Origin of the sequence: Nostoc sp. FACHB-888, assembly GCF_014696655.1 — a bacterium.
GTDB lineage: Bacteria > Cyanobacteriota > Cyanobacteriia > Cyanobacteriales > Nostocaceae > Nostoc.
On record NZ_JACJQM010000019.1, the window covers coordinates 1 to 57,671 of the forward strand.

Annotated in this window: 53 protein-coding genes (1 of these 53 running past the window's edge); 35 read left to right on the forward strand and 18 right to left on the reverse strand. The window is 40.8% G+C overall.

Translation table 11 applies throughout. The annotated features are described in order from the left end of the window. Positions 1-921 precede the first annotated feature (921 nt). Complete coding sequence (locus H6G26_RS14235) at positions 922-2,535, forward strand: iron uptake porin (protein WP_190729883.1); 1,614 nt, start codon at positions 922-924, stop codon at positions 2,533-2,535. Positions 2,536-2,779: 244 nt separating this feature from the next. Here the strand turns inward: H6G26_RS14235 and H6G26_RS41770 are convergent, their stop codons facing one another. The 3 genes from H6G26_RS41770 to H6G26_RS14245 form a co-directional block, all read right to left on the reverse strand. Continuing rightward, positions 2,780-4,417 carry a HEAT repeat domain-containing protein gene (locus H6G26_RS41770; RefSeq protein WP_199326873.1) on the reverse strand — a complete coding sequence of 546 codons (1,638 nt, stop codon included), beginning with the start codon at positions 4,415-4,417 and terminating at the stop codon, positions 2,780-2,782. 53 nt (positions 4,418-4,470) lie between these two features. Beyond that, positions 4,471-5,877 carry an NACHT domain-containing protein gene (locus H6G26_RS41775; RefSeq protein WP_199326875.1) on the reverse strand — a complete coding sequence of 469 codons (1,407 nt, stop codon included), beginning with the start codon at positions 5,875-5,877 and terminating at the stop codon, positions 4,471-4,473. Positions 5,878-6,603: 726 nt separating this feature from the next. After that, a complete protein-coding gene (locus H6G26_RS14245; RefSeq protein WP_190729964.1) occupies positions 6,604-7,080 on the reverse strand; it encodes a hypothetical protein in 477 nt (158 codons plus the stop codon). Positions 7,081-7,950: 870 nt separating this feature from the next. Here H6G26_RS14245 and H6G26_RS14250 point away from each other — a divergent pair. From H6G26_RS14250 to H6G26_RS14260, 3 genes are all read left to right on the forward strand, one after another. Beyond that, positions 7,951-8,832 carry an Npun_R2479 family HD domain-containing metalloprotein gene (locus tag H6G26_RS14250; RefSeq protein WP_190729884.1) on the forward strand — a complete coding sequence of 294 codons (882 nt, stop codon included), beginning with the start codon at positions 7,951-7,953 and terminating at the stop codon, positions 8,830-8,832. Between the two features lie 98 nt (positions 8,833-8,930). Then, entirely contained in the window at positions 8,931-10,046 is a 1,116-nt protein-coding gene (locus H6G26_RS14255; RefSeq protein ID WP_190729885.1) for an ABC transporter permease, read from the forward strand. A gap of 81 nt (positions 10,047-10,127) precedes the next feature. Beyond that, positions 10,128-10,733 (forward strand): hypothetical protein, encoded by a 606-nt coding sequence (locus H6G26_RS14260; RefSeq protein ID WP_190729886.1) that lies wholly within the window; start codon positions 10,128-10,130, stop codon positions 10,731-10,733. Positions 10,734-10,764: 31 nt separating this feature from the next. Here H6G26_RS14260 and H6G26_RS14265 read toward each other — a convergent pair whose 3' ends face one another. Together H6G26_RS14265 and H6G26_RS14270 are read right to left on the reverse strand one after the other, a co-directional pair. Beyond that, on the reverse strand, positions 10,765-11,790 hold the full coding sequence (locus H6G26_RS14265) for an ABC transporter permease (RefSeq protein WP_190729887.1): 1,026 nt from the start codon (positions 11,788-11,790) through the stop codon (positions 10,765-10,767). A 176-nt stretch (positions 11,791-11,966) separates the two neighbouring features. Beyond that, entirely contained in the window at positions 11,967-13,619 is a 1,653-nt protein-coding gene (locus H6G26_RS14270; RefSeq protein WP_190729888.1) for an ABC transporter substrate-binding protein, read from the reverse strand. A gap of 422 nt (positions 13,620-14,041) precedes the next feature. On the opposite strand from H6G26_RS14270, the gene H6G26_RS14275 reads away from it, so the two are divergent. The 11 genes from H6G26_RS14275 (at position 14,042) to H6G26_RS14325 (ending at position 25,920) form a co-directional block, all read left to right on the forward strand. Next, positions 14,042-14,368 carry a hypothetical protein gene (locus H6G26_RS14275; RefSeq protein ID WP_190729889.1) on the forward strand — a complete coding sequence of 109 codons (327 nt, stop codon included), beginning with the start codon at positions 14,042-14,044 and terminating at the stop codon, positions 14,366-14,368. A 512-nt stretch (positions 14,369-14,880) separates the two neighbouring features. Next, a complete protein-coding gene (psbB, locus tag H6G26_RS14280; protein ID WP_190729890.1) occupies positions 14,881-16,410 on the forward strand; it encodes a photosystem II chlorophyll-binding protein CP47 in 1,530 nt (509 codons plus the stop codon). Between the two features lie 109 nt (positions 16,411-16,519). Beyond that, positions 16,520-16,627 carry a photosystem II reaction center protein T gene (locus tag H6G26_RS14285; RefSeq protein WP_084227385.1) on the forward strand — a complete coding sequence of 36 codons (108 nt, stop codon included), beginning with the start codon at positions 16,520-16,522 and terminating at the stop codon, positions 16,625-16,627. Positions 16,628-16,925: 298 nt separating this feature from the next. Next, the gene (locus H6G26_RS14290) at positions 16,926-18,044 is read left to right on the forward strand and encodes a 30S ribosomal protein S1 (protein ID WP_190729891.1); all 1,119 of its coding nucleotides are present in this window, start codon (positions 16,926-16,928) and stop codon (positions 18,042-18,044) included. 159 nt (positions 18,045-18,203) lie between these two features. Then, positions 18,204-18,938 (forward strand): HAD-IA family hydrolase, encoded by a 735-nt coding sequence (locus H6G26_RS14295; protein WP_190729892.1) that lies wholly within the window; start codon positions 18,204-18,206, stop codon positions 18,936-18,938. 879 nt (positions 18,939-19,817) lie between these two features. Beyond that, positions 19,818-20,453 carry a DUF4360 domain-containing protein gene (locus tag H6G26_RS14300; protein WP_190729893.1) on the forward strand — a complete coding sequence of 212 codons (636 nt, stop codon included), beginning with the start codon at positions 19,818-19,820 and terminating at the stop codon, positions 20,451-20,453. A gap of 533 nt (positions 20,454-20,986) precedes the next feature. Further along, a complete protein-coding gene (locus H6G26_RS14305) occupies positions 20,987-21,628 on the forward strand; it encodes a DUF4360 domain-containing protein (RefSeq protein WP_190729894.1) in 642 nt (213 codons plus the stop codon). 732 nt (positions 21,629-22,360) lie between these two features. Beyond that, positions 22,361-22,996, forward strand: coding sequence for a DUF4360 domain-containing protein (locus H6G26_RS14310; RefSeq protein WP_190729895.1), 636 nt, complete (start codon positions 22,361-22,363; stop codon positions 22,994-22,996). A 132-nt stretch (positions 22,997-23,128) separates the two neighbouring features. Beyond that, the gene (locus tag H6G26_RS14315; protein WP_190729896.1) at positions 23,129-23,761 is read left to right on the forward strand and encodes a DUF4360 domain-containing protein; all 633 of its coding nucleotides are present in this window, start codon (positions 23,129-23,131) and stop codon (positions 23,759-23,761) included. A 734-nt stretch (positions 23,762-24,495) separates the two neighbouring features. After that, the gene (locus H6G26_RS14320; RefSeq protein WP_190729897.1) at positions 24,496-25,128 is read left to right on the forward strand and encodes a DUF4360 domain-containing protein; all 633 of its coding nucleotides are present in this window, start codon (positions 24,496-24,498) and stop codon (positions 25,126-25,128) included. 183 nt (positions 25,129-25,311) lie between these two features. Continuing rightward, a complete protein-coding gene (locus H6G26_RS14325; RefSeq protein WP_190729898.1) occupies positions 25,312-25,920 on the forward strand; it encodes a DUF4360 domain-containing protein in 609 nt (202 codons plus the stop codon). Between the two features lie 145 nt (positions 25,921-26,065). Here the strand turns inward: H6G26_RS14325 and H6G26_RS14330 are convergent, their stop codons facing one another. Next, positions 26,066-26,236 (reverse strand): hypothetical protein, encoded by a 171-nt coding sequence (locus tag H6G26_RS14330; protein ID WP_190729899.1) that lies wholly within the window; start codon positions 26,234-26,236, stop codon positions 26,066-26,068. Between the two features lie 20 nt (positions 26,237-26,256). Then, on the reverse strand, positions 26,257-27,273 hold the full coding sequence (locus tag H6G26_RS14335) for a sulfate/molybdate ABC transporter ATP-binding protein (RefSeq protein ID WP_190729900.1): 1,017 nt from the start codon (positions 27,271-27,273) through the stop codon (positions 26,257-26,259). 490 nt (positions 27,274-27,763) lie between these two features. Here H6G26_RS14335 and chlP point away from each other — a divergent pair, with 490 nt between their 5' ends. Next, positions 27,764-28,984, forward strand: a complete 1,221-nt coding sequence (gene chlP / locus H6G26_RS14340) for a geranylgeranyl reductase (protein ID WP_190729901.1) — start codon at positions 27,764-27,766, stop codon at positions 28,982-28,984. Between the two features lie 160 nt (positions 28,985-29,144). Further along, positions 29,145-29,282, forward strand: coding sequence for a hypothetical protein (locus H6G26_RS14345; RefSeq protein ID WP_190729902.1), 138 nt, complete (start codon positions 29,145-29,147; stop codon positions 29,280-29,282). A gap of 290 nt (positions 29,283-29,572) precedes the next feature. On the opposite strand, the gene H6G26_RS14350 is transcribed toward H6G26_RS14345, so the two are convergent. Then, positions 29,573-29,803, reverse strand: coding sequence for an SMI1/KNR4 family protein (locus tag H6G26_RS14350; RefSeq protein ID WP_190729903.1), 231 nt, complete (start codon positions 29,801-29,803; stop codon positions 29,573-29,575). 268 nt (positions 29,804-30,071) lie between these two features. On the opposite strand from H6G26_RS14350, the gene H6G26_RS14355 reads away from it, so the two are divergent. From H6G26_RS14355 to H6G26_RS14365, 3 genes are all read left to right on the forward strand, one after another. Further along, a complete protein-coding gene (locus H6G26_RS14355) occupies positions 30,072-31,430 on the forward strand; it encodes a pentapeptide repeat-containing protein (protein ID WP_190729904.1) in 1,359 nt (452 codons plus the stop codon). A gap of 148 nt (positions 31,431-31,578) precedes the next feature. Further along, complete coding sequence (locus H6G26_RS14360) at positions 31,579-31,890, forward strand: DUF433 domain-containing protein (RefSeq protein ID WP_190729905.1); 312 nt, start codon at positions 31,579-31,581, stop codon at positions 31,888-31,890. After that, on the forward strand, positions 31,883-32,218 hold the full coding sequence (locus H6G26_RS14365) for a DUF5615 family PIN-like protein (protein ID WP_190729906.1): 336 nt from the start codon (positions 31,883-31,885) through the stop codon (positions 32,216-32,218). Before H6G26_RS14360 ends, H6G26_RS14365 begins: the two co-directional genes overlap by 8 nt. A 136-nt stretch (positions 32,219-32,354) precedes the next feature. Here the strand turns inward: H6G26_RS14365 and H6G26_RS14370 are convergent, their stop codons facing one another. The 3 genes from H6G26_RS14370 to H6G26_RS14380 form a co-directional block, all read right to left on the reverse strand. After that, entirely contained in the window at positions 32,355-33,464 is a 1,110-nt protein-coding gene (locus H6G26_RS14370; protein ID WP_190729907.1) for a hypothetical protein, read from the reverse strand. A 359-nt stretch (positions 33,465-33,823) separates the two neighbouring features. After that, on the reverse strand, positions 33,824-35,614 hold the full coding sequence (typA, locus tag H6G26_RS14375) for a translational GTPase TypA (protein WP_190729908.1): 1,791 nt from the start codon (positions 35,612-35,614) through the stop codon (positions 33,824-33,826). A gap of 258 nt (positions 35,615-35,872) precedes the next feature. Beyond that, positions 35,873-36,016, reverse strand: coding sequence for a hypothetical protein (locus H6G26_RS14380; RefSeq protein WP_190729909.1), 144 nt, complete (start codon positions 36,014-36,016; stop codon positions 35,873-35,875). Between the two features lie 162 nt (positions 36,017-36,178). On the opposite strand from H6G26_RS14380, the gene H6G26_RS14385 reads away from it, so the two are divergent. The 3 genes from H6G26_RS14385 (at position 36,179) to H6G26_RS14395 (ending at position 40,418) form a co-directional block, all read left to right on the forward strand. Further along, on the forward strand, positions 36,179-37,546 hold the full coding sequence (locus H6G26_RS14385; RefSeq protein ID WP_190729910.1) for a serine/threonine-protein kinase: 1,368 nt from the start codon (positions 36,179-36,181) through the stop codon (positions 37,544-37,546). Between the two features lie 72 nt (positions 37,547-37,618). Next, positions 37,619-39,085 carry an ABC transporter substrate-binding protein gene (locus H6G26_RS14390; protein WP_190729911.1) on the forward strand — a complete coding sequence of 489 codons (1,467 nt, stop codon included), beginning with the start codon at positions 37,619-37,621 and terminating at the stop codon, positions 39,083-39,085. A gap of 280 nt (positions 39,086-39,365) precedes the next feature. Then, a complete protein-coding gene (locus H6G26_RS14395) occupies positions 39,366-40,418 on the forward strand; it encodes a hemerythrin domain-containing protein (RefSeq protein WP_190729912.1) in 1,053 nt (350 codons plus the stop codon). Positions 40,419-40,504: 86 nt separating this feature from the next. Here H6G26_RS14395 and H6G26_RS14400 read toward each other — a convergent pair whose 3' ends face one another. Beyond that, on the reverse strand, positions 40,505-41,698 hold the full coding sequence (locus H6G26_RS14400) for a M20 family metallopeptidase (RefSeq protein ID WP_190729913.1): 1,194 nt from the start codon (positions 41,696-41,698) through the stop codon (positions 40,505-40,507). Positions 41,699-41,909: 211 nt separating this feature from the next. Then, positions 41,910-42,473, reverse strand: coding sequence for a pentapeptide repeat-containing protein (locus H6G26_RS14405; RefSeq protein WP_190729965.1), 564 nt, complete (start codon positions 42,471-42,473; stop codon positions 41,910-41,912). 669 nt (positions 42,474-43,142) lie between these two features. Between H6G26_RS14405 and H6G26_RS14410 the strand changes: the two genes are divergently transcribed. From H6G26_RS14410 to H6G26_RS14420, 3 genes are all read left to right on the forward strand, one after another. Further along, complete coding sequence (locus H6G26_RS14410) at positions 43,143-43,862, forward strand: hypothetical protein (protein WP_190729914.1); 720 nt, start codon at positions 43,143-43,145, stop codon at positions 43,860-43,862. Positions 43,863-44,063: 201 nt separating this feature from the next. After that, the gene (locus tag H6G26_RS14415; protein WP_190729915.1) at positions 44,064-44,831 is read left to right on the forward strand and encodes a DUF1350 family protein; all 768 of its coding nucleotides are present in this window, start codon (positions 44,064-44,066) and stop codon (positions 44,829-44,831) included. Positions 44,832-44,986: 155 nt separating this feature from the next. Beyond that, positions 44,987-46,123: a SpoIIE family protein phosphatase gene (locus H6G26_RS14420; RefSeq protein WP_190729916.1), complete on the forward strand. Its 1,137-nt coding sequence runs from the start codon at positions 44,987-44,989 to the stop codon at positions 46,121-46,123. On the opposite strand, the gene H6G26_RS14425 is transcribed toward H6G26_RS14420, so the two are convergent. The 4 genes from H6G26_RS14425 to H6G26_RS14440 form a co-directional block, all read right to left on the reverse strand. After that, positions 46,124-46,456 carry an STAS domain-containing protein gene (locus H6G26_RS14425; RefSeq protein WP_347242465.1) on the reverse strand — a complete coding sequence of 111 codons (333 nt, stop codon included), beginning with the start codon at positions 46,454-46,456 and terminating at the stop codon, positions 46,124-46,126. Positions 46,457-46,867: 411 nt separating this feature from the next. Further along, positions 46,868-47,512: a nucleotide exchange factor GrpE gene (gene grpE / locus H6G26_RS14430; RefSeq protein ID WP_190729966.1), complete on the reverse strand. Its 645-nt coding sequence runs from the start codon at positions 47,510-47,512 to the stop codon at positions 46,868-46,870. A gap of 109 nt (positions 47,513-47,621) precedes the next feature. Then, a complete protein-coding gene (locus tag H6G26_RS14435) occupies positions 47,622-48,113 on the reverse strand; it encodes a Dps family protein (protein ID WP_190729918.1) in 492 nt (163 codons plus the stop codon). A gap of 126 nt (positions 48,114-48,239) precedes the next feature. After that, positions 48,240-48,503 carry a sulfiredoxin gene (locus H6G26_RS14440; protein WP_012410090.1) on the reverse strand — a complete coding sequence of 88 codons (264 nt, stop codon included), beginning with the start codon at positions 48,501-48,503 and terminating at the stop codon, positions 48,240-48,242. Positions 48,504-48,618: 115 nt separating this feature from the next. Here H6G26_RS14440 and H6G26_RS14445 point away from each other — a divergent pair, with 115 nt between their 5' ends. Next, positions 48,619-50,337, forward strand: coding sequence for a SpoIID/LytB domain-containing protein (locus tag H6G26_RS14445; protein ID WP_190729919.1), 1,719 nt, complete (start codon positions 48,619-48,621; stop codon positions 50,335-50,337). Between the two features lie 342 nt (positions 50,338-50,679). Here H6G26_RS14445 and H6G26_RS14450 read toward each other — a convergent pair whose 3' ends face one another. After that, positions 50,680-50,979: a ferredoxin gene (locus H6G26_RS14450; protein ID WP_190729920.1), complete on the reverse strand. Its 300-nt coding sequence runs from the start codon at positions 50,977-50,979 to the stop codon at positions 50,680-50,682. Between the two features lie 641 nt (positions 50,980-51,620). On the opposite strand from H6G26_RS14450, the gene H6G26_RS14455 reads away from it, so the two are divergent. The 8 genes from H6G26_RS14455 to H6G26_RS14490 form a co-directional block, all read left to right on the forward strand. After that, entirely contained in the window at positions 51,621-52,631 is a 1,011-nt protein-coding gene (locus H6G26_RS14455) for a Gfo/Idh/MocA family oxidoreductase (RefSeq protein ID WP_190729921.1), read from the forward strand. Positions 52,632-52,641: 10 nt separating this feature from the next. Further along, positions 52,642-53,427, forward strand: a complete 786-nt coding sequence (gene map / locus H6G26_RS14460) for a type I methionyl aminopeptidase (RefSeq protein WP_190729922.1) — start codon at positions 52,642-52,644, stop codon at positions 53,425-53,427. Between the two features lie 137 nt (positions 53,428-53,564). After that, positions 53,565-54,728: a DUF58 domain-containing protein gene (locus H6G26_RS14465; RefSeq protein ID WP_190729923.1), complete on the forward strand. Its 1,164-nt coding sequence runs from the start codon at positions 53,565-53,567 to the stop codon at positions 54,726-54,728. A gap of 276 nt (positions 54,729-55,004) precedes the next feature. After that, the gene (locus tag H6G26_RS14470) at positions 55,005-55,370 is read left to right on the forward strand and encodes a ferredoxin thioredoxin reductase catalytic beta subunit (protein ID WP_041565931.1); all 366 of its coding nucleotides are present in this window, start codon (positions 55,005-55,007) and stop codon (positions 55,368-55,370) included. Further along, positions 55,367-55,759, forward strand: coding sequence for a DUF309 domain-containing protein (locus H6G26_RS14475; RefSeq protein ID WP_190729924.1), 393 nt, complete (start codon positions 55,367-55,369; stop codon positions 55,757-55,759). Before H6G26_RS14470 ends, H6G26_RS14475 begins: the two co-directional genes overlap by 4 nt. Positions 55,760-56,017: 258 nt before the next feature. After that, positions 56,018-56,515 carry an LptA/OstA family protein gene (locus tag H6G26_RS14480; RefSeq protein ID WP_190729925.1) on the forward strand — a complete coding sequence of 166 codons (498 nt, stop codon included), beginning with the start codon at positions 56,018-56,020 and terminating at the stop codon, positions 56,513-56,515. A 28-nt stretch (positions 56,516-56,543) separates the two neighbouring features. Further along, on the forward strand, positions 56,544-57,272 hold the full coding sequence (gene lptB, locus H6G26_RS14485; protein WP_190729926.1) for an LPS export ABC transporter ATP-binding protein: 729 nt from the start codon (positions 56,544-56,546) through the stop codon (positions 57,270-57,272). Between the two features lie 215 nt (positions 57,273-57,487). Then, on the forward strand, positions 57,488-57,671 hold the 5' end (the start) of the coding sequence (locus tag H6G26_RS14490) for an LptF/LptG family permease (protein WP_190729967.1). 932 nt of this gene lie beyond the right edge of the window; only the first 184 of its 1,116 coding nucleotides appear in the window; it begins with the start codon at positions 57,488-57,490; the stop codon falls past the right edge of the window.

The following is a 57,671-nucleotide window of genomic DNA, read 5'->3' on the forward strand; positions in this document are numbered from 1 at the left end:
GAAGGGGGGCAAAAGTCTCTTAAAGTCCCCCTTTTTAAGGGGGATTTAGGGGGATCTCCAACGATTTTGGGTCTGTACAGAGATGTGTGTACACCGTAGCCGCAAGCGGGGAGGGAAGACAAAGCGTAGTTTTGGCAGGGTGAGGTTCTTTGAGTTTAATAAGCAATCAAGTCCCCAAAAGGGAGTCAGGGGGTTAGGTCTTTGATGACTTTGATGTTTTACATAATACTTTTCAAACGTCTTTTTAATGACAGCAAGCTGAATTTACCGATGAAGTACGCTGTTAATTGATTCGATTTCTACTGCAACACTGTTTAAAAACTTTTTTCCATTTATCAATCATAATTTTTTGATATTTAGTGCTTAGACTATTCTGCTCATCAAGAATATTACTCAAAAACTATATATAAGCTCAAAATTCAAAGGTCAGTTATTGATTGGGTACTTAAATATCGATTAGAAAAAGCTTAGTTTATAAAATGTACTGGCAAAAGTCTTAGTCGAGGGATAGCTAGCTCTTAATGTAAGTTAATTACATACTTCTTTAGGGTAGCATCTTGTAGATAAGCAATCTCAAAACCCTTGCGATCGCTTGTGGAAAATTCTTTACTAAGTGTTTCTGACAATAACAGAAAAAGTGCGGTTACTAGGTTAAGTTAAGCTACGTTTACGCTAAAAATTGTATTAAAAAATCGCACAAGAATAAATTACCTGATAAGTTGATAAATGTAAGGCTAATCTGGTAGGAATCGGTTAGTAAAACGTCTACTTAGAGAAGTTTGAGTTTCATAGGGAATGGAACCATCAGATCACACTTCAAAATGATTTGAATCTTTATTACCTCTCAGCAAATAGGTAATTTGTTTCTGCGCGATTCCTTAATTACGAAGTCAGAATTTAACCATTTCAACTAATAAGTCAATGCTAAAAATTATTTTTCATAGCTTTTTTCTCCTATTTTTGGCAATCCCAGCAGTTTGGGCAGCACCTCCAGAAGATGATTCTAATGCAACAGATGCTAATAGAAATTTGCAGGGACAAGTCAATTCTGTTTCCCAGTTTTCTGATGTACAACCAACTGATTGGGCATTTGGTGCATTGCAATCGCTGGTCGAACGCTACGGCTGTATTGCAGGTTATCCCAATTCCACCTATCGTGGTAACCGTGCCTTAACCCGTTATGAATTTGCCGCAGGTTTAAATGCTTGTTTGGATCGTATTAATGAGTTGATTGCCACAGCTACTAGTGATTTAGTTAATAAGCAGGACTTAGCAGTGCTGCAAAAGTTGCAGTCAGACTTTGCAGCAGAACTAGCAACTCTGCGCGGGCGAGTTGATACCCTGGAGGCACGTACAGGAACACTGGAGGCACAGCAGTTTTCCACCACTACAAGGCTGAATGCTCAAATTATTACCGCCATTAGTGATACGTTTGGTAATAGAGTCGGTGGTGAAGATGATGACTCCCGTATCTACTTTGCAAACCGGGGTCGTCTCAACTTTGAGAGTAGCTTCACAGGGAAAGATTTGTTGCGAGTCCGGCTGGAGTTTGGCAACTTTGCGAATTCTAATGGTACAAGCCAAATTGCCGCAGCCACAGGTACAGGGATGACACGCCTAAACTTCGACAACGACAGCAACAATACACTGATAATTCCCCACGTCCGTTATTACTTCCCAGTTAGTGAGTCTCTTAACTTCGTTGTTGGGCCCACAGGCATTGGTTACACCGATATTTCAACCACCGTCACTCCCGCCACAATCGCTGACGACGGCAATGGGGTTCCCTCACTTTTTGGGTCATACAGTCCCTTATTCCGGCGAGGTGGCGGGGGTGCAGCCGCTAACTGGAACATTACCAAAGACTTGACTCTCACCTTGGGTTATTTAGCCAGCAGTCCCAATGTGCCATCGGCTAGTAACGGCTTGTTTGATGGTGGCTACAATGCCCTGGCGCACTTAGCCTATTATGGTGAGCAAGGAGCTATTGGTGTTGCCTACTCTCATGGCTATAGCCCTGGTGGAGTAGTTGATGTCACAGCTGGGACGGGTAGCACCTTGTCAAACGCTCCCTTTGGCAACAACATTGCTACTTCCAACGATATTGTCGGCGCACAGGGATTCTATCGCTTCTCCCCGAATTTCCAAATCCACGGTTGGGGTGGATATATTTGGGCAAATGCCAAGAACTCTGGTTTAAGTAATATTTCCAATGGCAGGGGTGGAACAGATTCTCTATTTGTGAACAGTGGTGACAATGCCAACGTCTGGTTTGGGGCAATTGGTGTGTCGTTTCCTGATGTAGGGGGTAGGGGTAACTTGCCGGGAATTCTGTTTGGTATACCACCGCGTGTCTCTAACAGTGATGTTCGTCAAGATCGAGACACCGCCTACCATATCGAAGCATTCTATCGCTACCGCCTGAACGATAATATCTCAGTGACTCCTGGTTTTTGGGTGATTCTCAACCCAGAAAACGACAGTAGAAATGATACGCAGTATGTGGGTGTGCTTCGGACAACCTTTGATTTTTAACTGAATAGACCTCTTGCAAAAATCCTTAAATCACCCCTCCCCAACCCTCCCCTTGTGAAGGGGAGGGCGCAAGATTTCAAGTTTCCCCCCAATATATCGGGGGGATTAAGGGGGGTCTATTCGACTTATGCAAGAGGTCTAATGTAATTTTTATTGCCATCTTCGTTCAATTGCTATGGAATTGGAAGTAATGTTTGGTGGTTGAAGAAAATAGCCCCACTTAATTTAGATTAGGATTTACAAATTATTCTTCTCTTACTATCAAATTCCACAGCGCATCAATTCCACTGCCTACATATTTTGAATCCTGGTGTTGTGAAATCCATTCGGCGACAGTAGCAGTAACATTGCTGGAGTTTTTGCCCAACTTGCCCAATGCAAAAGCAGCAGAGTAAGGCACTATGCTACTCTCATGTTTGAGTAAACCCAGCAGTGCTTCAACTACCTGTGGCGAGGCGTTGCCCAACTTGCCCAATGCTTCAGCAGCATAGTAACACACTATCCAACTCTTATCTTTGAGTAAATCCAGCAGTGCTTCAACTACCTGTGGCGAGGCGTTGCCTAACTTGCCCAATGCTTCAGCAGCAGATTTACACACATTCTCACTCTCATCTTTGAGTAAACCCAGCAGTGGTTCAACTACCTGTGGCGAGGCGTTGCCCAACTTGCCCAATGCTTCAGCAGCAGAGTTACGCACACTCTCACTCTCATTTTTAAGTAAACCCAGCAGTACTTCAACTACCTGTGGTGAGGCGTTGCCCAACTTGCCCAATACAAAAGCAGCAGAGTTACGCACACTCTGACTCTCATCTTTGAGTAAACCCAGCAGTGCTTCAACTACCTGTGACGAGGCGTTGCCCAACTCGCCCAATGCTTGAGCAACAGAGTAACCCACCATCTCACTCTCATTTTTAAGTAAACCCAGCAGTGCTTCAACTACCTGTGACGAGGCGTTGCCCAACTTGCCCAATGCTTCAGCAACAGAGTAACGCACTATCTCACTCTTATCTTTGAGTAAACCCAGCAGTGCTTCAACTACCTGTGACGAGGCGTTGCCCAACTCGCCAAATGCTTCAGCAACAGAGTGACGCACCATCTGACTCTCATCTTTGCGTAAACCCACCAGTTCTGCCAATACTTCCTGCTGTTCACCTAAAGCTGCCCGATATTTTCGCAGTCGCCCTTCATCTACCAAATCTGCTGATGCTTTCAACCGTTCTACTACTTGAGCTTGAAACCGGGTTTCATTTAAATTGCAAAGAATTTGAAAAACCTGTGATTTAACTTTCTCACCTACTCTTTGTTCATCCCTAATTTCAAGCTCAACTAATCCCTGCAAAATATCTGTAATCAATTTCTCATCAGATAATTTTAAATCTTCAGCTAAACAAGTACCTGCAAACAAAAGATTGCGGTGCAGCCATTCTTCATAAGGAGCTTCTTGTTGCAGAATTACTTCAATAATTCTTCTCGAGTTACTTTGATTTTGTTGAGCTATTAACAGCAACAACACCTCTCGCCAGTGGGAATTGTGTAGATAATCTCGAATGTGATTTAGTACTTCGTTAAAGTCTCCTGATTGGCGATCGCGTATTTCTTCACCCGCCAAATATTCCTGAAATGTCTTATGCACAAACGCATATCTATCTTGACCTTGTTCGTTTAATAAACCACAACGTTCTGTAATATGCTCAACTAAGCGTTCTGCCTCGGCTTCAGCTTGATGTTTCTTAACTTGATAATTACATTCACGAATATATTCGCTTAATTGCCTAATTAGCTCATCTCTATCAATCAGCGTACCGCCTTCTTTATCGCCATTTTTCCCTTGAGAATGAATCCAGTAAGCGAGTTGCCGCATCAATATTTTGATATCGTCCAATTGAATATAATTCAGCTTCCAAGACTCAATCCCCTTGTCTGCATCCCAGTTAATTAATAGCGTCTCGACTGCCTGTTTATACAGTTCATATCGGTATCTAGGAAACGTGCCTCATAGCGATGAATCAAAGCAATAATTGTCAATGGTAAAGGATTACGTGCTAATAATTTGATGCGTTCTTGTGTTGCTAATGCTTTTTTTAAACTTTCTTGAAGCTCTTGTGCTTTTTCTAAGTTGTTTGGCAGTCTGCTGTTATACCATTGCTGAATAAATAAATCAATTTGACTATCATCAAATTTTTCCAGATGATAATGAGGAAATTCATCTGTACCAAAAAATCCTCGATTATAACCTGCTGGACGCGAAGTTATAATTGCCCGATTTTGAGAATATTGTCTGAGAAAGCTGTGAATTATCTTTACGAATTCATGGCGATCGCTTGGTTTAGCGATTTCATCTAAGCCATCAAGTAAAATTAACGCTCTCCCATCTTCTAACCAATGTTCAAAGAAACCTTTGGGCAATTCTTTAATATGAATACTATTAGCAAAATTGCGTACATATTCTAAAAGATTCTTCGTTGAAGCTTTGCCTAAGTCTCTAATTCTAATCAAAATTGGCAGTAACTCTAAGTCTGCTGATAAACCGAGTTTTTCAGTCTGCTGTTCAGCCAGTATCACAGCAAAGTAACTCATCAAAGTTGTTTTACCAATTCCTGGTTCTCCCAACACAACAAATTTATTGCGTGTACTTTCTTTCAGCAGTTCTTTAGCTGAGAATTTCTTGCCACTACTTTGTTGTTCCCAAAGTAAATTTTTCTGGCGTTGGTTGTTGGCTGTCTCTTCTAAAGCCAAATCTAGATTCAATTTTAAACCGATGCTTTCTCTAACTTCCACCTGCTCAACTACATTAGGCATCACAAAAATTTGTGGTAGCTTAGCAAATTTTTCTTCTTCTTTTGTTTTTACCTTTATACCGACAAATTCAATACCATCAAAATAGCCTAACAGTTGTTTTAGATAATTTGATTTAGCGATTTGAAATTTTAAATATGTATTAGTGTGTTCAAAATAAGCATCTGCAAACTTTTTCAGCCAATGTTCAATACTTTTATCGTGAAACTTTAAGTTTGGCTTATCTGATTTAATTTTGTCGAAGATTTTAATTAAAGCTTGTAGATTTAGGGTTGTTTTTTCTGTAAAAGGCTTTTGTAATTCTTCTTGAACTCCTGTATCTTTGAAAAATTGGTCTAGAAGTTCTCTAGCTTGTTTGTCGTCACAATGATAGAACAACTGCTGTTCATAAGATTGCTTATTATCCCATTCATCAGCAGATTTGGCTCCTGCTTTCAAAGCTTTTTCTAAGTCTGTAGGATTTAATGCACTATTGATTTTCTTAACAATTTCTGGAGCTACTGCTTTTATTACTGGGGCGACAATAGTTAATAAATTTACACTCATATTGCTTGGTATATATAGTTTATATACATACTACACGCTTATTAGCTTTGTCCTCGCTGTGCGAATTTTACAATCGATTCCTACGGTGTATAGACAAATCTTCTAGAGTTGCGCCCACAGGCTTTTGATCCCCCCAACCCCCCTTAGAAAGGGGGGCAAAAAGCTCTCTACCTTCCCCCTTTTTTAGGGGGAAGGTAGAGAGAGGAAGAAAATCAGGAGTAGGGTGAAACAGAAAAGGAAAAAGAGGGAGAGCTTGTTAGTGTGGCGGGGAGTTATGAGCATAAATCAGGGCAGGGTGGCAGATTACACGCGGCTATCGGTATAATACCAAGCTTGCAATTCCTAATTCCTGATTGAGAGTCTTTAATACTTGCTCACGAGTATCAAAGACTCGCCGATGAGTATCAAAAACTCTCCCGCGAGTATTAAAGACTCGCCAACGAGTATCAAAGATTCTCCCGCGAGTGTTAAAGACTCGCCGACGAGTATTAAAGACTCTCCCGCGAGTATCAAAGACTCGTCCACGAGTATCAAAGACGCGCTCACGAGTATTAAAGACTCATTAATGAGGTTTAACTACTCATTTGCGGAGTTCAAAGACTACAGCACTTATTGTTTGAATGCACTACACTACGATACGCGGTAGGGGCACAGCATGCTGTGCCCCTACGAATGCTTGTATTTGACGCAAGCGAGAACGGCTATAAACCGAATGGCAATATTTGCCTATGAATCAGAAGCAGCTTTAGCAGGTTTACTTTTAATAGCTTTAAAGCGTTCGCCTAACTGTTCGGCAATAGTTTTTAAACCTGGAGTTTTCTTAGCAGCAGTCTTCACATAATCATAAACTGTCAAGCTGCTGCCCATTGCTTCGCTGCCGACTGCCATTAGGGTATCATCTACCTGTTCTGTCAGTTGTTGCAGTTTAATCAACAGTTCGGTGAGGGTGGCGGCTAATTGATAATCGCGCACAAACTCATCTACATCAAAGCTAGCTGGGAGAATTTCTCGGTTAGATTGGGCAGCAGTCAGGCTAGTGTTGACAAAAGCTAGGCTTTTATCGCCCATCTTAAATAACTTGCGTCGTTCTTCTACACTCAGAGTCACGAGAAAAGGCAACTTTGCTTGGATAGTCGCAAAGGCTGCTTTAATTTCTTGGATATCTGCTGGGGAAAGGGAAGCGGTGATGTTTTGGTAAGCCATTGAATATTTACCGTGGTGAATCTGTTTGTTATGATTCCCATTGGTAAATGCGATCGCACAATAGGCAGGGGTAGAGTAACTGCGATCGTTGCCAGAGAAGTCATTAAAATCGGACGCAGACATAACACGCCCGATTCTATGAGTGCCTAACACTGGCTTTATCTTCTTGTATGGGGATTTGGCGATCGCTTAAATTTTGCCGACGTTGCATCATTAATTACCGATGGTGGCGAGGGAAGCAGTTCGAGCGATCGCAATTCCTAAACCAGCACTCAGGAATAATGGCTTTAACCATCCTTTGAAAGTCCTAGCTCCACTTTCTGTCTATGCATACTATTCTTGATATTTTCTTAAAAAAACTTGAAAATTATTTATTTCGTATCAACTATGACGTATTTCATAGTAAATGCCTTTGATATAAATGTATATAATAAAACATTTTTGTTAAGAGTAATTACTATTAAAACAATCTTGGAGATTTTAGGTAAGTTATGATACAAACAATTATCTCATCTCATCTAGCTACTCAAGGTCACACAGTACATGGATTTAGATCACCGTCAACCAATGGTTAGATATGAAAAACTAGTGGAGTAATCTAGATTTATCTAACTTTTAAATCCAAATTTTATGTATAAAATTATATTGATAAAAACCTATGTACGGTATCAATAATTCCTCTAACTCCTTTGTGTCGCCAGGAAACGATTCTTTACTATGCAATTTAGGAATAGATCAAGCTAGCGTCTACAGCTACACGTGAGTTACAAAGGAGCAAATCCATTGCCCTAAATTCCAGTGAGGGTGGCCCCGATTATGGAATTTTAAAATCAATCAAGAAATAATTGGTATTTACCAGAGTAACCAGATATGTTCAATGCCACTGAAATTTTAATTGATGCCTTTGTAAATGAAATTCGAGACGGCTACCGTCGCACCTACGGCTGCTTTAAAAATGATTATCAGGACATTATCGCCTGGGCTGGTAATATGGCTTTGGAAAACATTGCCAATAGCGACGCCCTTTATCACAATGTTGAACACACAGTCCTTGTTACCCTGGTGGGGCAAGAAATCTTACGTGGCAAACACATTAGGGAAGGCGGTGTTTCCAGTGAAGATTGGTTGCATTGTATTATTTCCTTACTGAGTCATGATATTGGCTATGTTAAAGGAGTTTGCCGACAAGACCGAGAAGCAGCAGGCTTATATGCCACAGGTAAAAATGGCAAAATGATTTCTGTAGCTCCTGGCGCTTCTGATGCGAGTCTCACGCCGTATCATGTTGATAGAGCCAAGCTTTTTATTGATGAGCGTTTTGGAGGTCACAAGTTAATAGATGCTGAAGCTATTAAGAGCAATATTGAATTGACCCGCTTTCCTGTGCCTGCGGCAGAAGATCATCAAGATACAAAGTGCTTTGCTGGGTTAGTCCGGGCTGCTGATTTGATTGGTCAACTAAGCGACCCGCGTTATCTGAAAAAAATTACTTCTTTATTTTACGAGTTTGAAGAAACTGGTGTAAATAAAGTTTTGGGCTATCAAACCCCTGCCGATTTACGGAATAACTACGCTAAATTTTACTGGAATGGTGTCTTTCCCTATATTCAAGAGGGACTGCATTATCTATCACTCACACAGCAGGGAAAACAAATTCTGGCTAACCTCTACTCAAATGTGTTTGTTGTAGAACACGAGAAACAACAGCAAGAACAGCAGCGATATTTAGAGAAGTTAGGAGTGGGGAATTAGAAGTTAAGAGTTAGGAGTTGAAAATTATTAATCATGAGTTATGAATTAAGATAAAACTTTAATAACTCATAACTCCTAATTTATAACTCCTAACTACTATGGATTGGTGGCGACGACTAAAGAAAAATCCTTTGGCACGATTTGGGGCAATTTTGCTGTTAATTTTCTACATAGCAGTAATTGCAGCTGATTTCGTGGCTCCTTATGATCCTTACGCCTCACAGCCCAATGGTTCACTACTCCCACCAACAAAAATACACTGGGTTTCTCAGTCAGGGCAGTTTATGGGGCCCCATGTTTATCCAACGACTCAGGGAGACACGAATTTAGAAACAGGCGATCGCGAACTTATTGTAGACTTCAAAAAGCCATCACCCCTGCGTCTATTTGTTTCTGGCCCAGAATACCGATTGTTGCAGATGAGTTTGCCACTACCCCCGAAGTGGGATGAAGTTACAATCTTTCCAGGTATTCCTTTAAATTGGCATTTATTTGGTACAACAACTGGCGCAAAAGTCAATATATTGGGTACTGATGACCAAGGCCGCGACCAATTTAGTCGCCTCTTGCATGGCGGTCGCATCAGTATGTTTATTGGTATTTTTGGCATCATCATTACTTATCCCCTCGGTTTGCTCATTGGGGGAATTTCTGGCTATTTCGGCGGTGTGACTGATAGCTTCATTATGCGTTTGGCAGAAGTGCTAATGACTTTCCCTAGTATTTATCTTTTGGTGACTTTGGGAGCAGTCTTACCAGCTGGTTTAAGCAGTACCCAGCGCTTTTTGCTGATTGTGGTGATTACTTCGGTTATTAGCTGGGCTGGTTTAGCACGAGTCATTCGCGGACAGGTACTATCAATTAAAGAGCGAGAATTTGTTCAAGCAGCACGCGCGATGGGCGGGAACCAAATTTATATTATCCTCCGCCACGTTTTGCCACAAACGGCTAGTTATGTAATTATCTCTGCTACTCTTGCAATTCCCAGCTTTATTGGCGCAGAGGCAATACTGAGTCTCATCGGCTTGGGAATTCAACAACCAGACCCATCTTGGGGGAATATGCTTTCTCTGGCTAGCAATGCTTCAATTTTGGTATTGCAACCTTGGTTAATTTGGCCACCTGCTGTGTTAATTATCCTTACAGTGTTAGCATTCAACTTACTCGGTGATGGATTGCGAGATGCACTCGACCCCCGCAGTTTAAGAAGATAAGCTTTTAGAAGCTGAAGTTGATATTTGTGCAAAAATTGAGTGTGTATTCTCCAACTAGAAACTAAACGGAGTAGTAGTTCTATGGCCTACAGCGAGTTTAGTTTAGCTAAAGCAAAACAAGAGTTTAGTTTAATTACATTAGAAAAACGTGATATTTTCGCCGAAGCTCCTGAATTAGCTGCGAGTAATTTACTTGTAGAAACACTCAATTATAACCTGGCGATCGCTTTAGGCAGTAATAGTGAGAAAGCTCGTTCTGAGTTAATTATTGCTCCAATTTTAGTTGATTTACGTCGACAATTACGGGAACAAATTGGTTTGTTTTCTGGGGTAGATTTTACTGTCGATAATAGCAAAGGATTAAACGGTATTTGCGATTTTATTATTACTAAATCTCCAGAAATTCTAATTTTGACAGCACCAGTAATTACAGTTGTAGAAGCTAAAAAAGAGAATATTAATGCAGGTTTGGGTCAGTGTGCAGCAGAAATGGTAGCAGCCCAAATTTTTAATCACCAAGCTGCAACTGAGATTAAAACAGTTTACGGAGCAGTCACAACAGGCAGTATTTGGCAATTCCTCAAACTAGAAGAACAAATATTGACCATTGATTTAAGCGAATATTATCTCAAAGATGTGAATAAAATTCTTGGTATTTTAGCCAGTGGTATTTCTCAAGAAAATTAACAAAATTTGAGAATGAGTCAGAATTCATTACTTAATATCGAATTCTGGGATCTACATAAGCATTTAAAATATCAATCAAAATGCTTGCACTCACAACGATCGCACCAAAAAATACTAGCACTCCCTGGACTGTGGGATAATCGCGATCAGCGATCGCTTGATACAGCCGATTAGCTAACCCAGGCCAAGAAAATGTTACCTCTGTCAAAATCGCCCCACCCAACAGAGAAGCAAAGGTTAATCCTAAGACTGTAATCACTGGAATTAATGCATTTTTTAAGGCATGGGAGGTTAAAATTTTATTTTCACCAATACCTCTGGCTCTAGCGGCTTCTACATAATCTGCTTGCAAGGTTTGCTTTAAATTCACTCGCACAATTCGCTCAAAAATCCCACTCAGCAAAATTCCCAAAGTGAGACTCGGTAGAGCAAGATGGTGCAAAGCTGTGAAAAGCTGGGTAAAATTTCCACCGAGTAAGCTATCAATTGTATACAATCCAGTCACAGTAGCGGGAGCCGGAAGATTAGGCGGAAAGCGGTTGGAATTGGGAAACCAACCCAGTTGGACTGAGAAAATCAACTGCAAAAGCATTCCCGCCCAAAACATCGGGAGTGCGTAGGTGATGATTCCAAATAAGCGTCCACCGACATCAAAATATGTCCCAGGACGAGAAGCTGAAAAAGTACCAACTAAAATTCCAACGATGAGTGCAACCGCCATACTACATATTGCTAACTCCACCGTCGCCGGGAAATATTGTCCAATTATGTCCCAAACATTTTGTCCGCGACTCATTAAAGACGTTCCCAGATCAAAACGCAGTATGCTTCCCAAATAATTGAGGTACTGTAGCCATAGAGGAAGGTTTAAACCTAGTTGTTTTCGCAATTCTTCTTTAGCAGCTTCTGGCGCACGCCCGCCAAGAATTGCATCTGCCGGATCTCCTGGTGTCGCTCTTAGTAAAAGAAATACAATCGTGATGATTGTTAGTAGCTGAAGTGGCGCGAGAAGCAACCGGGAAACGATGTAATATTGTAAAGCTTTAGAGCGAGACATATTTTAGTCATTGGTCATTGGTCATTGGTCATTTGTCATTGGTCATTTGTGAATACAGAGAATTTCAAGTTAATGAATTTGTCTATTTTACTCTCAAAGCTAAGTTTAAAGGTTCTTGCAATTCTAAATTCTATCTCCTGAATTCTGCTGTATGACTTATGCTCAATGACTAATAACTACTTTTTAATTGTCCTGTAAACCAGAATTTGGGTAGGATTTAGTTGTACGCTACTAACACCTTTTTGGGCAAATACATAGTCTTTGCTTTGCCATAAGGGAACATAAGGTACATCAGTAACTACTTGCGTTTGAATTTCTGTAAAAATTTTCTGACGTGCTTCGGGATTTAGTTCTTTGCGCTGCTGATCAATAAGTTTGTTGATGGCTTCACTATAGTAAAACGAACCCTGAGTTTGACTACCTCCATCTTCGCATCCTTTCGCAACTGAACCTTTATCACAAGATAAAAACGGCTGGACGTAATTATCTGGATCTAAAAAGTCTGGATACCAATCAAGTAAAGCTGCCGGATATAATCCTTTGGAAATGTCTTTAAAGAAGGCAGGTCCTTCCGCTTGAGTGACTTCAAATTGAAGGATTCCATCCATCTTGGCATCAACAAGAGATTTGAGCGTCTGTGCTGCCAAACTACGAGTAGGTGAACTAGAAGGATACCAAATTTGTACTTTTGCCGGATTCTCTTTAGAAAAACCAGCAGTAGTTAATAATTTTTTAGCTTGATCAAAGTTAGCATCGCCATATTTATCTTTAAATAATGGCTGGGAAACATTAAATGTCGTGGGAATCATGCTATAAAGCGGATCTGCTTGACCAAGTAAGGCGCGCTCATTTAAAAGTGGACGGTCAATTATTGACGCGATCGCTTGTCTTACCTCTAATTTATCTAAGGGCTGCTGATTCCGGTTTAATACCAGATAACTTACTACGCTACCTTGAGATGCGATCGCTTGCCAATCCCCTTTTTTAGCACCTTCTTCCAAACTACGATTTTGATCTGGCTGTAGCGACAAATAAGCTACATCGATTGCACGTGTACGGAAAGCATTAAACAAATTAACTGGACTAGTTTGAATTTGGAGGTTAACACCCTTGTTAACTGGTTTTTCTCCCCAATATTTATCAAACGCATCAAATCGGATTGAATCAGTACCATACTGCGCTAATTTGTAAGGCCCAGTTCCCACAAAAATATTCGGTTTAAATTTACCTGCACCAAGTTCGTAAGCTTTTGGTGAAAGTGCACACACCCCAGGAAACGCCAGCAGTGACGGAAACGCTGCAAAGGGTTTTTTCAGCCTAATGGTTAATTCATACTCGCTTGTGGTTTTTACCGAATCTACTATATCTCCCAGCAAAAAAGAGGGTTTTCCTTTATTTTGAATGAAGCGATTTATAGTAAACGCCATTGCTTGGGCATTGAAGGGAGTCCCATCATGAAAAACCACTCCCTGACGTAAGGGGATGGTATAAGTTAAGGCATCTTGGCTAACTTTAGGTAATGCTGTGGCTAGCTGGGGCTTAATTTCTGTGCTTCCTGGTTCGTAGGTGTAGAGGCGATCGCTCATATTAAACACCAAACCTAAGGCTGCTAACTCATAAGTATCAGCCGGATCAAGAGTTCTTGGCTTTGCCGTTGTACCTATAGTAATACGACCATCACCTGTAGGGCTATTCACAGAACCTGATGGTGGCGTAGTTGGGTTAGGACGAGGAGCGCAACTAACAACTAAAAATAAACATAGACAAAACAAAGATAGGAATTGTGTAATCCGACCCCACCGTTTCACGGACAAGGAAATCCAGGTCATAGCAATAAAATATTTGATATCAGCGGTCAGCAATTTTACTACATTTGTGACTATTGTGCTTGATTTTTACAATTAGTTACGGTAATACTTGTGACTAAGTATACTTCTATAAATAAACATAACTTGCAGCAAATATGAAAAAACTTGCTCGATATTGTGACTTAGTTTGCAACAAACTCAAAACTTTGTAACGAATACTAAACTTCATAGTTAATTTGATTGCTATTGTACAATTGCACTATTTGTTACAAACAAATATTGACGAAATGATAAACTTTGGTATTAGTTAAGTAATGAAAAGTTTTTATTTAATTAAAATTTTAAACATTGACTAAAATTGTCGTAAATTCATAACTACTAGTGAATAGCGATCGCGATATCGTAAACAACAGATTGAAAGTCTAAATAGTGAGACTAAGAGCGTGAAGTATTTCTTTCTATCTGAGGGATGGACAGTTGCTAGAGTTTGGGCATCCGATGGACTCTGGCAAATAACCGCATGGCGACGCCAACCAGATATTCAGCGAATGAATATTTGTTTAGTGGAACAAAACGAATTGCTGTGGCTTTATCGAGTTGAAGAAGCTGTTTTAACCGTGGAAGTGCAGCCAACAACACCAGTAATTGCCAGTAAGACTATAGGTCAAGTAGTACTCAAGCGTTTGATGAGTGCTGAACAGGTAATTGAACGCCTGGGTACGGCTGAGACGAAGTGTCAACTGCAAAACATCCAATTGGTTGTTCAGTAGATAGGGGGGCATTGGGCATTGGGCATTGGGCATTGGGCATTGGGAAAGAGGCAGAGGGGCAGGGTGCGGGGTGCAGAGGGGAAAACTCTTCTCCCTTGCTCCCTGCTCCCTGCTCCCTTGCTTCTCCCCCTGCTCCCTGCCCCCCACTCCCCTCATAAAGAAAAGATAAGAAAATTTAATCCCCGACAACGATTGGTAGCGAAAAAACTTGGAGATGCTACGCGATCGCATCAATTTACACGCTTGCAAACAATTCCATCAATAGTTACACTTTTTAAAACATTCTCATTTTTGCTTAGTGATGGCTACCCTACAGGGTAAATCTCAAGGGAGCGAGTAAGCATTGCCAAAGCACCCACACTGTCTAACTTATAAGACTAAGCTGTGGTAAGGTTCTGGCTGTGGCAATAACAAAAAAAAAGAGAGAGTTTTCTGAGTGGCGAGTTTCGTTCCTTAGAATCTCAGTAAGAAAATTGCTTTGTAAACTAACTCATCGAGGAGGAGCGTAGTCGATGGGACTACCCTGGTACCGAGTACATACAGTCGTTCTGAATGATCCAGGGCGGCTGATTTCTGTACACTTAATGCACACAGCCTTAGTAGCAGGCTGGGCTGGTTCGATGGCACTCTACGAACTGGCTGTTTTTGACCCTAGCGATCCGGTTCTTAATCCCATGTGGCGTCAAGGGATGTTCGTTCTACCCTTCATGTCACGTTTGGGCGTTACCCAATCTTGGGGTGGTTGGAACGTTACTGGTGGCCCAGCAACCGATCCTGGCTTCTGGTCATTTGAAGGCGTTGCTGCGGCTCACATTGTTCTTTCCGGTCTTTTGTTCCTAGCTGCTGTTTGGCACTGGGTTTACTGGGATTTGGAACTCTTTAGAGATCCCCGCACTGGTGAACCTGCCCTAGACTTGCCAAAAATGTTTGGCATCCACCTGTTCTTATCTGGTCTACTTTGTTTTGGATTTGGTGCTTTTCACCTCACTGGACTATTTGGCCCAGGCATGTGGGTTTCTGACCCCTACGGTATAACTGGTGCCGCGCAAGCAGTCGCACCAGAATGGGGCCCAGATGGTTTTAACCCATACAACCCTGGTGGCATTGTGGCTCACCACATTGCTGCTGGTGTTGTTGGTATTATTGCAGGCTTATTCCACCTCACAGTAAGACCCCCCGAACGGCTCTACAAAGCCCTACGGATGGGTAACATTGAAACAGTACTTTCTAGCAGTATTGCAGCAGTATTCTTTGCTGCTTTCGTTGTTGCTGGTACTATGTGGTACGGTAACGCCGCCACTCCCATCGAATTGTTTGGTCCAACCCGTTATCAATGGGATCAGGGCTACTTCGGTCAAGAAATTCAGCAGCGCGTCCAAACAAGCGTTGCCCAAGGTGCAACCCTTGAACAAGCTTGGTCGCAGATTCCCGAAAAGCTGGCTTTCTATGATTACGTCGGTAATAGCCCCGCTAAAGGCGGTCTATTCCGTACAGGGCCGATGGTCAAGGGTGATGGTATTGCTCAGTCTTGGCAAGGTCACGCCGTATTCAAAGATTCTGAAGGACGGGAATTGACCGTGCGTCGTCTCCCCAACTTCTTTGAAACCTTCCCAGTAATTTTGACCGATGCAGATGGAATTGTCCGCGCTGACATTCCCTTCCGTCGGGCAGAATCTAAGTATAGCTTCGAGCAATCTGGTGTCACCGTCAGTTTCTATGGTGGCGATCTAAATGGTAAAACCTTTACAGAGCCAGCTGATGTGAAGAAGTATGCTCGTAAAGCTCAAGGCGGTGAAATCTTTGAATTTGACCGGGAAACCTTGAACTCTGATGGTGTATTCCGCACCAGTCCTAGAGGTTGGTTTACCTTTGGACATGCTGTATTTGCTCTGCTGTTCTTCTTTGGTCACCTCTGGCATGGCTCTCGGACAATCTACCGAGACGTATTTGCTGGTGTTGATGCGGATCTGGAAGAGCAAGTTGAGTGGGGTCTGTTCCAGAAAGTGGGTGACAAGTCAACCCGCCGGAAGGAAGCCCTTTAAAGGACAGGAAACTGGGGACTGGAGACTGGGAAAAGTTTTCCCTGTTTCTAATACCCAGTACCCAATCCCTAATCCCTCATTACTAGCTAGATAAGCAGGAAATCGTAATATGGAAAGCGTTGCGTACATCTTGATTTTTACTCTGTGTATAGGTACTCTCTTCTTTGCGATCGCATTTCGCGAACCCCCCCGCTTTGAAAAACCAAAAGATAAGTAGATCCTAATTTACCAGACCTTCAAGCAGATTGAATCTTAAGTATCCGTTGCTACGATGCGTTGTAGCAACGGATATTATTGTGTATGTCCTTTGTTGGTTTTCACTACTAAGTAAATAACCAATCATTTTTATATTGTGATATAATTTCCAATCTTGGGAGTAGATATGTGTTAATACTAGCTTTTCTGCGCTAGGATGAAAAAGGATGTTAAGTGTTAAGCTGCCACAAAACTGTTTACATTACACATCACGCTTGTCGCACAACCTTTACGGAGATTAGAACCAGGAACAAATCAGCATGGTCAATCAGAATTTAACCGCTACAGAAATTGGATTCACTCACGAAGATTTCGCTGCTCTACTTGACAAATACGATTATCATTTTAGCCCTGGTGATGTTGTCCCAGGAACAGTTTTCAGTATAGAGCCGCGCGGCGCTCTGATTGACATTGGTGCTAAAACCGCAGCATATATTCCTATACAAGAAATGTCTATTAACCGGGTAGATAGCCCGGAAGAAGTCTTACAGTCAAACGAAACGCGGGAATTTTTCATCCTTACCGATGAAAACGAAGATGGTCAATTAACCCTTTCCATTCGCCGTATTGAATATATGCGGGCTTGGGAACGCGTGCGACAGCTGCAAGCAGAAGATGCTACTGTTCGTTCTGGCGTATTTGCAACCAATCGCGGCGGAGCATTGGTAAGGATTGAGGGATTACGTGGCTTTATCCCCGGTTCCCATATCAGTACCCGCAAACCTAAAGAAGAATTGGTAGGCGAAGATTTACCATTAAAATTCCTAGAGGTGGACGAAGAACGTAACCGCTTAGTTCTATCTCACCGACGGGCGCTGGTTGAACGTAAGATGAACCGCCTAGAAGTCGGCGAAGTAGTAATTGGTACAGTTCGTGGCATCAAACCTTACGGTGCTTTCATCGACATTGGCGGCGTGAGTGGTCTACTACACATTTCTGAGATTTCTCACGAACATATTGATACGCCTCATAGCGTCTTCAATGTTAATGATGAAGTAAAAGTTATGATCATTGACTTGGATGCAGAAAGAGGTCGGATTTCTCTATCTACCAAGCAGCTAGAACCCGAACCCGGCGATATGATTAAAAACCGGGATTTGGTGTACGATAAGGCAGAAGAAATGGCTGCTAAATATCGTGAACAAATGTTAGCCAAGCAACAAGGTGCAACTGCTGCACCCACGGAAGTTTCAGTAGAAGAAGATATTCCACCAGCAGCAGAACTTGAAGAAGATATTCCACCAGCAGCAGAACTTGAAGAAGATATTCCACCAGCAGCAGAACTTGAAGAAGATATTCCAGTAGTTGCGGAAACTGAAGAACAAATTCCAGCAGCTACGGAAACTGAAGAACAAATTCCAGCAGCTATTGAAGAATAATACATTTATAGTTTTACTTATTTTTAAGTAAGAGTATTAAATCATTGGATAAAGAGGGTTTTCCCCTCTTTTTTTATGTGGAGAATTACTAATAGTTAGGAGTTAAGCATAAGAACTCATAACTATTCAATTTTAACTAAACAAATGGAATGAAATATTGTGGCAACTATTAAATGTAGAAACATCACCTTTGATAATATCCAGGCAATTTTGTTTGACAAAAACGGTACTCTAGAAGATTCAGAAACGTATTTGCGATCGCTTGCACAAAAAGCAGCAAGATTGATAGATGCTCAAGTTCCCGGTATTGGGGAACCACTATTAATGGCATTTGGCATCAATGGTAGTATTCTAGATCCGGCGGGTTTGATATCGGTAGCGAGTCGCCGTGAAACAGAAGTTGCAGCTGCGGCATATATTGCCGAAACGGGAAGAGGATGGTTTGAGTCCTTAAAAATAGCCCGTCAAGCTTTGGATGAAGCAGAAAAATATATTGAACAAACTCCTTCGCCCCTGTTTATGGGTAGCTTAGACTTATTGAAATACCTACAGGAAGGAGGGTTGAAACTTGGTATCCTCTCGGCTGCAACAACTGAAGAAGTACATAACTTTGTAGAGAATCACCAATTAAGTGATTATATCCAGTTGGAAATGGGAGTAGATGAGGGGCCAAGTAAACCAGATCCAGTACTATTTTTGCAAGCTTGTCAAGCTTTGGGAGTCGAACCAGGCGCTACATTGATGGTGGGTGATTCCGTTGGTGATATGCAAATGGCGCGTAATGCTAAAGCCGCAGGTTGTATTGGTATCACTTGGGTGGATAAGTCGGATAATGTCCGAGGTGCGGATGTGGTGATTAATTTACTCGATGAAATCCAGATTTTAAAAGATTAGTTTACCTTTAGCGACACTAAATAAGCTGTTGAGAGGATCTTAGGTAAAAGCGATGTATGACGACAAGCATTGATGCTCGTAAGAGCTGTGTTCCCGACGTAGCAGCATCTGACTCGCTATTAGGTTCGCGATCATCTGACGCTATTTGACAGCAATTACTACAACACCTACAACCTAGGAAACCCTTGCCAAGAGCGCAGTTTCACCGCTACGTGCCTACGTACTTTCCCGCAACAATTTGTCAAATTTTACATTATCTATGTCTTTAGATAGATATAATCTATTTCTCAGATGGCTTACTATTTCATCGAGAGTGCTTGTTAGGGCAATTCTCAATAGAAAAATTCAGAAATCAGAATTCAGGAGTCAAAATCAATTAGTGGGGAATTAAGACCCGCAGGTTCCTATTTAACTATTAAACTTTCTCCTTTGGAGACACTACGTTAACGATTTAGTTTTGGTCTTAAACTCATTTATTGAGGCGCTGTGGGCTCGTTCTAAGTGTTGGCGTTCGCATACCGTGTCGTAAGACAAGCCTCTCTTAGACAAGGTTTTTGGCTGTGCTATGCGCCAATACTTCGACAGGGTCAGCAACCATCGTAGAGAATTCAATTCTAAATTTTGAATTTTAACTCCTGAATTATTGTCTGATTAAGTGAAATACGCTGATAAATAATTTCAGAGCCAGAAATCGGTTGTTTGATTGTATTTCTGCCTGTCTTAAGCAGAGCGTATTCCACGCAATTAATAATTTCTATAAGCCCTAAACCCCACAGAGGCTGCTGAGCAGAATTTCTTTGTGTAGAAGTATCTTAGGAATTTTAAGTTGCAGCTAAATGTGCACAGAGTAAATTACACGTTTTTGCGGAGTCAAAAAATATGAAGATTTTAACTGGTCTTATTTCCAGCTTGACGCTACTGAGTTTAAATGTTGTCGGTTTATCTCAGGTACAGGCTCAAACACCACCAGGATTTACTTTTCAGAAAGTTCCAGTAACTCTTTTCGGAAATGGTTGCCCAAAGGGAACAGCAGAGGGAATTTTGAATGGAGATACTCTTTCAGTAACATTTTCTAAGTTTGAAGCTAAAGCTTTACCTCCTAGGGTTGTATCAGCAGCCTGCAATCTGCGGATCGGTCTTAATGTACCTTCTGGATTAAATGTTCAGCCGGTTAACGTCCAGTACCTTGGCTTTGCAGATGTGCCTAGAGGAGGTAGTGCTAACCTGAACGTTAGAATACTATTTCAAGGTCAAATAGTTCCAACTAACAATAATCCAAACGCAACGTTTAACGCTGGCTTCTCAGATATCTGGGACAAAAATGTAGGTATTACATTAGGCGCAATAAATGCGTGTAAGAACCCAGTAAGTTCGATTTTTGGTATCAATACAAATCTGACGGCAAGAGCTACAACTGTAGCTGCAAATCAAGAAACCCAAATCCGAATTGATACAATCGACACAACAATCGGCCCTGTATTATTCCAAATCAAGTTTGGTTTTAATCCTTGTTAGATTTTTTAAATGCATAGTCAGTTTTGCATTTAATTTTTCACAACAGATGATGCCTCTAAGAGAATGTTTTAAAAGTCCCGGAAGGTATAACTTTACCTTTCTGGCTCAGGTCAACTGCGACGAAAAAAATTCGATTTCAGCCATGTCCTGAGATGCTTCGCCGTGATTTATCATGAAAGCAAAATACCCTTTTAAAACATCCTCTAAAAGTTGCTTTACCAAACTTATCCAAAGATTTCTTCCAATAGCTTTGAAGAAATCTTTGGCTATCTGTTGTTAAAAATAGTATTGGCAACAAAATGGCAATTTTTAAATAAATGAAATACGCTGATAATATAATTTCAGAGCCATAAATGGATTATTGTATCCTATTTCTCTCTGCTTTAACCAAAGCGTATTACAGACAATTAAGAACTGCTATAAGTCCCCAGCAGGCTGTTGGATAAAATTTTTTTGTGTAGAAGAATCTCAAGGGATTTTAAGTTGCAGCTAATTTGTACAGGAAATTACAAGTTTTCGCGGAGTCTAAAAGTATGAAAGTTTTAACTGGTATTATTTCCAGCTTGACGCTACTGAGTTTGAATGTTCTGGGTTTATCTCAGGTACAGGCTCAAACAACAGGACTTATATTTAATCAAAATGTTCCAGTAAGTTTTTCGGGAACCGGTTGCCCATCGTCGAACACAGTACAGGGAGTTTTGAATGGAGATACCCTTTCAATAACATTTTCTGAATTTGAAGCTAAAGCTCCACGTCCCAGGGTTATATCAAAATCCTGCAATCTGCGGATCGGTCTGACTGTACCTTCTGGATTTAACGTTCAACCGGTTAGCGTCAACTATTCTGGCTTTGCAGATGTGCCTACAGGAGGCAGTGCTGATCTGAATGTGAAAATATTCTTTCAAGGTAGAGAAGTTCCAACTGACGTTAATCCAAACCGAACCTTTCCGGCTGGCTTTTCAGATGTTTGGAGCAAATTTGTGCCTATTACATTAAATTCAATAAATGCATGTAGGAACCCAGTGAGTTCGGTTTTTGGTATCAATTCAACTGTGACGGCAAGAGGTACAAATATACCTACAGGTCAAGAAACTCAACTCCGAATTGATACAATCGACACAACAATCGCCAATGATGTATTGTTCCAAATCAAGTTTGAGTATAATCCTTGTTAGGTTTTTTAAATGCATAGTTAGTTTTGCATTTAATTTTTCTCAAAACCTTAACTCTCAAAAGCTGCTTTACCAACTTATCGAAAGATTTCTTCCAATCGCTTTGAAGAAATCTTGAACTCTATTTCTTGATAAATAATTAGGTCAAGTCAAACTAGCTGATAAATCTATCAAAATCAAAATTTGCCAAACATAGGTCTTTGGATAGATAAAATATATTTATCTGTAATTTTGAATTTTTTCAAGGCTTATTATGGTGGCAATTGTGAACTGGAGAATAATTCAGAAGTAAGAATTCAGGATTCAGAATCAATTTACTGGGGCCAGACCTACCATTTTATTCTTGAACAGTAAATCGAACGCGAGTGCGCCTCCAAAAGAGAATACTTCGTGAGGGTATTAAACCCATTTATTCATTCTGCTGGTAAACTACCAACTGCTGCACTATCCGCCAGTTATACAGAATTGAATTCTGAATTCTAAGTACTGACTCCTTAATTATTTTCTGAGAAGTGAAATATGCTGATAAATAATTTCCGAGTCAGAAATTGATTGTTTTATCCTATTTATATCTCTTTTAAGTAGAGCGTGTTGCAGACAATTAAGAACTGCTAGAGAATCCTCCAAACTGGAAAATGCTACTGGGGTAAAATTTGTTTTTGTAAAAGTATGTTAGGAGTTTGGCATTGCAGCTAATACGCATAGGAGATTACATAATTTTCGTGGAGTTATTATATGAAAGTTTTAACTGGTTTGATTTCCAGTTTGACGCTACTGAGTTTAAATGTTGTCGGTTTATCTCAGGTACAGGCTCAAACACCGACAGGATTTAAGTTTCAAAAAGTTGATGGAACTTTTTTCGGAAATGGTTGCCCAAACGGAACAGCACAGCTAGTTTTGAATGGAGATACTGCTTCAGTAACATTTTCTCAGTTTGAAGCTAAAGCTTCACCTCCTAAAGTTGTATCAGCATCCTGTAATTTGCGATTCGGTATTGATATACCTTCTGGCTCTAACGTTCAGCCGATTAGCGTCAGGTATCTTGGCTTTGCAGATGTGCCTACCGGAGGCAGTGCTGATTTGAGGGTTGAAATATCATTTCAAGGTGCAAATGTTGCAACTATCAATAATCCAAACCAAACGTTTCCGGCTGGTTTTTCAGATACTTGGAACAAAAATATAGATATTGTAGCAAACACAATAAATGCATGTAGTAGACCAGTCAGTTCGGTTTTTGGTATCAATTCAACTCTGACTGCAAGAGCTAGAGGTATACCTGCAAATCAAGAAACCCAAATCAGAATTAATACAATTGACACAACAATCAAGGATGTATTGTTCCAAATAAAGTTTGCTTTTAAGCGTTGTTAGGTTTTTTAAATGTATAGTCAGTTTTGCATTTAATTTTTCACAAAAGTTTTCGAGGCTTTTATCTTACAAAAAATTCTTTTTTAACATCCTCTAATATTCACAGAAGATTACACATTTTCGCGGAGTTATTAGATGAAAATTTTAACTGGTCTGATTTCCAGTTTGACGCTGCTAAGTTTAAATGCTATGGGTTTATCTCAAGTACAAGCTCAAACACAAGGATTTGAGTCTCAAAATGTTCCAGTAAGTTTTTCGGGAACTGGTTGCCCACCGGGGCCAGTACAGGGAGTTTTGAATGGAGATACTCTTTCAATAACATCTTCTGCGTTTGAAGCTTTAGCTTCATCTTCTAAGGGACTACCAAAATCTTGCAATCTCCGGATTGGTCTGAATATACCTTCTGGATTTAACGTTCAGCCGATTAGCATCAAGTATGCTGGCTTTGCAAATGTGCCTGCAGGAGGCAGTGCTGACCTGAACGTGAAAATACTCTTTCAAGGTAGAGAAGTTTCAACTACCGATAATCCAAACCAAACGTTTCGGGCTGGCTTCTCAGATATTTGGAGCAAACATGTAGGTCTTGTATTAAACCCAATAAATGTATGTAGGAACCCAGTGAGTTCGGTTTTTGGTATCAATTCAACTTTGACGGCAAGAGCTACAAATGTACCTAGAGGTCAAGAAGCCCAAATCCGAATTGCTCCAATCGACACAACAATTGGTGATGTATTGTTCCAAATCAAGTTTGATGTTAATCCTTGTTAGGTTTTTTAAATGCATAGTTAGTTTTGCATTTAATGTTTTACAAAACCTGCTGTTTGTAAAGCAGCTTTACCAACTTATCGAAAGATTTCTTCAATCGCTCTGAAGAAATCTTTGACTTTCTGTCTTGATAAATAGCTAGGTCAAGCCAAAGTAGCTGATAAATCTAACGAAATCACAATTTGCAAAAAATATGTCTTTGGATAGGTAAAATATATTCTTCTTTGATAGTTTTATGGTATAATATTTGTAAAACTTCTTGTGAGGGCAATTCTTAATTAAAGAAGAATTCAGAAGTAAGAATTCAGGAGTCAGAATCAATTAGTGGGGTTCAATACCGCCATTATATTCTTTAACGCTAAATGAACGCGAGTGCGTCTCCAAAGAAGAATTTAGTTAGGGTCTTAAACTTACTTATTCATTCGCTGGTAGATTCGCTACCTCTACGTTATCTGATTTTTCGTGCAGAATTCAATCCTGAATTCTAAGTCCTGACTCCTGAATTATTTTCTGATAAGTTAAATATGCTGGTCAACAATTTACGAGTTAGAAATTGATTTTTTTATCATATTTATGTCTTTTTTAACCAGAGCGTATTCCATAAGTTTAATGATTGGTAGATATGCCCAAAACTCAAAGAGTTTGCCAGGTAAAGTTGTTCTGTCTAGAAGTATATTAGGAGATTGACATTCTATGTAATATTCATAGGAGATTACAGATTTTCGCGGAGTTATTAGATGAAAGTTTTAACTGGTATGATTTCCAGTTTGACGCTACTGAGTTTAAATCTTGCGGGTTTATCTCAGGTACAGGCTCAAACACCAGGATTTGAGCTTCAAGAAGTTCCAGTAACTCTTTTCGGAAATGGCTGCCCAAACGGAACAGCAAAGGGAATTTTAGATGCAGATACTCTTTCGATAACAATTTCTGAGTTTGAAGCTAAAGCTTCACCCCCTAAGGTTGTATCAGCATCCTGTAATCTGCGGATTGGTCTGAATGTACCTTCTGGATTTAACGTTCAGCCGATTCAAGTCAAGTATCTTGGCTTTGCAGATGTGCCTACAGGAGGCAGTGCTGACCTGAACGTCAAAATACTCTTTCAAGGTCAAGAACTCCCAACTATTGATGATCCAAATGCAACGTTTGCGCCTGGTTTCTCGGCTACTTGGAGTAAAGATGTAAATATTGTATTAGGCACAATAAATGTATGTGAAAATCCAGTAAGTTCGATTTTTGGTATCAATACAAATCTGACGGCAAGAGCTAGAGATATACCTGCAAATCAAGAAACCAAAATCCGAATTGATAAAATAGATACAGCAATCGGCCCTGTATTGTTCCAAATCAAGTTTGCTTTTAATCCTTGTTAGGTTTTTTTAATGCATAGTTAGTTTTGCATTTAATTTTTTCCAAAACCTGATCTTTGTAAAGCTGCTTTACCAACTTATCGAAAGATTTCTTTCAATCACTCTGAAGAAATTTTTGACTCTGTGTCTTGAGACATAGTTATTGACAACAAACCTGAGAAGCTCTCCTTATTTGAGATGAAAGATATGAAAGTTTTAACTGCTCTTATTTCCAGTTTGACGCTACTGAGTTTAAATGTTGTGGGTTTATCTGAGGCACAGGCTCAAACACCAGCATTTCAGTTTGAAAGTATCCCAGTAACTGTTTTCGGAAATGGGTGCCCGTCGGGAAATGCCCAAACAAGTTTGGTAGGAAATACTCTGTCTGTAAGTTTCCCTCGATTTCAGGCTGTAGCTGTATCTCCTAGGGTTGTATCACAATCTTGTAATCTCAGAATTGGGCTTAATGTGCCTAGAGGCTACAGAGTTCAGCCGATTAACCTCAGGTATTCTGGTTCTACAAATGTGCCTCAGGGGGGCACTGCTGCCTTAAGAGTTAGACCAGTGTTTCAAGGGAGAGTAATTCCATCTAGTAGTGATCTAAACGCAAACTTCTCGTCTGGCTCTTCAGGTGGATGGCTAAAAGATGTAGCTATTACAGGAGATACAGTAAACGCGTGTGCTAACCCAGTGAATTCGGTTTTCGGCATCAACACAACTTTGATAGCGCGTGCTACAAATGTAGCTGCGGGGCAGCGAACTCAAATTGGATTCAATGGGATTTATAGAATTAGGTTTAATTTGACTCCTTGTTAGTAGTAGTCTGTCAAGCTAGTTTTGATGGTTTTCAGTAAGGACTTTGGTGCTTAGAAAATAATGACTAAAGTCCTTACTACAAACTTGCGTACCTATCAATTTAAACTTAACAGATTAGTAAGGGCAAGACCTGTTAAATTAATCATCACAATAAATGTGTGAAAAGCCAGCGCACCAGGTCAGTATCATACTGACCTGGTGCTTCTGTATATCCTTGTGCAACTATCTGATTAGCATCTCCTATTACACAGGCTACTAGTGGGTTCGGCAAATATCCTGGCAATGTTTTTCTGCTGCAACCTAAAGCAGCAATCATAAATACTTCCACATTGACAACTAAATTGAATAAGACAGTGGGAAGGACTTGGCATCCTTTGGCTTTACATATACCCGCTGTTTTGGTTCTAACTCTAATTGGTTAAAGCGATCGCGTGTTAAATGCGCCATTACCACTTGCCCATCATCGAAAGTTAATTCTACCTGAATTTCCCAACCCAAATGTATTAATCGGCTTACTGTAGCAGCCGTAGTTGCACCATTGGCAACCTTTTCCAAAATCACATCTTGTGGACGCAAAAATACTTGTGGGTGTGGCGCATCAAATCCGCTACTTTGAAAAATCTTCGAGTTGCTGGGTAACACGTTCACCGGGCCAATGAAGCTCATCACAAATGCGCTGGCAGGATTATCGTAAATTTCTGCTGGTGTCCCCACCTGTTCTACACGCCCTTTATTCATGACCACAACTTCATCAGAGACTTCCATTGCTTCTTCTTGGTCGTGGGTAACGAAAACCGTGGTAACATGAACCTCATCATGAAGGTTGCGTAACCATGCCCGTAAATCTTTGCGGACTTTAGCATCGAGTGCGCCAAAAGGTTCATCTAGCAGTAATACTTCGGGTTCTACTGCTAATGCCCTTGCTAATGCTACCCGTTGTCTTTGACCACCAGAAAGTTGTGATGGATAGCGATCGCCTAGTCCACTCAATTGCACTAATTCCAGTAACTGTTCTACCCGCCCCTTAATTTTCTTTGGCTGTGCCTTACGAATTTCTAAGCCAAAGGCAATATTCTGCCTGACAGTTAAATGCTTAAATAGGGCGTAGTGCTGAAACACAAACCCAATATTGCGCTGTTGTACGCTTTGATATGTAGCATCCTTACCAGTAAGAAAGATTTTGCCACTATCTGGCATTTCTAAACCTGAAATTAACCGTAATAGCGTAGATTTACCTGATCCCGATGGCCCAAGCAACGCAACTAGCGAACCACTCTTAATTTCCAGGCTAACCTGATCAACTGCCTGGAAACTCCCAAATTGTTTGGAGACATTCTCAACTACTATACCCACTGTCGCTGTACCTCTGCAACTAATCTACAGTTCCCTGCTAGGATTACCGTGTCTTACATATACCATACATAGTTATTTTTGAGTAACAATATTTAGCTACCACAGCTACCGCAATCGAAGAAGCTACACAGGACTTACGCACTCAGATCCCCCAACCCCCTTAAAAAGGGGGCTTTAGAAGTTCCCCCCTTTTTAAGGGGGGCTAGGGGGGATCTAGGTTTCAGGCTTCAGTGCGTAAGTCCTAGCTATATTCAGCACCACTGCAATCTAGGGAACCAGCTGACTTGTCTGCTAAGAGAATCGAACAAGGAAATCTGCATATTGAAGACTGGAGACTAAGCAATATTCTTTATTCTTCCCAATGCCCAATTCGTATCGAAACATTAAGGAATATTGCATTTGTGCAGAAACCTGAAGGTAAAGCGCCAAATCACTAGAAAGACCGTGGTAGTATGCTCTCGGTAAATGTGAAGATTTGGGAGAAAGACCTTTGACACTACGGGTTGCTGTTATTGGGTCAGGCCCTGCTGGTTCATCTGCCGCAGAAACACTGGCAGCCTCTGGGATTGAAACCTACCTGTTTGAGCGGAAGCTAGACAATGCAAAGCCTTGTGGGGGTGCAATTCCCCTCTGTATGGTGAGTGAATTTGACTTACCACCAGAGATTATCGATCGCCGGGTACGGAAGATGAAAATGATTTCGCCTTCCAATCGTGAGGTAGATATCAATCTGGTAAATGAAGAAGAATATATAGGAATGTGCCGCCGGGAAGTGCTGGATGGCTTTTTGCGCGATCGCGCGGCAAAAGTCGGCGCAAATTTAATTAATGCTACTGTTCATAAACTTGATATACCAGGAAACAATACTGATCCCTATACCATCCATTACATTGACCATACAGATGGGATATCACAGGGTATTGCCAAAACCCTAAAAGTGGATTTAATCATTGGGGCAGATGGGGCTAATTCTCGCGTTGCTAAAGAAATGGACGCTGGGGATTACAATTATGCGATCGCCTTCCAAGAGCGAATTCGCTTACCCGAAGACAAAATGGCCTATTACAACGACCTCGCCGAAATGTATGTCGGTGATGACGTTTCTACTGACTTCTACGCTTGGGTTTTCCCCAAATATGACCACGTAGCTGTCGGTACTGGCACGATGCACATCAATAAAGCTAGCATCAAACAGTTACAAGCTGGTATCCGCGCTCGTGCTTCCGAGAAACTAGCAGGCGGTAAAATCATCAAAGTAGAAGCACACCCCATTCCTGAACATCCCCGTCCCCGTCGTGTTGTTGGTCGCATCGCTTTGGTGGGAGATGCTGCTGGTTACGTTACTAAGTCCTCTGGTGAAGGTATTTATTTTGCCGCTAAATCTGGGCGGATGTGTGCCGAAACCATTGTAGAAGCATCTAACAGTGGTAGCCGTATTCCTACAGAAGGCGACCTTAAGGTTTACCTGAAGCGTTGGGATAAAAGATACGGACTCACTTACAAGGTGTTGGACATTCTGCAAACCGTGTTCTATCGTTCCGACGCTACCCGCGAGGCGTTTGTGGAAATGTGTGATGACCTAGATGTACAAAGGCTAACATTCGATAGCTATTTGTATAAGACGGTTGTTCCAGCTAATCCTATCACCCAATTGAAAATCACTGCCAAAACCATTGGTAGTCTAATTCGGGGTAATGCCCTTGCACCTTAATTGAGTGCAAAGGACTGGGAATTCCAACAAATAAATTACCGAATTTTGTGGGGCGGGCATTTTGCCCGTCCATTAATTATCGGTGGGCAAGACTTCGGGTCAATTTTGTATAGCATAAACTCACCTATGACTCAGAGATAGTTGTACTGGGAGCAGCTAGATGCCAGTTGTAGTCGCCAAGTTGTATGTAGAATATCAAAATGATGCTTATTGGGTTATAGATAGCCAAATTCCCTTTAAGTTCGTTGTATATGCCTTTCAAAATGGCATCCAATACTCTGGACGACCATTGTTTTGAATCACTTCGTCAAAGATTTGGATCAGCCAGTCCTCAAAAGAGTTAGCAATTATGTGTTCTGGTTGCCACCCTTCAAACGAATAATCATGCTGGCAATCAAGCACTTTGTATTCTGAATTGGCATAAGTTGTGATATCAAAACTACAAAAATCACCTGTAGCTATATAACCTAAATAACAAAAAGCAATATACTTTTTCTCGCTATCATCCTCAACGTAGACTTGATCTTGATCTTGATTAAATGGAACAATAGTACTTGTGCTTTGAATCAGAATTCCACTATCAGCTAACTACGGCAAAGTAATTTCAAATCTCGGCTGTTCGCTACAAAAAACATTTGCCCCATTGGTGAATTTCAAAAACTCCTTGTAACTATGAGGCAGAATGAATCCTAGTTCTGCCTCACATTGCTGGATTTCAGCTTGACTAGCAGGAGGGTTGAATTTAAACCCTAATTCAATGTTTTGCTTCTCTAATATTTGTTGTGCCTGTTTAACTTTTTGTGGGAGCCATGTATACATAAGTGACCTCAGTAGCTATGTTAATGTTCACATTTCTTACTCTTTTCACCACGATGATCGCTTCACTAATCCTTCCTGTGCGTCTTTCCTCCTTCAATGTCGTATAAAGTTAGCTATTGAAGTCGTTATCGAAAAATTGCTGGTAACTTGTTCAGCATCAAGTGCCGAAGAATGAGTTGATCACATTACAAACCTACCTCTGTGACGCATAGTGCAATTTCTGATAAAACAGATGTTGAACTGAATCTACTGGGGCAAAATAGAAAACATGACGATTGAACCCGATTCCTCTAATCTACCAACCCCAGAACCAGTCACCGAAAACGATTTGCAACCGGATGACTTTGACGATGGTGTAACTGAGAAGAACCTAAGCTCAGAAGCACTAGCGACACAACAAGCCTTAGCAGCGATTGGGTCTTTGCAATCTTCGCAACATACAATTGCTTTACAACAAGCCCGTTCTGACTTTCATCAATCCACTAGCAAGCAATTTCAATTTATAGTTAAGCCGAGGGCATTGCTAATTACTCTAATAGCGATCGCCATTACCTTCATTGGAGTTATCCTCAATAACTGGATCGTCGGCATTATCGGAACGCTGATAACTTTGCTGTTATCCCTAGCGATACTATTGCCTTGGTTGCAAAAAGCATTATACGAGTGGTTTTCACCCCAAGAACGCACCCTGTTTGTTGCCATTTTGGGACTAATAGTAGCCATCATCGGCTTGATCAAGTTTACAGGTGTGGGCGATCGCTTGGTACTTTGGGGACGCCAGATTAACTGGGACATTGCTGGAACCCTAGCAGATTGGTTTGGTGCTTTGGGACAAATTCTGATCGCCGTCATCGCCGTTTACGTGGCGTGGCGACAATATGTGATTTCCAAAGACTTGACAATTCAGCAAAACCTGCTGACAGTTCAGCAAAACATAATTACCCAGCAGCAGACAATTGATTCCTATTTCCAAGGTGTTTCAGACTTAGTATTAGATCAAGAAGGATTATTAGAAGATTGGCCCCAAGAGAGAGCGATCGCTGAAGGACGCACGGCGGCAATTTTAAGTAGTGTAGATGGCAGTGGTAAAGCTAAAATTCTCCGCTTTCTCTCACGTTCCAAGTTGCTCTCACCTCTAAAACGCGATCGGCTATTAGGTCGAGCCATTCTCGACGGGAGTGGCGGATATGCAGAAGACCGCCTGGAAGGTGTGCGTGTCATCGATTTAGGCGTAACATTAGCCGCAGCAGACCTTTCTGATACTGATTTGCGTTGGACTGATCTGAGCGAAGCTAATCTTGTCCGCGCTAATCTGAGTGGTTGTGATTTAGTAAAAGCCAACCTTTCCCGCACAATTTTATATAGTGCTAATCTCACTGGTGCCGACGTAAACGGGATTCGCCTATTCTATGGTGTAGTGGATAAAGCATCACCCCGCAGTCGCACTCATCCACCAAATTATCAAACAGGCGAACACACTGGCGCTGTAGTGGAAAATGCCGATTTCACGAATGTACAGCGTATGTCTGAATCTGCACGTAACTACTGTTGCGCTTGGGGTGGTGAAAAAACCAGAGGTACTATCCCTGGTGGTTGTGAAGGCATTCCTAATAAGTTGGGAAAATAGTTATACCAATTTTGGATTAGCTTTAATTAATTTGTGTAATTACCCGCCTTGTAGCAACAATCCCAACAGGCGTTTATTGATCTAATTTTGTAAGAGCCAGGACTGCTGTGTATTATGAAATTATAAAATGGAGGTGGAAGATTCATTAATGCAGTTAGTCAGTCAGGAGCATATTGAAATCTCTTCTGATGTGCGGAGTGGAAAGCCCTGCATTGTTGGTACTCGCATTGCTGTAGAAGATGTGGCAATGATGCATTTAAAGCTAGGATATTCCTTAATTGAGATTGCTGGTAAGTATGACCTGTCACTGGCATCTGTTTATGCAGCAATGGCTTATTACTTTGATCGCCGAGACGATATTGATCGCCGCACAGCAGAAGAGGATGAGTTAGTTGAGGTACTAAAGCAAAATCATCCGTCGCGTCTTCAAGAGAAACTCAGACAGTTGAGGAATGAGTGAGCGAATTCGCTTTCATCTAGATGAAAATGCCGATCCTGCGATCGCCCTTGGCTTGCGCCGTTATGGAATTGATGTCACAACAACCAATGATGTGGACTTACGTACTCAAAGCGATGAAGCCCAGTTAGCATTTATTCAGGAAACACAGCGAGTACTATTCACCCAAGATGCAGATTTTTTGATTATTGCAAGTTCTAGGCTCGATCATCCTGGTATTACCTACTGCAAGAAAGGAACTCGTTCAATTGGTGTAATCATTGAAACTTTGGTTTTGATGTATGAGGTGATGACACCTGAAGAGATGGTGGGACATGTCGAGTTTGTGTGACGTATCTATTCCTCTCTATCAGTATGTGCAACAACTAAAAGTTGTTCAAACCTAGATAAGCACAATAATAACGTAGCATAGTAGATTCAGTAATTTGATAAAATGTAGTTTTTGCATATTTATTTAGTGTATAGTCTTAAAAAGACTCATCATTTTCTAATTTATAAATCATAGTATCAATACTCTTCAAGGAACAGTAATAAATTTTACATGTTAGATCTGCCATTTCTGAAATTGACAAAATTTCTTGAGAGTCATGCTTAAAGTTGTAAATTATTTCATCATATTTTTTTAACTCTTTGTAGTAGTTATTTTTATATTTCTTCACTTTACTAATATATATCGGTTTTTCCTTTGAATAAAGAGAGAAATAATAAAAAAACTTACTTAAAGGAATTAAATAGGGAAGTCCAAAAACAATAGTAAAAATGAGTACTTCAGGTCTCAATGCTACACCAATGAAAAACATCAATATTGATAACCAGCTTGTAGGAATTATGAGAATAATTAAACCAGCCCATTTCCTACTTTCTTTGTAATTGGTTTTATATACATTTAGATTACTATGGCTTACCTCCAATAAAAACAGCTTATGTAGTTTATCTGTACATTTTATTAAATTTTCTTTATCTATTTCTAAAGTTTTTAATTTTTGCGTTTTAAAGTTATTTTCAAGTTCTCTAATTTCTATTTGTTTTTGCAATTCTTTTGCTTTTGCTTTTGCTTTTTCAGCTTTTGCTTTTGCTTTCTCAATTTTATCAAAGTGTTCATGAATAAGATCCAAACAGATGGACTCGATTTCTTGATTTATAAATACTTTTATATCTATATAAATTGCTGATCTAATAGGTAATTTTCCCTTTATAAAATCTAATTTTTCATCCTCTTCATGTTTTTCTTCATAACAAGATATGTATTCCATATAGTAAACTAACTCCTCTTTTCTGATATGCATCAAGTTAGTTACCTTTTTTATTTCAGCTTTTGTTAGTTGGTTTAAAAAAACGTCATAATTACTATAATTATGTCTAAAGTTGTTTAAGGCGTGTCTGCCAAAATAAAACTCAGAATCGAAGATCATATCTTCATTCCAACTATCTCTCCTAATTCCTAAATCATCTTCTTTAAAAAAATAATTAAATTCATAATCAATTCTATCGATAATTCTATCTTTCTCTATTTTAATTAAGGTTTCATAGTAAAATACCAAGTCTTTATAATTAGAAAAAAATTTTTTATTATCCATTATTAATAACCTCAAATATAGTTTAGTAGATAGATGTATGGGCTTGGTATAACGGATAGTTACCGAATAATATTAATTAATGCTGCTTTCTTTACATTTTGGTTAACACACCTTATATCAAAATATATTCGGTTGTTTAGTACCTGTTCTGCCAAACTATCATATAGTTACAAGATTATTGGGTAGAGTAAAATTACGGAATATTATAAAATTTGAGTGTAATTTACACGATTTTCTGATATAGCCCTCTTTTTAGGCAAGCACCCTTGTGCTGTACATAATTCTCTAAGTATTAACTAATGACAAACTAAAAAGCCCGCTAATGCGGGCTTTCTAAATCAATTAAGTTATTGCTTTACTTACCGTTTCGCCAACTTCTTCGACATCTTCCGCAGACGAATTGATTGGGGTGTAACTTCCACCAATTCATCGGGGCCAATGTATTCCAAAGCACGTTCTAGACTCATGTCTATCGGTGCTTGCAGTTGCACCAATTCATCGCCACCAGCCGCGCGGTGGTTGGTTAACTGCTTGGTTTTACAGATATTTAGTTCCAAATCTTGGGAACGATTGTGTTCTCCCACGATCATGCCTCTGTAAACCTTTGTGCCGGGAGTAATAAAGAATGCTCCTCTATCTTCGGCATTTCTCATGGCGTAGAAGGTAGAAACACCTTCTTCAAAGGAGATTAAAACGCCTTTGTTACGAGCTTCAATATCGCCGCTAATTGGACGGTAGTCTAAGAAGCTGTGGTTCATGATGCCTTCGCCACGAGTCATCCGCATGAATTCACCCCGGAAACCAATCAATCCACGGGCGGGAATGACAAACTCTAACTGGGTGCGATCGCCACTACCTGGTTGCATATCTTGCATTTCGCCTTTGCGTTGTCCCAGGCGTTCAATACAGCTACCCACACCATCAGCAGGAATGTCTAACACCAAGAGTTCGTAAGGTTCGCAAGGTTGACCGTTCATTTCACGGTAAATTACCTGTGGCTGAGATACCTGAAACTCGAAGCCTTCCCGACGCATGGTTTCAATTAAGATACCCAGGTGGAGTTCTCCACGACCGGAAACCAGGAATTTATCGGGAGAATCGGTTTCTTCAACACGCAAAGCCACGTTGGTTTCAAGTTCGCGGAATAGGCGATCGCGCACTTGTCTTGATGTCACCAATTTGCCTTCTTGACCAGCAAAAGGCGAATCGTTCACCCAGAAGGCCATTTGCAAGGTTGGTTCATCCACTTTAATTAGTGGTAAAGCTTGCGGTTCATTGGGGTCAGTAATCGTTTCCCCAATATAAGCATCAGCAAAACCAGCCACCGCCACAATATAACCTGCGGTTGCTTCTTCCATCTCTACGCGCTTCAGTCCATCAAAGCCCATCAACTTGGTAATTTTACCCTTGACAATGGTGCCATTTTCTGTAACTAAAGCTGCTTGTTGTCCTGAGCGGATAGTACCGTTGTGAATTCTGCCAATCACAATCCGTCCCAGATATTCAGAATAATCTAGGGTTGTAACTTGCAATTGCAGAGGTTTATTGCTGTCGCCTACTGGTGGTGGAACGTGTTGCAGAATCGCGTTAAACAGGGGTTGCATATCTACCGATTCTGCTTCCAAGCTTTCTTTGGCGAAACCTCCCATACCGGAGGCAAACAGATAGGTAAAATCACACTGGTCTTCATCTGCTCCTAATTCCAAAAACAGATCCAAAACTTTATCAACAGCAACGTGGGGGTCAGTTTGTCCACGATCAATTTTGTTGATTACAACGATGGGGCGCAGCCCTTTTTCCAAAGCTTTTTTCAGAACAAAGCGCGTTTGGGGCATGGGGCCTTCGTTGGCATCGACAATCAGAAGACATCCGTCAACCATGCCGAGTACGCGTTCCACTTCACCACCAAAGTCAGCGTGTCCAGGAGTATCAACAATATTGATTAGTGTTTCTTTGTAGCGAACCGCCGTATTTTTGGACAGGATAGTAATACCCCGTTCCCGTTCTAGGGCGTTGGAGTCCATAACGCAATCCGGAACGTCTTCGCCTTCGCGGAAAATGCCGGATTGTTTGAGGAGTGCGTCAACCAGCGTGGTTTTGCCGTGGTCAACGTGGGCGATAATGGCGACGTTGCGAATTGGGAGCGTCATAGAAACTTTTGGTGAACTCTAGAGGGTGTTTATAAGATTTACATTTGAATGCTAGGCTGTTTTAACAGAATTGGGTATGATCAGCAAATTCTGTAAAGAACCTTTAACAATTCTAGCGTAATCGTCACAATAGCGGGGAGTTTTGTAAATACCACAATGGAGATATGTGGTAATTACCGCGTTGATAGGATAAAAAAAGCTTTTGTTACAAACAGGTGTGGAGTGAAGGACGGTATCGCTTTTGAGAATTGCACCTAATTAGTTGAGATACTTTGCTTTGGTGATAAAGGCGATCGCACCCTTCCTGATATATAAAGTAACCTGATTTTGCAATTGCGATCGCAATCCCTTATTTTTCCTTAAAAGTAGTTTTATTTCTCGGCTGATTAAGCTGTTACGCATTTAACTAGAACATTTACATTAAGGCTGATGACTGTGCCTGATAACCGTTAACTGTCAACAGTTAACGACCCATAATAATTCATGTAGAGACTTTACAGCGCAAATTCTCTACTGAGATTTAAGGTATATTTTAAAAACCAATAAAATGACAGCGATAATAATATGGTCTGCTGCCTAAATCCCAATTGCGAGAATCCCCAAAATCCTGACGGGACAAATTACTGCCTCAGTTGCGGGACACAGTTAGTATCGCTACTGAGAAATCGTTACCGCATAACCGCACCATTAGCCAGAGGAGGGTTTGCACGCACATATGTGGCAGAGGATATAGATAAGCTAAATGAACGATGTGTTGTTAAGCAACTGGTTCTCAGTGAATTTTATCTTAGTCATGGTACTAAGGCACATCAAAAAGCAACTGAATTGTTTGAGCGAGAAGCCAAACGTCTACAAGAACTAGGGGAACATCTGCAAATTCCCAATTTGTATGCATATTTTAAAGAAGGTGAATATCTGTATTTAGTGCAGCAGTTTATTGAAGGTCAAAATCTGTTGCAGGAGTTAAAGCAGCACGGAGTTTTTGATGAAAGTAAAATTCGATCTTTTTTAAATGATTTATTATCTGTGCTGGTAGCCATACATCAACAGCAAATAATTCACCGAGATATTAAGCCAGAAAATATTATTCGTCGTCAGAGTGATCACAAGTTAGTACTAATTGATTTTGGAGTTTCTAAGCAAAAGGCGGAAATTTCAAACACTGCACTTGGGACAATTATTGGTTCATTAGGTTATGCACCAATTGAGCAAATGCAATTGGGTAAAGTTTTTCCTTCCAGTGATCTGTACAGTTTAGGGATAACTTGCTTTCATTTGCTAACAAATATTTCTCCTTCAAATTTCTGGCTTAAACAAGGATATAGTTGGACTTCTAGTTGGCGACAGCATTTGATACAACCCATAAGCCAAGAATTAGAATTGATTCTGGATAAGTTACTCAAAGAAAATCATCAGCAGCGTTATCAGTCTGCACAGGCTGTATTACGAGACTTAAATAATCTACCAAAATTAAAGCAGACACTATCTGCTACATTCATTTCGCCTTCTCAATTATTAGAAGCACAACCACTTCAACAAACAACAACTCGATATTTACCGCAATTATTTAATAGTAAATTATTCTCTGGAGCAATAATTACTAGCTCAGGTAGTTCTTTTTTAGCGATCGCACTTATCAGTTTTCTCGGAACTACTTGGATTAGCTCTGGGTTATGGTTGCTAGTTTTAGGGGGGTTAGTCTTTATTCAATCCCGTTCGATTATGGAAAAAAGTTATTTAATTGTAATTGCCATAATAGCAAATCTACTAATTATCTTGACTTTTAAAAATTTGTTATCTAATAAACTTTTACAATCTGGTATAAAGGGACTGTTACTTGTAGTGTTACTAGTTACTCTTGCAGGTCTATTGACAGTTCTTCTTATGGGTATATGGGAGATAATAAACAAACTTACTTCTAAATATTTTTAAATTTTTAGTTGCGGTAAATTTCTAATTACATCTTGATTTTTGATAAGTTATATATACTTTGGAGAATTATCGATGACAAATAAAAAAGAAAACTTGAGGCTGTTTATTTCTCTGGGGCTAGCAGGAATAATGGTAGCAGCTATTTTGTGGTTCATTAACCAACTTTCTTCTACTATCATACCATCACCTAACCCTACATCAACTTTATATTCACTACCAAGTAAGCCTTCATTCATGAATTTGGGCACAAAGATTTTGGTGAAAGTACAAGCATACCCTGAAAAAAAAGATGGAGTTAAAGCTTTTGGTGAAAACGATTTCACCACTGCGGTGGAAAAATTTACCGCGTCTTTGAAAAATAATCCCAATGATCCGGAAACTTTAATTTATTTAAATAATGCCAAAATTGCCCAAGAGAATTCAGAAGCTCTAAAAGTTGCTATCATCGCACCAATTAACTTCGATATTAATTTAGCACAAGAAATTTTGCGTGGTGTAGCTCAAGCTCAAAATGAAGTTAATAATCAAGGCGGAATTAATGGTAAAAAATTGCAAATTTTGATTGCAAGTTTTGAGAATCGAAAAGATTCGGGACTACTAGATGATGAATTAGTTCAAGACAAGAGCCTTGTAGCCGCAGTGGGTGTTAGGACTAATCCAAAAATTTATAATGAAAAAGGTTTAGTGTTGGTCTTTCCTGTAGAGCGTCCAAGTCAAGCTGAAAATAGAGAAAAATCTGAGCAAACAGTAATTAGTCAGCTTAATACTCCTAAAAATAATTACTTATTTCATGTAAATCCACCATACAGCAATTTAGTAGATATTCATGCTAGATACATTGCTCTACAATCAAGAAATATTGCTATTTGTGGTGATGTTCCTAGCTCAACAAGTAATTCAACTTCCTCATCTAATCAGAATCTTGTAAAACAGTACACTCAAGCTATTCAAGACTATGGAAGGACAGTTATTAGCACGCCTTGTAATTTGTCAGATACAAATTTTGACTATAGAGCTTTTGTCAAGAGAGCCATAGAAGCAGAAAATGCTAGTGGCTTTTTACTAGTACCTTCAATCGACAATATACCTTTTGCCACCAAAGTAGCACAAGAGGTTGGAAATAGAAAACTACTCTTTGCTTCTGAAATTATGTACAGTCCAAAAACTTTAGACAATGGCAGGGATCTGGAAGGAATGGTACTACCTGTGTATTGGCATCGTGATGCTAATAAAGATAACCCATTTGCAAAAACATTTGCCAAAGATGCCTCCAAGCTTTGGAAGGGTGACGTAAATCAAAGAACAGCAGGAGCTTATGATGCAATGCAAGTAATTATCGCTGGCTTGAAACAAGACAACACCCGCGAAGGATTACAAAAAGTACTGTCTAATCCTAATTTTTCAACTTCTGGAGTTACAGGAACGATTAAGTTTTCGCCTTCAGGTGAGCGCCAAGGAGAAGCTTTACTAGTCAAAATTGAGCGTTGTGAGGGTTGTTCTAACACTGGCTACCATTTTACCCTCTTGAATAAGAATTAATTTTTTGAGATTGATTGTCATCCCAGAGACATACTTTCTTGCAGAAGGGTAATCTATTCAAGTTGAATATAATGCTGAATAGGTTGCCCTGATTACTAACTATGAATAAATAGAAGCGATCGCTCTCATTCATTTTTATATTTTCACAAAGCCAAAGTTGATGTTTTTCTACCCTGAGTTGTGAACGCAATCGCTCAAAAGAAAGATGAAATACCCCAAATGTCTATGTCAATCTTATATTAAGTAATAATTATGAACACTTTGCCGAGGAGAACTACGGATGGTAGCTACTTTAGATGATACGAAACGCAATGCTATTGCTATAAAATTGGCAAGTATTAAAGCACTCCAACAGTTGGCTATCGAAAATGAGCAATCGCTTTTGAGCCAAGGACTCGATGCTGAGATTGCTGATCGTATCCGGAACTTCCTCAATGATGACGAGAAAAATCTTGGCGTTCTGGAAACTGTAATTGGTCAGTACGGCATTCAGGCTGAACCCAAAAAAAATGTAACCCAATTCATTGAAAAAGCTCGTGAATTATTCAAGGGTTCTGAGTTAAGCCTATATGAAAAAGTATCTCAGCATGAATTGCTGAAACATCAACTCGTAATGAGTGGCTTGATAGTTCACAAGGCTGCTCAAAAAGTTGGTGCTGACGTTTTGTTAGCGATCGGGCCTTTGAATACCATTAACTTTGAGAACCGCGCTCACCAAGAACAACTCAAAGGTGTTTTGGAAATTCTGGGTGTCCGTGAACTCACTGGACAAGATGCAGATCAAGGAATTTGGGCACGTGTTCAAGACGCTATGGCCGCAGTCAGTGGTGTGGTAGGTAGTGCTGTTACCCAAACCAGTGACAAAAGCGATCTGAATATCCAGGATGTCATCCGCCTCGATCACAACAAGGTAAATACTCTATTTACCGAACTCCTGCAAAGCGACAATCCACAGAAAATCCAAGAGTACTTTGGTCAAATTTACAAGGATCTAAGCGCTCACGCTGAAGCAGAAGAAGAAGTAGTTTATCCAAGAGTACGTCCTTTCTACGGTCAAGATAACACCCAAGAATTGTTTGACGAACAAGCTGAAATGAAGCGCGTGTTAGAGCAAATCAAGGCTGTCAATCCTTCTTCACCCGAATTCAAAGATCAAATTAGACAGCTTATGGAAGCTGTTGGCGACCACATTCGTCAAGAAGAAAGCACAATGTTTGCTGCCATTCGCAACAACTTGAGTACTGAGCAAACCGAGCAACTGGCTACTGAATTCAAAGCCGCTAAGACCCGAATTCAAGAGAAATTGGGCGTTGTTAGCGAATCCAATGCCTAAGATGCTTTCGAGCTTTCTATAATCTGCTAACAAAGGTTAGTTAAGCAAAAACTCCTAGCACATCAATGCTGGGAGTTTTTGTTTGTTTAAAAATTTTGCTGACATTGCTGACAGTATTTATAAGCGGCATAAGCCATAGTTACAACCCCGGTGATAATGGCAGATTCATCGACTTCAAATTGGGGATGGTGTAATGGGTAGTTAATGATTCTTTCTTTGTAGCCTACACCCAAGCGAAACATGGAACCAGGGACGTGTTCCAAATACATAGAAAAATCTTCAGCACCAAGGGATGGTTCGGGTAAAACTTGAACGCGATCGCTACTCCAAGCTTCTTCTGCGGCTGATTGCAATAATTGCGTCAAAACGTAATCATTTTGAACGCTGGGTACGCCCTGGCGATAATTGACTTGATACTTTGCCCCGTAAGTATGGCAGACATTAGATACAATATTTTCAATCCAGTTCGGGAGATGGGCACGGGTTTCGGGATGGAGCGATCGCACGGTTCCCAATAATTGCACTTTATCAGCAATCACATTTGGCGCTCTGCCACCGTTAATTTTCCCTATGCTCAATACTACAGGACGCAAAGGATTCTGCGTCCGGCTGATGGCTTGTTGCATTGCAGTAATCACTTGGGAAGCAATCCAAATCGCATCAATCGCCTCATGGGGACGCGCCCCGTGCCCAGATTCTCCCATAATCAGAATCTCTAAATCATCAGCAGCGGCTGTCAAAGCCCCGTAACGCACCCCAATAGATCCTGCGGGGATAGAAGGGAAAACATGAACCCCTAACACAGCCGAGACGTTTTCCATCGCCCCATCTTTCATCATCCAGCTTGCGCCTTGAGCAATTTCCTCGGCTGGCTGAAATAAAAACCGCACTTTCCCACCCAACTCTTCTGCCACTTGGGACAGAACCATCGCTGTTCCTAACCCCACGGTGGTATGGACATCATGACCACAAGCGTGCATAATTCCCTCTGCACGAGAGGCATATTCCAAATTAGTGCCCTCTTGAATTGGCAAGGCATCCATATCTGTGCGAATTGCCAATAAACGCTCATTTTGGCCCGTGCCTTGCAATTCCCCAATTACGCCCGTTTTGCCAACTCCTTCTTGTACGTGCAGACCACTGGAAGATAAAACACCAGCCACGAAAGCTGCTGTTTGGTACTCCTGACCGCTTAGTTCTGGGTGAGAGTGAATGTGGCGACGAATTTCAATTAAGCGGGGTGCTAGTTTTGTTGCTAAGTCTTTAATCCGGGTAAGCATCGATTCAATTAATCCCTAGGCTTTTTTCCCATGATAAAGAACTGTTAACAAACAAAATGCTCTTTGCCAATAAGGATAGGTCAAGGAAGTAGGGGAAGAAGTAAGGAAGCAGGGAGCAGGGAGCAGGGAGCAGGGAGCAAGGGAGATGAATTTTCCCCTCTGCCCCCTGCACCCCGCCCCTCTGCCTCTTTTCAATGCCCCACGCCCTAGTTTATTTTGTATAGCAGATTGTGCCTGGAGTATTTTCGGGTTGAAACTCGTTACATTCTCTGGGATTTTGACGCTCTAATGACCAGCCATAAGGCTTGTCAGAAGTGACGACACCATTAGCCTGAGTTGTTAGCCGGAAGTTAGCCCCCCGAAAATTGGTAAACTGCAATTTCGCATCTTTTAAGTTTGCTGCTTCCAAATTAGCGCTGATGAAACCGGCATAAGACAGATCGGCATTTTCCAGAGATGCTGATTTCAAATTTGCACCTGTTAAAGAAGCACCACTGAGATTAACCGAATTTAAAACCGCACCTTCTAAATTTGCACCAGTAAGATCGGCATTCGTGAGATTAGCTTGAGATAATGTAGCACCACTCAAGTCAGCACCTCGCAAATTTACTCCAGTTAGATTCAGTTGAGTTAGGTCAGCACCACTCAAATTACACCGGGGACAGGCATTTGTTGCCTTCAACTGATCCAAATCTAGCTGATTTAATCCAAGGGCTTGCTCTGCAAACCCGAAACAAGCTAACAGTGCGACGGTAGCGACAATCTTGAGTTTCATATTTTTTACAGATATCCACAAAAATGGTAGGTGACGCATATTGCGTACTGCCATACTTACATATACCGCCTCTCTAAGGAAGAACAGGGATGAAGCATTGATTAAGAAGCTGTAAAAATACTATAAATTCTAATGGTAAGACTACCCAAACTGAAATCTAGGCTATAGAATCGAGTCGTAAGGAACTATACCGAATCTCTTATAGACTACCATATATGTGATCCCCCTAGCTCGATGAAAAACACGACTAGGGGGATCTTGTTTTTGCTCAAGGTCATCTCCAGATCGTTTACCAAGTTTGAAGGGTGCGGTTTCAAGATTGATGCGTTACTGTTGACCACAGATGGCAGCTAATGCAAGGCTATAAGAGTAGATTAGACTATCAGATACCGCTCATGGCAGCGTACCCATTTATTGAAGCTACTCCAGAATCACTACCATTGCCCTATTCTTTTATCTCAGAAAATTAATTATTTTTGTTATTTAAAAATTAGCTGACGGACAGTAAATAAGGCTGAATAAAGGTTTAATTTTTAATTTTTAATTTGGCTTGGTTATTTGTACAAAAATTATTAATTTACCTGAAAAAGCTTAAACAAGATGCCAGCATTTCAGAAATTTGATTGCTATATTAGATTAAATAACTATTCTGGCAAGGATTGAAAAGCTGTGAGGGATGATTTACAAGGCTTGGAGATTAGTCAGTATGAACTACAAAACCTGACTAGTTTACCTGTCAATAATCAACTTTTAATCATTACAAATCCTCTAAAAAAATTAGCAAGGCTATACATCCAAAAACTTAAAAGTTCTGAAGGCGCAACTGTAATTTTTATTGGATTTGCTACATTTGTTTTTGGTTATCTTTTATTTGATATACTTATAAAATTATTTGTAGCATGGATAATAATCCCATCCTGGGTATTATTAATTATCTTAGGGCTGTGGGTTAGCGGTTTGACACAGATTATTTTATATTTAGTATGGAAAAGCAAAAGCAAAATTGTCAAACTTAATATGACAAATTCTCTGCAAATCCTGTTAAGCGATGTTGAAAGATATAATACTGTTATTAGAGCTATTGATATCAATGATCAGATAGAAGAAGCTGGTAATCCAGAAGTGCTTATAAAGGAAAGAGCGAGTGTGATCGAAGCGTTAAAACTCACTAAATCGGATTTAGTTCGCGCTTTGAAGACAGAAAGGATTTTGAGAGAGAATAAGAGCTTTATCCTCAGTAATACAGAGCTATTTGTCAACAATTTAGCAACTTTAACAGCCATGCAAGTAAATGAACAGGCTACTGAGCATGGAAGATTACTCAATGAAGCATTACAGATTGCATTAGATGTGCAACACGAAATGAAAAGATTACAGACTCAGTGTTAAAACTGATACTTATGCAATGTGTGTAAAAGACGTGAGTTGGAGAGAGCGTAGATGCTCCCTAGTAAGCCCGTAGACGTTGCTGGGTGGATTGGCTTCCACTTTACTCGTCAGATATTCTCAATGGCTTTTTCCATAATCCTTCCCACGGTTGCGATCCCCGGTCTAACATAAAGAATATTCGTAAAGCGATCGCTTATCCACATGGACTGGAAAGAAGTCAGAGGCAACTGGGTAATCATTCCCCGAAATCCCACAGGTATCATCCATTTTTTAGGAGGTGCATTTGTCGCCACTGCACCGCACATCACTTATCGCTGGTTACTTGAGCAACTGGCAAGTAAAGGTTATGTTGTAATTGCTACGCCTTTTGTCAACACCTTGGATCATACTGCGATCGCAAAATCTGTGCTACTAAACTTTGATCGCACCCTCGAACGCCTACACGATTCTGGGGCATTACGCAAGCTTTACTACCCCATCTACGGCATTGGGCACAGTATGGGCTGTAAACTTCACTTGCTGATTGGTAGTCTCTTTAAAGTAGAACGCGCAGGCAACATTTTAATATCCTTCAACAACTACGCTGCTAAAGAAGCTATCCCCTTAGTAGAACAATTTAATTCTACTTTGAAAATCGAGTTTACCCCCTCACCATTAGAAACCAACCAGCTTGTCCAAGAGCGTTATAACATCAGGCGCAATTTATTACTAAAGTTTAGCAATGACACCATTGACCAATCCGCAGCTTTAACCAAAATCTTACAAGAGCGCTTTGATGAGATGGTGACAACACAAACGTTACCAGGAACTCACACAACACCTCTAGGTCAAGACATTAAATGGCAAACTGGAACATCTTTCACCCCCTTTGATGCTTTAGGGCAATGGTTCAAACAAGAAGCATACCGCGACTTGAACCAGCTAAAAAATACCATCCTCTTGTGGATGAACCCTGTTGCACCCCCATAATGTTTTATGACTCTTAAAAAATCCTGAATTCGACGAAAAAATAAAAATGAGTTAGTAGTATTTATTTGTTAAGGCTACTAACTCATTAGCCCATATTCTCTTTTTATTATCTATTTTTACAAAAATTTATTAATTAGTATTTACTAAAACTTTCTATGTTTCAAATATTAATAATTGATGATGATTATTCCATAAAAACACTTCTGAAAAGGATGTTGGAAAAACAGGGTTATGAGGTAGTTACTGCCAGTAGCGGTGAGGAAGGCATAGAAAAGGCACTGGCTTACCGTCCAGCACTAATTATTTGTGATTGGATCATGCCTGGGTTGACTGGTCTAGAAGTCTGCCACCACATTAAGACAGATCCTAAATTTTATACCACATTTTTTATTTTATTAACATCTTTAGATTCCGTTGCCGATTGCGTCAAAGGTCTAGATGCTGGTGCTGATGATTTTATCTCTAAACCTATCGAGCATAACGAATTGCAAGCACGGGTAAGAGCTGGATTACGTCTGCATCAGTTGAGTAGAGATTTGCAGGCTCAAAAGTTGCTCTTAGAATCAGAAATGTCAGAAGCCGCAGAATATGTGCGATCGCTACTGCCTTTTCCCATGACTGAACCCTTCAATATAAATTTCCGATTCATTCCTTCACGGCAACTCGGCGGTGACTGTTTTGATTATTATTGGCTCGATGATAATTATTTGGCAATTTACTTACTTGATACTGCCGGACATGGACTCAAAGCTACTCTTCCCTCTATTTCAGTGCTGAACTTGCTGCGTTCCCGTGCGCTCAAAGGCCTAAATTATTATCAACCTAGCGATGTGTTGAAGGCTTTGAATGATACCTTTCAGATGAATTATCAAAATGACAAATACTTTACGATTTGGTACGGAGTTTACAACCTAACCAACCGCCAGTTAGTTTATGCTAGCGCAGGTCATCCACCAGCAATTTTAATAACTGGTATATCTCCAAGAAAATCTGAAGTTAAACTCTTGAAAACTCCCGGTATGCCAGTTGGGATGTTTCCAGAAGCAAAATATGTTGATGGATTTTGCAATATTGAAGAATTTAGTACTCTTTATATTTTTAGTGATGGTGCTTATGAAATCACTAAATCAGATGGCACACTTTGGAGTTTGGATGCTTTTATTCAGCTACTTGTTAGCTTACAACATCCTGTTGATTGCCAACTTGATCACATACTGAGTTATTTAATAGCTCTGAACTCCAAAGATGCTTTTGATGATGATTTATCTATTTTGCAAATGAACTTTGATTAATTAAGTCTTTGAGACTAATACCTGATTAAATGCCTCTTGGCTAGGAAATATTTCAAATACTTTATCCATATTAGTTAGTTCAAATAATATCCTGACTTGTTCATTAATTGAGCAGAGAAAAAGCTGACTATCCGCGGCCCGTAAAGTTTTGAAAGCTAATACTAAAGCTCCCAAACCTGAACTATCCATAAATGTAACATCTTGAAAATCAACTAACACAATTTTTGTACCATCTTCTAAAGTTTCAGTAATATTTTGTCGGAGGTTTTGTGAAGTTGTGGCATTTAAATTACCACTGAGCTTAATAACTTTTACTTGTTCTTTCATAATTATGTCACACTGAATTTTTGTAAAAAATGCTCTGATTTTGCTATTATATACCCATACTATAAAATTTAAAAATGCTTACAAGGAAAAATCATAGTTTATTACTAAGTAATTATTGATAATTAATATCAAAGGAAATAAAAATAAACAATAAATATTTTGTGTTAGTGTTTATTCTATTATTTAACTAAAAATTACATAATTACTAGTAATTAGCAAAGTAAAAATAACCAAAATTTTCAAAGATTAAATATTGAGTTCTATACAAGCAAAAGTTCCAGCCTTTCATATTATTTGTAAAACTGAAATTCGTTCAATAAGCATTATTGGCGGGTGAAAAGTTTTAATATCAAGCAATTGTAAAAAAGTGAGCTTTAGGGGCGTTAGAGGAAAGCAAAAAATTGCCTCCTAACTCCCTCAAACAGGACTTACTTTTGCTCGATAAAGTAGCTTATCACCTTGAAGGTAGCCAGTGTAGCGCACCTTCACTATTGCTCCAGGTTGTGAAGTTCCCTCCATTAATTGGTGTAGTTGGGGATCATAAGGTAATTCTGCTCCCACGGGTGCGATCGCTTCCACTCCCCACGCTTGTAAAAGCTTTTCTAAGGGTTTTTGCACCAACGGTACTATTTTGACTGCTGCTAGCTGAGGATTCTCCTGTGCTTTCTGTGCTGCTGTTGGCCATTGCAATAATAAAGACTCCAGCAATTGCAAACTCGACTGCTGGAGTTCTTGTAGTACTATCTCTCGCTGCTGTTCTATTTGTTGCTGCGATCGCTGGTACTCTTTTCTTAAATCTGTAATTTCTTCTAATAATTTCTGAGTGGGCGGCGCTTTCTCTTTTAAGAACTCTACAGTTGAAAAAGTTGCGATTAATTCATTCAATGAAATTTGTAGCACTGGCGATAGCTTGAGCAGTACATCTAGGCGCATCTGCTCTAGCTTGCCTTGGCGTAACCGCAAAAGTTGACGCTCTGATACGCCAGCAACGCGACTCAGTGCTTTAAAACTAGAAATACCCGCCTGTTGCATTAAATCTTGCAACTTTTGGGAATTGGGCATTGGGCATTGGGAATTAGGCATTGGGAATTGGGAATTGGAAATTGGGAATTGGGCATTGGGAATTGGTGATTAAGTTTATTCACTATTCGCTATTCCCTATGCCCCATCCCTATTCTTCCAGTAAACTTCTCAACATCCAAGCTGTCTTTTCGTGTACTTGCATCCGCTGAGTTAATAAATCGGCGGTGGGTTCGTCGTTAACTTCCTCTAGCACAGGGAAAATAGACCGTGCAGTTCGGACTACGGCTTCTTGTCCTTCCACTAGTAAACCGATCATTTCCACAGCTTTAGGAACCCCGGGAGTTTCTGGAATCGAACTCAGTTTGGCATATTCGCTGTAGGTTCCCGGTGCGGGATAGCCAAGCGCTCTAATTCTCTCGGCTATTAAATCAACTGCTAAAGCTAATTCTGTATACTGGGTTTCAAACATCAAATGCAATGTTTGGAACATCGGCCCCGTAACATTCCAATGGAAGTTATGAGTCTTCAGATAAAGTGTATAAGTATCAGCCAACAGCCGAGATAAACCCTCGGCAATTTTAGCCCTACTCACCTCGTCAATGCCTATATTTACATTATTGACTGTTACTTTCGATGACATAATTTTCTCCTAATTAGGTTATATGTAATTGGGGATTGGGCATTGGGCATTAGTCAGGAGTTAGCAATTACTATTCTCCCCCTGCTCCCCCTGCCTCCCCTGCTCCTTACTCCCTACTCTCATTCTCTATGCCAAGTGCATCTTTAAGACACTGCGGGGTGCTTTACGGACTCTGGCTAATACGGTTTCTTTGCCTAAACGCTGGCAAGCCTCATACCGATGGCAACCAGAAAAGCCATAATATTGTCCATCTACTTCTAGGACATCAATAGGTTCCTGCTGCCCAATCTCCGCAATCGATTCCATTAAGGCTTGTACTTTATTGGGATCGTTTGCACGGGGCAATGGCCGTTTTATTTGATTTAATGGAATTTCTTGGACTCTAACCATAAGGAGTTTATCCAACTAGTTCTGTTTTGTGTCTCTAAATAAATCATAGTCGTTATGACTTTGTTTAGCAACTAGTATTTGGGGCAAAACTGGTAATGGTATCATTGGAGCACTCATGCGACAAAAAAACCGCGCTACAAAGCAATTAGAAAATCAGCTCCAACACCACATTAAGGGGCAAAAGACGCTCGAATACTTGCTAACGCTTCTCTCCGAGACGCTTCGCGAACGCTATCAGGTAGCCATGAAATTTTCGTTTTGGCGTTTTTCCCACACTGTGCTGGCCGCATTTTGTCTATTGGGACTGAGTGCTGCATCAGGGCCTGAGAGTAACATCCAGGATATGGAGTTGAAAATTGGGATTGTGCAGCGATTTGGCTCACAACCTACAGCCAAGCTGCAACTCGAACCCACAAAAGGCGATCGCTTAAAGCTAAAATTTAAAGCGGGCAACAAGCAACAAACCCTAGTTACCAAGAACCCTGTAAAACTGGAAACAGTCATACAGGCTTTACCTCAGCCAACGGTTGAGGAAGTGGTAGTTTTGGGCACATTTCGCACCTTTGAAACTGCGGAAGACAGTGCTAATAAATGGCGTTCTCAGGGAATAGAAGTGGAAATAGCCCAGCCAGAACGCTGGCAGGTTTGGGCAAAACGAGATGTTTATAGCACTCCTTTACTGCGACGCTTACTGTTGCAAAACATCCAAGCTTCTACCAATGAAAAAGTATATCTTGATACTAAAATTTTAAAACAAGTGCCGCGAGTTAGTTGGGTGGTGGATGATAACCGCTATAGCCCGAATGATTTGGAAATTAGCACTGATAAAAACTTGATTCGGGTGAATAAAAGCGAAAAACCAGAGACTGCTCGTCTTTATGCCGGGCGACTGAATTTGCAGCCAAACGCTTACGGCACATACACTTTAGTTAACCAAGTACCTTTAGAAACTTATTTGCGTGGGGTTGTGCCTTACGAAATAGGTACAGATGCACCAACAGCGGCGCTTGAAGCCCAAGCAATTCTCGCTCGGACTTATGCTTTAAGAAATTTACGCAGGTTCGCCGCAGATAATTATCAATTGTGTGCTGATACTCACTGTCAAGTTTATTATGGGCTGAATGGAGCGGCTGCTAAAACAGACCGAGCGATCGCCTCAACCAGGGGTAAGGTAGTAACCTATAAAAACGAACTAGTAGATGCCCTTTATTCTTCCACCACTGGCGGCGTTACTGCTTCCTTCAGCGATGTCTGGAATGGCGATGATCGTCCCTATCTGCGCCCTGTACTGGATGCTGCAACTAATTTTTGGAATTTGTCTAAGCAGAGTTTAGCAGATGAAAAGAATTTCCAAAAATTTATTAATATGCAACAAGGATTTAATGAAAGCAAGTGGGATATGTTTCGTTGGCACAAGGAAACCTCTTTAGAGGATATTACCAAGGACTTGCAGAAATTTTTGCAGGTGAAAAACAGTCCCCATGCCAAATTTAAGACAATTCAGGCTATGGCAGTAGTGAAGCGAAGCCAGAGTGGACGCATCCTTGAACTTGCCGTTAAAACTGATAACAGTACCTTTGTTCTCCAGAAAGACGAAGTTCGCAGTGCCTTTGCTGCTCCCAGAAGTACGTTATTTTACATAGAACCCCTGAACAAAGGAAAACCTGAAATGTGGGGATACGCCTTTATTGGTGGTGGATTAGGACACGGAGTCGGCTTGAGTCAAACTGGCGCTCAAAATTTAGCTAAATTAGGTTGGTCAAGTCCAAAAATTCTCCAATTCTACTATCCTGGTACTCAGATCCAGACTCTCAGCAAAGAGACTAAACTTTGAGATAATCAATATTTAAGGTGTATCTATTTTCAGTTAAGAATCGGGAGTCAACAAAAAGCCAAGGGGAGGCAGCGCGGTCTTCTTCCAACGCAAAATAGCCTGTCTGTAAGAAGCTGGTGTGTTTTCCTGCTGCCACGACCCTCGCAGTGGGGAAACTCCATGATCAAAAAATCAAGCAGGAACACAAAATTTCCTGTGTTCTTGCTCAACATAAAATTAGGCTTTTTGTCAAAGTCGCTTTATAGACACTGCATTGAAAGGGCATTGACACTATATGCGGTGCTTCTATTTTTTCAACGTTAGTAACTCTTGCAAGAGATTTATTGTTGAGGGACTTAACTCTTAGTAGAGTTCTTCTTCTTTATGAGTTTCGATTGTCAGGTCAGAGGTAGGGTAAGCGACACAGGTCAGTACATATCCAGCTTCTATTTGATCGTCATCTAAGAATGACTGGTCACCCTGATCAACAGTACCCTTTACGAGTTTACCTGCACAGGTCGAGCAAGCACCAGCGCGGCAAGAATAGGGTAGGTCAAGACCAGCTTCTTCGGCAGCGTCTAGAATATAAGTATCGTCATCAACGTCAAGGGTTGTGTTCAGTCCTTCGGCCTCGTTGATTAGCGTTACTTTATAACTTGGCATTGAGTAATCCTCTCTTTTGCAAACGGTAGTATAAGTTATCTTTAGGCAAAGGTTACGGCTATTCTGTGGGATTAGCCGTTGGTTCAAATTTGCTTCAATTCTGATACTACGAGAAAAATTAAATTATGTAACTGGAAATTGAACCCGATTAGTAATGAAATTTAGTTACTTAATCCCGATAAGTTTTATTTATATTATTTACTGCCCTAGTAGGGATGTAATTAGAAAAACTTATCTTAATAGATACAAAATATGAATAGTATTAATACCACCGATTTTTTGTAGCACTTACGTAGAAGAGATCGTGAACTTCCCTTAAAAATCATGGCTGCTTCATTCGCTCAAGTAGAGATTTTCTCAATATTATGAGCGAGAAATAAGCTTTGAGTTAGTAATCTAAAAAACACCGTAGCAACTCCGTGAATTTAAGTGCAACCGCCATCTAACCAATCTGAAAAACTGGTTGCTAATTATACAGCCATGATTGTGAACGCCTCCATGCTTTCGTGATTATAGTTTTGAAAACACGCCCTAGTACGAATGTTGTAGAGTCTAAACTGGTGAAGTCATTCGATTCCCCATAAAGAGAGAATTTCACCACTTGAAGCGTGAAAGAATCAAAAACAGAACTAGTCAGGATCATGTATAATTCAGAAGCAGCTTTGGAAAAAGCAAGAGTGCGTGTAGGTTTGGTGGGTACTGGGTATGCGGCAAAGTTTCGAGCTAAGGCATTGCTTGATAATGAGCGATCGCGATCGCAGTTAATAGCAGCTGTTGGTCATACCGCAGAAAAAACAGAAACCTTTGCCAAAGAGTACGAGATTGAGGCGTTGAGTTCTTGGCAAGAGCTAGTAGAGCGGCAAGATATAGACCTAGTCGTGATTTGCACTATTAATCGAGATCATGGTGCGATCGCTCGTGCAGCACTTAGCAACGGCAAAGATGTGATTGTAGAGTATCCTCTTTCGTTGGATGTAGTCGAAGCTGAAGAATTGATTGCCTTAGCCAAAGCACAACAAAAACTCCTGCACGTTGAACACCTAGAACTTTTGGGTGGTTTGCATCAAGCCTTGAAGCAAAACTTAGCCAAAATTGGTGAAGTGTTTTATGTTCGTTACAGCACCATCAATCCCCAGCATCCTGCACCCCGCAAATGGACTTATAACCACGATTTATTCGGTTTTCCTTTAATTGGCGCTTTGTCTCGCATACATCGTCTTACAGATTTATTTGGTAAAGTATTTACAGTTAACTGTCACCAGCGATATGGGCAAATAGAACCAGAATACTACCAAAGCTGTTTCTGCACTAGTGAACTCTCCTTTGACAGTGGGCTTTTAGCTCAAGTAGTCTACGGCAAAGGTGAAAGTATTTGGCAATCAGAACGCAAGTTTGAAGTTCACGGAGAAAAAGGTGGTTTAATTTTTGATGGTGACACAGGAATTTTCATCCAGCCAGGGGAAACAACACCTATAGAAGTTGGCCCTCGCCGGGGTTTGTTCGCCAAAGACACGAGTATGGTGTTAGACCATCTTTTTGATGGTACTCCTTTATACGTTACCCCAGAGGAAAGCTTGTATACCCTAAAGGTTGCTGAAGCTGCACAAAGAGCTGCAAAGACAGGGTTAACTATGTTTATGAAAAATATCTAGATAAAAGTTAATGAAAACCGAACTAATTGTTATTTTATCCCAACGAGAATTAGACAAAATGCGGCAAGCTGGACGTTTAGCAGCTAAACTTCTCCAGCATCTCGAACCGTTTGTGAAGCCAGGGGTTAGCACTCTTGAATTAAATGATGAAGCCGAACGTTGGACGCAAGCGCATGGAGCGAAAAGCGCACCCCTTGGCTATAAGGGCTATCCTAAATCGATTTGCACCAGTGTAAATGAGGTAATTTGTCATGGCATTCCCAATGCCAAGCAAATCCTTAAGGAAGGTGACATCATTAATATTGATGTAACGCCGATTCTTGAAGGTTATCACGGCGATACATCTAAGACATTCTTTGTCGGTACCCCTTCGCCAAAAACGAGAAAGCTGGTAGAGGTAACAGAAGAGTGTTTGCGCTTGGGTATTGCTGAAGTTAAACCTGGGGCACGTATTGGAGATATTGGTGCAGCTATTCAAGAGTATGCTGAAGGGCAAGGCTTTTCTGTAGTGCGAGATTTTGTTGGACACGGTATTAGTAATATTTTCCATACTGCGCCGGATGTTCCCCACTATGGCACACGCGGTAAGGGCAAGCGCCTCAGACCAGGAATGGTTTTTACTATTGAGCCAATGATTAACGAAGGCACTTACGAAGTTGAGGTTCTGGCTGATAAGTGGACTGCTGTAACGCGCGATCGCAAGCTTTCTGCTCAATGTGAGCATACCTTAGCTGTAACTGAAGATGGCGTTGAAATTCTCACTCTACCAGAAGGCAAAAATTACTGGGCTGTATAATAACAAGAAGGCTCATCTATACCTGAACCTAACACCCTTCAAATTGCTTGAAGCTTTGTAAGAACTACTATTATGGCTTTTTGGGTAAACCCCTGAAATACTGTGAATTTCGGGTGGTGTTGGGTTAAAAAAGAAACATGAAAATTATCAGACCCATCACTAATTGGTTAGAAACTCGTGCTTGTGCCCCTGCATACGGCGGTTGGGTACTAGCAGCTACGGCTATTTGTTTTTTTGGAGCAGGTATCAATACGATGGCTGGTTGGCTGTACGCCATTAGCGGCATTAGTTTTGCCCTTTTGGGTGTAGCAGCCATCTTACCGCCGCGATCGCTCACAGGTCTATCGATCACCCGTCGTCCCATGCAACCTGTGTCAGCCGGTGATGATCTAACTGTGGAATTAGAAATCCGCAATCAGACACAGCAGCCTGTAAGCTTATTGCAAATCGAAGATATATTACCCTTCGTCTTAGGTAAACCAGTACAAAAGGCAATCGAAACAATTCCTAGCCAAGGTAGTTACCGTTGGATATATTACCACCCTACCCAGCGCCGGGGCGTTTATCGTTGGCATACAGTCGAACTAGGTTCTGGTGCGCCTTTGGGGTTGTTTTGGTGTCGCCGTCAGCGTGATTGTGCTGCTACAGCGATCGTCTATCCTACAGTGTTACCCTTGGCTACCTGCCCCCTAGTAGACGAAATGGGACAAGAAGAGAGCAAAAGGGGCGATCCTCGTGGTAGACCCTTGCAGACAGCGACAACGGGATTGGTGCGATCGCTCCGTCCTTATCGTCTAGGAGATCCTACTCGTCTGATTCACTGGCGGACTAGCGCCCGCTATGGAGAATTAAGGGTGCGGGAGTTAGAAATGGTGACAGGTGGACAAGAGATAGTTATTGCTCTTGACAGCGCTAGTAATTGGGAAGAAGAAAACTTTGAACAAGCAGTAATTGCCGCAGCATCACTGTACTTTTATGCACAGCAACAGCAATTACAGGTGCAACTATGGACAGCATTGACAGATTTAATCAAAGGCGATGCCTATGTTTTAGAAACCTTAGCAGCAACTACAGCCCTAGAAGATGCTAGTTCAGTAGTTCCTAAAAACTATCCTTTAATTTGGCTGACTCAAAACCCCCTGAGTGTTGCTACTCTTCCTCAAGGCAGTCGCTGGGTTTTGTGGTCAAATATTTTCTCACCAGGAGAACAAGAGGTAATCAATTGGGAACGCCCTGGTATAGTTTTGCAAAGCGATCGCCCACTGCAACCCCAACTCCAAAAAACATTACATTTAACGTGAGTTCGACAAGTCTTATTTGACCTCTCCCCCAACCCCTCTCCGTGTCGGAGAGGGAGAAGTTCATTGAACTCACGTTACCCACGCCCCATGCCCCATTCAAGTTAAGCTTCTGTGATTTCTTAGCTTTTGTCTGATCCCATCACACCGGATATATCAGCCTTTGAGCAAAGGTAAAACAATTTGGACGGGTAAGGTTGGGGAAATTCACCCAGTAATCCCCACATGAGGCTGAGGTACAATGCAAAGAAATATTTAAATTATGAGCGACCGATCCACATGATCACATCAGAACATAACACAAAATCCAGCGATAAGAGTCTAGAGGCAATGCGGCATTTTTCCGAACAATACGCCAAGCGGACTGGAACATACTTCTGTTCTGAACCTTCAGTTACCGCAGTTGTGATTGAAGGACTAGCCAAACATAAAGATGAACTAGGTGCGCCTTTATGTCCCTGTCGCCATTACGAAGATAAAGAAGCTGAAGTTCATGCCACGTATTGGAACTGTCCCTGTGTGCCAATGAGAGAACGTAAAGAGTGTCATTGCATGTTGTTCCTCACCCCTGACAACGAGTTTGCTGGAGAAAAACAAGACATTTCTCTCGAAACTATTAAAGAAGTACGAGACAGCATGGGATGAGCGAAATCATCCCCCAAGAGTTTTGGCAAGGTGTAGAACAGTTCAATTCTGGTCAGTTCTACGCCTGCCATGACACTTTAGAGGCTTTGTGGATTGAAGCTGGCGAACCGGAAAAAAGCTTTTATCAAGGTATTCTCCAAATTTCTGTGGCGCTGTATCATTTGGAAAATCGGAACTGGCGAGGTGCAGTAATTCTACTTGGAGAAGGCGGTAATCGCTTACGCCGTTACCCATCTAGTTACGGCGGCGTTGACGTAGATGAGCTATTGAGTCAGAGCGCAGCATTGTTGGCGACATTACAACAACTAGGACCAGATAAGATTACATCTGGTGATCTGGGTGAAAATCAAGTTTTATCTTTGCCCAAAATTGTGCTGTCTACTGATTAAACATCTGGTAAATTAATTATGCGTTGTCCGAAATCCTTGGTGGGCACAATTTATGTAGACGCAAAGCGGCTTCTGGCAGGGTATTGTGCCTAACTCATTTTCACTTAAATGCCAATTTCCTGAAACCTTGAGTTTGGGGGTAGCGTCACTATTTCAGCCAGTAGTTATCGTAAATCACTCCAGATTATATATTTCATATCTGGATAAAGTACTTGAGATAATTAGAATGCAAGCTGAAATCCTGAATCCCCAATTGCTATGATGCCCTGCTATCAATTGCCCATATCCCAGATGCGTCGCTTTGGATTAGCTTTAATGCTGCCAGCTGCACTCTTTGGCACTTTTGCCTTCCCTACCCAAGTGCAAACCGCTACTGCACAAACATCTGGAGAAAACCGCCCTCTTACCATCCGCGCTGATGTGCAAGAATATGACGCCAAAAATCAAGTAATCACAGCTCGCGGTAACGTGCAAATGTTGTATCCTTCTCGCCAGCTTCAGGCAACATCTGCCCAAGCACAGTATTTTAGTAAGGAACGCCGAATTGATTTCAGTGGCAACGTCTATATTTTGCAACAGGGCGGTAACAGTATACGGGCTGAGAAGGTAACGTATTTAATTGATGAAGGGCGATTTGTTGCCTTACCCCAATCCAACCGTCAGGTAGAGTCCATCTACATGGTCGAGGAATCAGATAATGGTGGACAATCGGCGACACCTGCCCCACAGACTCCACCTTTGAGGCGTTCTAATTAGCATCTCCCATCAAGAAAGGGCACGAACAATGAAAATTGTTTTAGAGAATATTCACAAATCTTACGGCAAGCGAGTAATTGTCAATCGTGTCAATCTTTCTGTTGCTCAGGGCGAAATCGTTGGTTTACTAGGCCCCAATGGAGCTGGTAAAACAACGACATTTTATATTGCCACAGGTTTAGAAAAGCCCAACCAAGGAAAAGTTTGGTTGGGTAATGTGGACGTTACAGGAATGCCAATGCACAAAAGGGCACGACTGGGTATTGGCTATTTAGCACAAGAACCAAGCGTTTTCCGCCAACTCTCGGTACAGGATAATATTCTATTAGTGCTAGAGCAAACGAATGTGCCACGATGGGAGTGGTCAAGGCGACTCACAACTTTACTGCGGGAGTTTCGGTTGGAAAAATTAGCTAATAGCAAAGGAATTCAACTTTCTGGTGGTGAGCGACGACGGACGGAATTAGCAAGGTCTTTAGCGGCTGGACAAGAAGGGCCAAAATTTTTACTTTTGGATGAACCATTTGCGGGAGTTGATCCGATCGCAGTCTCAGAAATTCAGCAAATTGTCGCCCAACTGCGCGATCGCGGCATGGGAATCTTAATTACAGATCATAATGTCCGCGAAACCCTAGCCATCACCGATCGCGCCTACATCATGCGCGAGGGACAAATTCTCGCTTTTGGCGGTGCTGACGAACTCTACAGTAATCCCCTTGTGCGGCAATATTATTTAGGGGATAATTTCCAAGTCTAAATTCACAATTTTTTAGTTCATAATTTTAAAGGCTATTGTTCATCTTTAAACATGAATTTATTAGTTAATTTCCAGCTATTTAAAATCAAATTTTAATTACAGTAGATATACTTTTCTTCGCCAGGGTTACTAATATTTGAATTTTCAAATTGCTTATGATATCAAAGAAGTTTGCGTCTTTCTACAGCCTCCATTCGCTGCTGCCTTTTACGATCATGGATCGCTATCTTGCCAGCGAATTGTTAGCGCCGTTTTTCTTTGGTGTCGGAGCTTTTTCATCAATTGGTGTCACCATTGATGCTGTATTTGATTTAGTCAGAAAAATCGTAGAATCTGGGCTACCTATAGACATTGCCATTCAGGTTTTTTTGTTAAAGTTTCCCAACTTTATTGTTTTAG

Excerpts from the sequence above, each read along its gene's own strand:
- H6G26_RS14395 (WP_190729912.1), top strand. The coding sequence starts at position 39,366 with ATGGTAGCTACTTTAGATGATACGAAACGCAATGCTATTGCTATAAAA.
- H6G26_RS14305 (WP_190729894.1), top strand. The coding sequence starts at position 20,987 with ATGAAAGTTTTAACTGGTATTATTTCCAGCTTGACGCTACTGAGTTTG.
- H6G26_RS14390 (WP_190729911.1), top strand. The coding sequence starts at position 37,619 with ATGACAAATAAAAAAGAAAACTTGAGGCTGTTTATTTCTCTGGGGCTA.
- H6G26_RS14270 (WP_190729888.1), bottom strand. The coding sequence starts at position 13,619 with ATGACCTGGATTTCCTTGTCCGTGAAACGGTGGGGTCGGATTACACAA.
- map (WP_190729922.1), top strand. The coding sequence starts at position 52,642 with ATGAAAACCGAACTAATTGTTATTTTATCCCAACGAGAATTAGACAAA.
- typA (WP_190729908.1), bottom strand. The coding sequence starts at position 35,614 with ATGACGCTCCCAATTCGCAACGTCGCCATTATCGCCCACGTTGACCAC.
- H6G26_RS14345 (WP_190729902.1), top strand. The coding sequence starts at position 29,145 with ATGCCAGTTGTAGTCGCCAAGTTGTATGTAGAATATCAAAATGATGCT.
- H6G26_RS14480 (WP_190729925.1), top strand. The coding sequence starts at position 56,018 with ATGATGCCCTGCTATCAATTGCCCATATCCCAGATGCGTCGCTTTGGA.
- H6G26_RS14355 (WP_190729904.1), top strand. The coding sequence starts at position 30,072 with ATGACGATTGAACCCGATTCCTCTAATCTACCAACCCCAGAACCAGTC.
- H6G26_RS41775 (WP_199326875.1), bottom strand. The coding sequence starts at position 5,877 with ATGAGTGTAAATTTATTAACTATTGTCGCCCCAGTAATAAAAGCAGTA.
- H6G26_RS14285 (WP_084227385.1), top strand. The coding sequence starts at position 16,520 with ATGGAAAGCGTTGCGTACATCTTGATTTTTACTCTGTGTATAGGTACT.
- H6G26_RS14360 (WP_190729905.1), top strand. The coding sequence starts at position 31,579 with ATGCAGTTAGTCAGTCAGGAGCATATTGAAATCTCTTCTGATGTGCGG.
- H6G26_RS14370 (WP_190729907.1), bottom strand. The coding sequence starts at position 33,464 with ATGGATAATAAAAAATTTTTTTCTAATTATAAAGACTTGGTATTTTAC.
- H6G26_RS14415 (WP_190729915.1), top strand. The coding sequence starts at position 44,064 with ATGGACTGGAAAGAAGTCAGAGGCAACTGGGTAATCATTCCCCGAAAT.
- H6G26_RS14325 (WP_190729898.1), top strand. The coding sequence starts at position 25,312 with ATGAAAGTTTTAACTGCTCTTATTTCCAGTTTGACGCTACTGAGTTTA.
- psbB (WP_190729890.1), top strand. The coding sequence starts at position 14,881 with ATGGGACTACCCTGGTACCGAGTACATACAGTCGTTCTGAATGATCCA.
- H6G26_RS14440 (WP_012410090.1), bottom strand. The coding sequence starts at position 48,503 with ATGGTTAGAGTCCAAGAAATTCCATTAAATCAAATAAAACGGCCATTG.
- lptB (WP_190729926.1), top strand. The coding sequence starts at position 56,544 with ATGAAAATTGTTTTAGAGAATATTCACAAATCTTACGGCAAGCGAGTA.
- H6G26_RS14475 (WP_190729924.1), top strand. The coding sequence starts at position 55,367 with ATGAGCGAAATCATCCCCCAAGAGTTTTGGCAAGGTGTAGAACAGTTC.
- H6G26_RS14405 (WP_190729965.1), bottom strand. The coding sequence starts at position 42,473 with ATGAAACTCAAGATTGTCGCTACCGTCGCACTGTTAGCTTGTTTCGGG.
- H6G26_RS14465 (WP_190729923.1), top strand. The coding sequence starts at position 53,565 with ATGAAAATTATCAGACCCATCACTAATTGGTTAGAAACTCGTGCTTGT.
- H6G26_RS14250 (WP_190729884.1), top strand. The coding sequence starts at position 7,951 with ATGTTCAATGCCACTGAAATTTTAATTGATGCCTTTGTAAATGAAATT.
- grpE (WP_190729966.1), bottom strand. The coding sequence starts at position 47,512 with ATGCCCAATTCCCAAAAGTTGCAAGATTTAATGCAACAGGCGGGTATT.
- H6G26_RS14315 (WP_190729896.1), top strand. The coding sequence starts at position 23,129 with ATGAAAATTTTAACTGGTCTGATTTCCAGTTTGACGCTGCTAAGTTTA.
- H6G26_RS14290 (WP_190729891.1), top strand. The coding sequence starts at position 16,926 with ATGGTCAATCAGAATTTAACCGCTACAGAAATTGGATTCACTCACGAA.
- H6G26_RS14445 (WP_190729919.1), top strand. The coding sequence starts at position 48,619 with ATGCGACAAAAAAACCGCGCTACAAAGCAATTAGAAAATCAGCTCCAA.
- H6G26_RS14385 (WP_190729910.1), top strand. The coding sequence starts at position 36,179 with ATGGTCTGCTGCCTAAATCCCAATTGCGAGAATCCCCAAAATCCTGAC.
- H6G26_RS14265 (WP_190729887.1), bottom strand. The coding sequence starts at position 11,790 with ATGTCTCGCTCTAAAGCTTTACAATATTACATCGTTTCCCGGTTGCTT.
- H6G26_RS14435 (WP_190729918.1), bottom strand. The coding sequence starts at position 48,113 with ATGTCATCGAAAGTAACAGTCAATAATGTAAATATAGGCATTGACGAG.
- H6G26_RS14380 (WP_190729909.1), bottom strand. The coding sequence starts at position 36,016 with ATGCGTAACAGCTTAATCAGCCGAGAAATAAAACTACTTTTAAGGAAA.
- H6G26_RS14470 (WP_041565931.1), top strand. The coding sequence starts at position 55,005 with ATGATCACATCAGAACATAACACAAAATCCAGCGATAAGAGTCTAGAG.
- H6G26_RS14350 (WP_190729903.1), bottom strand. The coding sequence starts at position 29,803 with ATGTATACATGGCTCCCACAAAAAGTTAAACAGGCACAACAAATATTA.
- H6G26_RS14365 (WP_190729906.1), top strand. The coding sequence starts at position 31,883 with ATGAGTGAGCGAATTCGCTTTCATCTAGATGAAAATGCCGATCCTGCG.
- H6G26_RS14400 (WP_190729913.1), bottom strand. The coding sequence starts at position 41,698 with ATGCTTACCCGGATTAAAGACTTAGCAACAAAACTAGCACCCCGCTTA.
- H6G26_RS14310 (WP_190729895.1), top strand. The coding sequence starts at position 22,361 with ATGAAAGTTTTAACTGGTTTGATTTCCAGTTTGACGCTACTGAGTTTA.
- H6G26_RS14260 (WP_190729886.1), top strand. The coding sequence starts at position 10,128 with ATGGCCTACAGCGAGTTTAGTTTAGCTAAAGCAAAACAAGAGTTTAGT.
- H6G26_RS14300 (WP_190729893.1), top strand. The coding sequence starts at position 19,818 with ATGAAGATTTTAACTGGTCTTATTTCCAGCTTGACGCTACTGAGTTTA.
- H6G26_RS14320 (WP_190729897.1), top strand. The coding sequence starts at position 24,496 with ATGAAAGTTTTAACTGGTATGATTTCCAGTTTGACGCTACTGAGTTTA.
- H6G26_RS14450 (WP_190729920.1), bottom strand. The coding sequence starts at position 50,979 with ATGCCAAGTTATAAAGTAACGCTAATCAACGAGGCCGAAGGACTGAAC.
- H6G26_RS14420 (WP_190729916.1), top strand. The coding sequence starts at position 44,987 with ATGTTTCAAATATTAATAATTGATGATGATTATTCCATAAAAACACTT.
- H6G26_RS14330 (WP_190729899.1), bottom strand. The coding sequence starts at position 26,236 with ATGATTGCTGCTTTAGGTTGCAGCAGAAAAACATTGCCAGGATATTTG.
- H6G26_RS14455 (WP_190729921.1), top strand. The coding sequence starts at position 51,621 with ATGTATAATTCAGAAGCAGCTTTGGAAAAAGCAAGAGTGCGTGTAGGT.
- H6G26_RS14245 (WP_190729964.1), bottom strand. The coding sequence starts at position 7,080 with ATGGCTTACCAAAACATCACCGCTTCCCTTTCCCCAGCAGATATCCAA.
- H6G26_RS14235 (WP_190729883.1), top strand. The coding sequence starts at position 922 with ATGCTAAAAATTATTTTTCATAGCTTTTTTCTCCTATTTTTGGCAATC.
- H6G26_RS14255 (WP_190729885.1), top strand. The coding sequence starts at position 8,931 with ATGGATTGGTGGCGACGACTAAAGAAAAATCCTTTGGCACGATTTGGG.